This is a genomic window from Streptomyces sp. NBC_01390 (genome assembly GCF_045040105.1).
Lineage (GTDB): Bacteria > Actinomycetota > Actinomycetes > Streptomycetales > Streptomycetaceae > Streptomyces.
In genome coordinates this window covers 861158-917798 of sequence record NZ_CP109551.1, presented here as the reverse complement: position 1 = coordinate 917798, position 56641 = coordinate 861158, and the positions used below count along the sequence as shown (strand labels likewise).

Sequence of the window (56641 nt, the reverse complement as noted above, 5' to 3'; positions counted from 1 at the left end):
GGAGGGTCTGCTCTCCGAGCTGGACGAGTACGCGGTCGAGCAGGCGCTGCGGATCGCCGAAGGCCGGCGGCAGGAAGCAGCAGACGCCGAGGTCACCGTCCTGACCGTCGGCCCCGAGGACGCCAAGGACGCGTTGCGCAAGGCGCTGTCGATGGGCGCGGACAGGGCCGTCCACGTCGACGACGACGGCCTGCACGGCACGGATGCGATCGGTACCTCGCTGGTGCTGGCGAAGGCGATCGAGAAGGCCGGCTTCGACCTGGTCGTCTCGGGCATGGCTTCCACCGACGGCACGATGGGTGTGGTGCCCGCGCTGCTGGCCGAGCGCCTGGGCGTCCCGCAGGTCACCCTGCTGTCCGAGGTCTTGGTCGCGGCCCAGGGCTGATGCGTTCTCAGCGGGCGAGATGAGCTGATCGCCTGCGTACGAGCCGCTGCGTGCGGTTCGCCCGGTTCGGCAACGAGAGACGCGACCCCTGATGATCAAGGGTGTCGAAGCCTTTGATCACGAACAGGGGTCGCGTTCGCGTGCCATCCTCCCTGATCGGTGTCCTGCAGCGCCACTGCGAGGACATCGACTCCGCCTGCCCGGGTCCGCAGCAGTTCACGTCTCTGGCCGAGGTTCTGGGGCGGATACCCGATCCCCGCCGGGTCCGGGGCCGCCGCCGGGTGCTCCTCGGACAAGGTGAACGATGTCAGTGAAAGAAGTGGATGCCGACAACGTGCTCAGGCCGCTGAGTCGCGACGCCCAGTTTCATGATCGGTATCGACGATGTGTTCGACGCGAGGATTGCGTCAGGCGTCGAGACGATCCTGTCCGGCTTACCGAAAAGGACGGTCTCGGCCCGTTCGTCCTCTGTGATGGCCTCGACAACGAGATCACGATCCTCCAGGGCGCCGAGATCCGTGGCCACGGCAGATCCGATCCAGCACCTGGTGCGCCGTCTCGCCCTGGCCCAGCTTGCCCTTCGCCTCGGCACGTTGAAGCGAGGTATCGATGCGAGACCGCGCGGACGTCGCCGCTTGCGTGGTGGACTCGACGAGAATCACGTCGAGTCCGGCGCGAGCGCCCACCTCGGCGATGCCCGCGCCCATCAGGCCACCTCCGACGACGCCGATCCGGCGCATTGGACGGCGCTCCGGCGAGAGCGGGCAGCAGCGAGACGTCGCTCAACCCTGACCTCGGCGGCATGGAGCGTGGTGGACCCGGCTGCGCCGGCGTCCTCCAGGATGTCGAGCACCGTTGCTCGGACTCCGAGGACGCGCTCCCGCGCCGAAGCAGGAGTCTCCCCACGCAGCTCAGCCACCGCCTGGATCAGTCCACCCACGTTCGCGACGAAGTCAGGGACCCAGGTCACTCCGGCCCGGAGAAGGACCTCCGCCACGTCAGGCGAGGCCAACTGGTTGTTCGCGCCTCCGCAGACGATCTTGGCCTCGATTCGCCTGGCGAGGTCGTGGTCGAGGGTGCCGCCCAGTCCGCAGGGTGCGTACACGTCCGTCCGCAGCTCACGGACGGACTCGACGATCGGCAGATCGGGAACAGCCGATGTCGCCTTGGCGCGGGCCAACTCGGACGGGTCCGCTGCCGTCACCTTGGCGCCCGCCTCGTGCAGCATCACGGCCAGCTGGAAGCCGACCTTTCCCAGCCCCTCGACGCCGACGTGTCGGCCACGGAGCTCGGGCGAACCCCACCGGTGCTCAGCCGCGGCGAGAATGCCCTGGAAGACCCCGAGCGCTGTGTTGCTGCCGCTGTCACCGGATCCACCGCGGCCGGTGTTGCGGAAGGCGACGTGGCGGGTGGCGCGGCCGATGATGTCCATGTCGTCGGAGTCGGTGCCGACGTCGCCCGCGGTGGAGTAGCTGCCTCCGAGGCGGTCGACGAACCTGCCGAACGCCTCGAGCAACTTCGGGGTCTTGTCGCGACTGGGGTCGCCGATTATGACGGCCTTGGCCCCGCCCGTGTCGAGCCCGGCAGCGGCCGCCTTGTAGGTCATCCCACGCGATAGCCGGAGGACGTCGGCCAGCGCACTCGCTTCGTCGTCGTACGGCAGGAAGCGACAGCCCCCGACCGCAGGCCCCAACGCGAGCGAGTGGATGGCGATGATCGCCCTCAGCCCCGACTCCGGGTCGTTGCAGTAGATGACCTGCTCGTGAGGGCTGTCGGCATCGCTCATGGCCTCGAGCACGGACGAGTTCGCATCGTGGCTGGTGAGATCTCGCGCGGTCACGAGGCCAGCCCCTGCCGCTCGGCTCGGAGTGCGCGGAGCTCGAACTCGTAGGCCTCGGCGTTCTTGACCTTGACGTCCTCATAACCCCGCACCGTGTCCGGCAGGGCCGCGATCCGGGTCGAGATCTCGTAGGTGGTCGGCGAGAGCGACGTGGTCAACTCCTGCACCACTGCCGCGTATTCGCTCACCAGCCTCCTCTCAAGTCGTCGTACAGCGGTGTGACCGAAAGGGTCGAACCAGTGGCCCCGGACGAACTTGAGTGTCGCGAGCAGCCGCATCACTGGGTGGAACCAGGGACCGAGCTGGATCTTCTTGCCCAAGCCGAGGGCGCGCAGGGTCGGAGGGTGCAGGTTGAACCGGAGTTTCCCAGGCCCAGCCTCGGCATGAACGGCGGCCAGCGCGTCCGGCGCCGTCAGGAGCCGCGCGACTTCGTACTCGTCCTTGTAGGCGGCGAGCTTGTAGAAGTTGCGCGCGACCTGCTCGCTGAAGGCCGTGGCGACTCCCACCGCCCGTTCGGCGCTCCATGCCCGCGCGACGACGCCGACGTACGAGCGGGCTAGGGCAGTGCCCTGGTAGGACTCGAGCCGGGCCGCCCGGTCCGTGGTGATCCGAAGGGTCTCGCCCCCGATCCCCGACGCCGCGAGAGCTTCCTGGGTCCGGGACGAGGGGGCTTTCTTCGCGGTCTCCGCACGAGTCGGCAGCGACCCAGGATCGGCGACGATCGCACGTCCCCACCGAAACGCGGCGATGTTGGTGTCCACAGCCACGCCATTGAGGGTGATGGCGGCCTCGATGGCCTGGGCCGGGATCGGCAGGCTGCCTGCCTGGTACGCGGCCCCGACCAGCAACAGGTTCGCTGTCTGGATCGAACCGAAGAGCCCCTCGGCCAGGGCCAGCGCGTCGAAGTCGACGACCCGCTTCGAGCCGCCGCGGAGGCGTTCGAGCAGCAGATCGGTGTCTGGGTAGGTGATGGACGCGTCGGCGACCATGTCACCTGTAGGCGTCGCACTGGTGGAGGCGATCACCGTGGTCTTCTCGGTTCCGGTGCGCGCTGCGTTCTTCGCGTCGGCCGCCACGAGCAGGTCGAAGGCCAGATAGAGGTCGGCCGCCTGCTCGCTGACGCGGTTCGCGGGGGCGTCGGCGTCCACCACCAGACGGAGGTGCGACACGACCGGTCCGGCCTTCTGGCTCAAGCCGGTCTGGTCCAAGCCCCTGACCTCGTAGCCCGCGCTCATCGCCGCTGTGGCGATCACCTGGCTGACGGTAACGATCCCGGTCCCACCGATCCCAGCCATGAAAACGTTCGAGTCAGTCAACTCGACGTCCAGGTCCGGCACCTTCGGCGCCGTAGGAACTGTCCGCTTCGATCGCCTCTTGGTGGGGGTCGGCGCATCCGTCACGGTGACGAAGCTCGGACAGTCTCCGCGCAGGCAGCTGTAGTCGGAGTTGCAGCTGGTCTGTTCAATGCTGGTCTTGCGGCCGAGCTCGGTCTCGACGGGCTGCACGGAGAGACAGTTGCTCTTGACCCCGCAGTCCCCGCACCCCTCACAGACCTCAGGGTTGATCACGACGCGGGTCGGACGCGGCTCGAGTTTGCCTCGCTTTCGCATCCGGCGGGCGTTTGCGGCGCACTGCTGGTCGTAGACCAGGACCGTTACGCCCTCGACGTCCCGGAGGAGGCGCTGCGCCTCGTCGAGTCGCTCACGCGGCCACACGACCGAGCCGCGAGGCATGCGGATCCTCCGGTAGCGCTCCGGCTCGTCGGCACACACGACAATTCGGGTTACCCCTTCGGCGAGGAGTTTCCGGGAGAGCGCCGGCACTGGTAGTGCTGCCTGCGGGTCCTGGGCGCCGGTCATGGCGACGGCTGAGTTGTACAGAACCTTGTACGTGATGTTGACGCCGGCGGCGATGGCCGCCTGTACAGCGAGCTGGCCCGAGTGGAAGAAGGTACCGTCCCCGACATTCTGGAAGATGTGACGGTGCGAGCTCCATGCCGCTTGACCGATCCACTGGGCGCCCTCGCCACCCATCTGGGTCCATCCCGTGATTGCCGAGTCCTGTCGTGAGGACACCGACGCGAGGGTGTGGCAGCCGATTCCGCCTCCTGCCACGGAGCCGTCAGGGACCACGGTCGAGGTGTTGTGCGGACAGCCCGAGCAGAAATAGGGAGTGCGCTGCACGCTGAGAAGGTCGAGGGTGACACGACGCGCCGGCCTCGAGGTGAACTGGACCCTGTCGCCGACGAAGCGACGCACAGGTCCGTACAGCCGCTCGGCGACGAGCTCTCCGTCGGCAGGAACCAGCACAGCTCCCGACTCGTCCCGCTTCCCGACAATCGCCGGGCGGTCAGGGTGCGCGTACAGGAGATCCTTGATCTGCCGCTCGATCACCGGACTCTTTTCCTCGACCACCAGGATCTTCTCGAGGCCGTCGGCGAATGCCGCGACCCGCTCTCGGGCGAGTGGGTACGGTGCGGCAACGTCCATCAGGCGGATTCCCCCGCGGGACAGCGCCTCATGGTCGACACCAAGGTCACGGAAGGCCTGCACGGCGGCGTCGATTGCCGTCCCACTGCCCATGATGCCGAGGACTGCGGGGGCGGTTGCGGGCCGCACGGTGTCCAGGTCGTTGGCCGCCAGGAACGACTCGGCCGCAGCCCAACGTGGCCCGACGAGGTCCGATTCAACCCGAAGACTCTCGGATGGGGTGCGCACCGGTCGCTGGGCGTAAGTCCAAGGACGTCCCTCCCATTCGACAAGCGGTCGCTCGAACTCCAGTGACTGGAAGTCCCGTGCAACGGTCCACATGCCATCTGCGACGTCGCTCAACACCTTGACTCCGACCCAGCATCCTGAGAACCGTGACAGCTCGACAGCCGCGAGCGTGTGCAGGATGACCTCCTCGGCGTTGCGGGGGGTGAAGAACGGCATGTTCAACGCCGCCAGGGTCGCGTCGCTGGCGTACGGGAGCGTGGAAGACTTCGACGACGGGTCGTCACCCACGAAGGCCACCACCCCGCCGCCGGGGTCAGTTCCGTACATATTGGCGTGACGGATGGCGTCAGAGGCGCGGTCAAGGCCTGGCCCCTTCCCGTACCAGACACCCACGACCCCATCGACCGTCCTCTTGTCGTCGGGGAGCGGCAGCTGCGTACCCCAGACCGACGTCGCCGCCAGTTCCTCGTTGACCCCGGGGGTGAGGTGGATGCGGTGGTTCTCACGCAGGCGCGGGATGGACTCGAGCAGACTGTCGAGGCCGCCTAGCGGGGAGCCCTGGTACCCGGAGACGAAGACTGCGACATCTCGACCGCGAGCCGCGTCGCGCGCGCGGAGCTCGATCAGGGCTCGCGCGATCGCCTGCACGCCGGTCAGTAGTGAGCGTCCGCCCCCGACCTCGTAGCGGTCTTCGAGTCGGTACGCCGCCGGGTCCGGCGCGGCGCGATCGTGCATGGCGACCGTCATGTCAGTTCCTGACTGCTCAGGCTCCGGCGCTGCCCGACAAGCAGCGCGGGAGACAGCGGCAAACCTGCCGCACTTCGGGATCTCACCCATATTGTCGAGAACGCCACTCGGCGGAAGCTACGGCAGAACCCACGAAGCCCGTATTGTTTCGGCATGCAGGTTGGTGAGATTCCCCATTTTGACTCCGGTTCCCGGGCGGAGGTGCAGGCGCTGTGCTCCCGAGTGCGGGACGACCTGGACGCGGTGGTCTCCAAGGCGGTTAGACGGATCCGACACGAGCTGCCCGAATACCTTGTTGTCGCGGAAAACGAGCACTGGGAGGCTGTTCACGAGCAGCTCCGCCGTCGCCTCGAGGCGGTGCGGTACGACCGACCACCTGAAACTGCGGACCTTGAGTCCGCCGCACGGCTAGCGAGGGCTCGCGCGCGGCAGCACGTACAGATCTCAAGCCTGATCGACGCCTATCACATCGGTGACAGCGAGGTCTGGAATGCTCTCGTGCGCGCTTCCGACGAAGCGAGCGCCCCCGAGCTGCCACGGCTCGCCAGCCGGATGATGGATTCGCTGCACGTGCTCTCGTCAGCACTCACAGCGGCCCACTCCGAGGTGACGCAGAGCCTCCAAGGGCACAGAATCACCCTGATCCACCGCCTCGTCGAGAGGCTCACCAATGGTGTGGTCGACGACGAAGTCCGCGCCATCGCGGAGACGCTGCGCATGCCGGCCACCGCGAGCTGGCAGGTGCTCGTGTGGGCGCCGCCACGATCTAACGCCGAGGTGTCCTTCGAGCTGCAACGCAGCATCACCGGACTCGGTGCCCAGATCATCTGTGCCGCGCGAGGAGCTCACCTCGTCGTACTCGCCGACGAATCATCGTCGACCGCTGTTCGCGCCTACGCGGAAAGTCATCGGGAGGGCCGGTGGGGCATCGGGATGCTCCGCCAGGGACTGGACGGCGCCGCCGCGAGTCTTGAAGACGCACGGCTGGCGTTGGACGCTGCCACCGCGCCGCGGCGGGTCAGTGACTTCTCGGACAACTGGGTTCTCGCGTGTGTCGCGGCGCACCGCGACCGCCTCGTGCCCCTCGTGGCCGACCTCGTCGCGGTCGCTCGCGAGCACCCCCACCTCGCCGATGCCGTCATCGCTCACTGGGAGAACTCGCTCTCGTTGGCGGCCACGGCGAAGGCGCTCAACATGCACGCGAACACGCTCACTTACCGCTTGGGCCGGTGGCGGGACCTGACGGGACTCGACCCCCGATCGGCACCGACACTTCTCCAGTCGTGGATCGCTGCTCAGGAGGCCCGCCGACCATAAGGTCAGCCACGGCTACGGCGCGAGTGCCGAACCAGTTCGTCGCGTCGGTATGCGGGCGCGCCCAATCCCGATAGTTATACCGTAAGACTTACGGCATACTCATTGGGAGACCTGAAGGGGGAGTAGGCGATTCCTGAGGGCGCCGAACTGCGATGCGTCCGGCGCTCGTCGCAGCGCCGGCCAGGGACAATCGAGCTCGATCCTCCCTGTCCGAGCACGTGTGAAGTGCCTGAGACCCCAGTGGTGCAGGGCACCCGTACGAAGGAGTGCAGGCAGTGGTGGATGACAGCTCATCGTCGGACGTCGAGGTTTCGGAGTCCGAAAGAATTATTAATGTGACGTTCTGTCGTGACGCCAAGCTGAACGCCATCACGCCGGCGATGTTCGATGCGCTCGACGCTGCCGTCATTCAGCTCGAACAGCGCGCAGACCTCAGAGTCCTGGTCATCCGCGGCCGCGGCCGGTACTTCACCGCCGGTATCGACATCTTGACGGTCGGCGCGACGGTGGATCCAGGCGGCGACGCCTCGCGGAGCGGATACGACTTTCGGCGCAGGTACCGGGCAGACGCTCGGCACGACCTGTTCGACCGGCTGGAGATGGTCGAGAAGCCGGTGATCCTGGCTGCCAACGGGCCCTGCATGGGCATCGGCGTCGAAATGGCGGTGTCGTGTGACTTCCGGCTGGCGTCGGAGGCAGCCAGTTTCCGTCTGCCGGAAGTAGCAAAGCTGGCGATGATTCCAGGCTCCGGCGGGATAAGCCGGCTGACGCGGTTGCTCGGAACCCACTGGGCCAAGTGGCTGGTCATGACGGACGCCTTGGTGGATGCCTCCGCTGCGACGGACATCGGACTGGTGCATGCCGTGTACCCGTCCGAGACCTTCGACCGCGATGTTGACGAGTTCGCACGCAAGCTGGCTGCGTTGCCGGCCGAGGCGCTCGGTCTGGCCAAGCTTGCGATCGACGCGGCGTCCGAGGTGGATCGGCGAACGGCCCGGGACATCGATCGTCTCGCGCAGACGATGCTGATCCAGTCCGAGTCCTTGCGGCCGTGAAGTTTCCCCGCGATCCTGGACACCCTTCTTCTGCGCTGCGAGCGTCTGGCCGTTCCGGAACCGCTGACGTGTCTCGTGGGGTGTGAGGTACCCGAAGACAGCGTGTATGCGTAGGCGCGCACCTTGGCCGCGTGATCCGGGTCGTCGTCGGGTGAGGCGTGGAGGTCGCGATGGTCCGCCGGACCTCGCTGTCCGGGTGTTCACTCGGGATTCCTTGGTTCTCGCCGCTTTCGTTGCTGGTCGTCGGGCCGCCCAGACCGGCAGCTGGCTCACGACCTGCTGCAGGTGGCAGCCGGATCGCTCAGGCCTCGGGCAAGTGACATCCTTGTGACACGTCCAGGGTGTGAGTGTGGAGTCGCAAGGACATTCTCCGGAGAAAGGGCCATGTGATGCCCAACACGAGCCTTCAACACCCGGGCCAGCCCGACATGCTCAGCCACCAGGCGTACGTGACCCACGACGTCGAGGCGACGGTGGAGTTCTACGAGAAGATCATGGGAATGCCGTTGGTCGACAGCGTGATCGGCGACAAGGTGCCCAGCACCGGCGATGACTTCCCCTACTTCCACATCTTCTTCCGCCAAGGCGACGGCTCGACGATCGCCTTCTTCGAGGCGCCGGGCTTGCCCAAGGCCAACCCCAAGGGCCACCCCGCGTACGACATCTTCGACCATCTGGCGCTGCAGGTCGACAGCAAGGAGCGCGTCGAAGCCTGGAAGGAGTGGCTGAACGCCAACGGCATCTCCACGGTCGGCCCGATCGACCACGGGATCGTCTACAGCGTCTACTTCCGTGACCCGGTCAACGACCTGCGCCTGGAGATCACCACGCCCCTCGACCCCAAGTGGAACGACAACGCTGCCGTGGCCCAGCGGGAGCTGAAGGCCTGGATCGAGGTAAAGCACAAGGCGGCGGAGCGGAACGAGGACGTCGCCGAGGCGGTGATGAAGTTCATTCAGGTCTACCGGAACGAATCGCACGACAACACCCCGGCCTGAGATCCGCCGAATGAGCTTCTTCGGCTTGGCCTCCGATCAGGTGACGGTCCACGAAGCGCAACGAGCGAGGCCCCCGGGCTGTTGAACGAGATGTCTGACGTCTCAACCACGCTGCCCGGGGGCCTCGTTGGTCATCTATGCTGCCGCACTCGACCTGCCCCATGCCCTTGTGGAAGTGGGTGATGACGTTCATCGTCACCCACGAGGGTGACCGGCGCTGCAAGCTCCGCCCGTCCCAGCGCGCGATGGTGGCACTGGTGTACCTGCGCGAGCACACCACCCTGGCGAAGATCGCTGCCCGTACCCACCGCATCATCCGCATCTGCGAGCGCCAAGGCGTCCCCATACTGGCCGACCTCGCCTATCAGGGTGCCGGCCTCTGATTGACCACAGGCATCAAGCGCAAACCCCTGCAGGAACTCACCCTCACCGAGAAGACCCTCAACCGCGCGCTGTCCGCAGCACGGGCACCGGTCGAACGCGGCATCGCACGATTGAAGTCCTGGCGGATCTTCCGAAGATCCCGATGCAGCCCCAACCGGATGACGTCAATCGCCAAGGCCATCCTCACTCTGGAGCGGCAGCGCTGAAGAGGCTCAATGAAGAGGGGCCACCGCGGGCCCCGCTTCTGCTTGCCTCAGCCGTGCGGCCCGTCAGGCCGGCAGGCTCCCCTTCAGCCGGTGCTTCTGGATCTTGCCGACGGGCGTGCGCGGCAGCTCGCGGACCAGTTTGACGCTGTCGGGGACCTTGAACTTCGCGAGCCGCTCGCGGCAGAAGTCGAGGATCTCGTCCGGGGTCGCCTCTGCGCCCTGGCAGAGCACGACGAACGCGACCAGCGCCTCGTCGCGCATCTCGTCGGGAACACCGACAGCGGCGGACTCGAAGACGGCGGGGTGCTGACCGATCACCGCCTCGACCTCGCTGCAGGCGACGTTCTCGCCGGCCCGCTTGATCATGTCCTTCGCCCGGTCCACGAAGATGACGAACCCGTCGGAGTCCATGGCGGCCACGTCTCCGGTGTGCAGCCATCCGTCGACGAGCGTCGACGCGGTGGCCTCCGGGTTGGCGAGGTAGCCGGTCATCACGTCGCATCCGGGATTGGCGCCGACGAGCAACTGCCCGGGAGTGCCGAGCGGGACGTCGTTGCCCTGGTCGTCCACCAGACGAATGCGTGCGCCGGCGACCGGCCTGCCCATCGCCTGGGAGTTCCGCGTGCCGAGCAGCGGGTTCATCAAGGGCGGGAAGACCGTCTCGGTCATGCCGTAGAGCTGAAGCAGATCGACCCCGAACCGCTTCTGGAACTCCGTGACCTGGGCGGCGGAGACGTTCTGCGCGAAGATCACGACGCGCATCTGGTGCATGTGGTCGGCATCGGAGACCGACTGAGCGAGCAGCATCCGGATCGGAGCGGCGAAAAGGCTGGCGACCGTCGCTCCGGTGGCCAGCGCCTGCTCCGACCATCGGCTGGCACTGAACCGGGGGGTGAGCGCCACAGAGGCTCCGGAGACGAAGGCCGACATGGTCGAGTAGTACTGCGCGTTGCCGTGGAAGAGCGGCAGGACGATGAGGTTGCGGTCGTAACGACGCAGCCGCAAGTGACCGGCGACGACGTCTCCGGCGTTCAGGTACGCCGCGTGGGTCACCATGACACCCTTTGGGCGGCTGGTAGTGCCGGAGGTGTACATGATGGCCGCGAGCGTGCCGCCGTCGGTGCGACGGAGGTCGACTGAGTCCCAGTCGGCGAAGGTGTCGCTGACGTGCCACGCGTGCTCGACGTCGATGATCGTCCGGGCGCCGGCGGCGCGGGTTGTGTCGGCCAAGTCGGCCTGGGTCACGACGACTTCGCATCCCGCGTGGTCGACCACGTAGCGCAGTTCGTCGGCGGTGAGCAGTGGATTGGTGGGCACGACGGCTGCGCCAAGGAGCGCGGCGCCGAACCACACGTCGTAGAATTCGGGACAATTCGTCAGGTGGACGCCTACCTTGTCGCCGGCCCGCACGCCGTGCGAGGACAGCAGCTCGGCGGAGGAAAGCGCCCGCGCGGCCATCTGCCCCCACGTGGTGGTCTCGACCAGCCCGGGACCTCGCTCGTAAGCGAGGAAGGGCGCGTTGGGCTGCAGGTGGGCGAATTCCTTGAGCACCGAGCCGAGTGTCCGGTGACCGTGAGCCATTGTCATAAGGGGAACCGTAGGCCGATGTGCCTGTCGAATGGATGCCACTTCGGGACCGCTCGCTCGGACACCCAATCGACATCTATTCGCACCTAGCCTGAGGACGTCCCGCCTGGGAGCGGCATGAATTTGGAGGAGCAGGTGGAGTCTGCACTGGCAGGTATCCGCGTCGTCGACATGAGCGCCACGGTGATGGGGCCGATGGCGAGCCAGCTGCTCGGCGACCACGGTGCTGACGTCATCAAGGTCGAGTCACCGGCTGGTGACACGACACGGAGTATTCCGCCGATGCAGAACCCCGAGATGGGCTGCACATTCCTGCAGCTCAACCGGAACAAGCGCAGTGTCGTGCTCGACCTCAAGATCGAGCGGCACATGGAGGCGATGCGCGACCTCCTCGCCGGCGCCGACGTGTTCATGTATTCGGTGCGCCCGCAGGCGATGGCCCGGCTCGGCCTGGGGCCCGAGGACCTCGCCGAGCTCAACCCCAAACTCATCTCGGTCAGTCTCGTCGGTTTCGGCGAGGGCGGCCCCTATGCCGGCCGACCAGCGTACGAGGACCTCATCCAGGGCCTCACCGCCGTGCCCTCCCTGCTGGCCCGCACAGGCTCGCCGGAGCCCGGCTATGTGCCCACTTCGTTCAACGACCGCGGTACGGGTCTGTACGCTGCGCACGCCATCGTGACCGCCCTGTTCCACCGCGAGCGGAGCGGGGAGGCCCAGCACATCGAAGTGCCGATGTTCGAGTCGATGGCCCAGTTCGTGCTCGGCGACCACATGGGCGGCATGGCCTTCGAGCCGCCCATGGGTCCGCCCGGATACCCGCGCACACTCACCGCCGAACGGCGCCCCTACCAGACGGCTGACGGCTACGTATGCGCGATCATCTACACCGACAACCACTGGCGGTCCTTCGGAGAGCTCGTCGGGCGGCCGGACCTTCTGGATGACCCGTACTTCGCCGACTTCGGCGTTCGCACCACCCACGCCGATCACACGTACGCCTTCGTGCGCGAGCAGCTGGCCGCGAGGACCACCGCTGAGTGGCTGGGGGTGTTCGAGAAGGCCGATATCCCGGCCACGCCGCTGCACACCCTGGAATCGATTTTCGACGACCCGCACCTGAACGCGGTCGGCTTCTTCCAGACGACGGAGCACCCCACGGAGGGCCCGCTGCGCACGGTGCGCGGTCCGGTCGGCTGGTCCAAGACGCCTCCGGGCCTCCGCCGGCACGCGCCGCAGCTGGGCGAGCACACCGTGGACGTCCTCGTCGAGCTGGGCTATGGCAAGGACGACGCCGCGAAGATCAAGAGGGAAGGCGGGCGGTGAGTGCCCTGGCCAGCTCTGAGAGCGACTCCGGCTACGCCCATGTCGCGTATCACGTCGAGGACGGGGTCGCGCACGTCCGCCTCAACCGGCCCGACAAGCTCAACGTCCTGGGCTTCGGCCCGGACGGCAGCCGGGCCGAGATCCTTGCCGCCCTGCAGCGTGCCGACGCCGACGCGTCCGTCGGGGCGATCCTCGTGAGCGCGGAGGGCCGGGCGTTCTGTGCCGGCGGTGACCTGACCGGGGCGCCGCCGACCGACAGACCGTACGACGTCACGGAGATGGTTGCGGAGGTCGACCGGTTCCACGCCGGCATCCGAGCCGTCCGCAGGCCGATCGTCGCGGCCGTGCACGGCCTGTGCCTGGGGGCGGGCCTGGGCCTGCTTGCCCAGTTCGACCTCGTCGTCGCGGCCGAGGACGCCCGCTTCGGTCTCGTGGAGGGCCGTATCGGCCACCCGGGCGCCACTGAGCTGGTGCCGCTGATCGGGCCGGCGTGGGCGAAGTTCCTGATCCTCACCGGAGAGCTGATCGACGCCTCCGTGGCCGAACGGATCGGGCTCGTCCTGGCCGTGGTCGCACCCGACGCGCTGTCGGTCCGGGCGGGTGACCTCGCCGCACGGATCGCGGCGACGCCCCGGGAAGCGGCGATCCTCAACAAGGCCGCGGTCAACGCCACCGCGGATGCCATGGGGCGTACCGACGGCCGCGCGGCCGGGCGTACCCGCGACGTGGTGACCGTCTCGAACGCCCGCTACGCCGAAGCTCCTGATGGCCGGCGCTTCGCCGACATTCTGGCCACGGAGGGCGTGACCGGACTCAAGGCGGCCCGCGACTCCCAGTTCACCGGGAGCTGGCTGCCGACTCCGACGAGCATGAAGGAAGACCAGTGATCCTCGACGTTCTCCAAGGGGACTTGCAGTACCAGTACATCGCTCTCGACTACCCCGAGCAACGCTCCTTCAACGAGGTGTACGGCTACGCCGGCAGCCAGGGCATGGTCCATGTCGAGGGCGTGTTGCTCAAGCCGCGCACCGGCACCTCGAAGACCGTCTTCTTCTTCATGCATCCGGTCACCCCGATGGATGCGCTGCCCGTGCCGCGGAGCCTGGCCGAGTCCGGTGTGCACGTGCTGTGCGGACGCACCCGATATTTCAAGAACGACTCGGCCCTGATCTTCGAGAAAACGCTGCTCGACTTCGGCGCCTGGATCCGCTACGCCAAGGAACAGCTCGGCTACGAGAAGGTGGTGCTCGTCGGGTGGAGCGGTGGTGGCTCCTTGTCGATGCTCTACCAGTCGCAGGCCGAGAATCCCACGATCGTGGATACGCCGTACGGCGACCCGGTCGATGTCGTCGGTGCCGGGCTCATACCCGCCGACGCTGTGGTCTTCCAGGCCGCGCACGCCTCCCGGGCGCGGGTGCTGCTGGAGTCCCTCGACGCCTCGGTGCGCGATGAGCTCAACCCCGAGGACCGCGACCCGCATCTGGACCTCTACCGGCCCGAGAACCTGGCCAGTCGGCCCTACAGCGCAGACTTCGTCGCGGAGTACCGTGCCGCCCAGCTGTCCCGGATGCGCCGTATCACGGCGACCGTGCGTGAGCGCCTCGAGATGCTCGAGAACCGCGGCGGCAAGGAGATCGAGGGTGCCTTCGTCGTCCACCGGACCGAGGCCGACCCGCGCTGGCTCGACCCGACCCTGGAGCCCAACGACCGTCGGCCGGAGTGGTGTTACTCCGGTGATCCCGAGACGGTCAACACTGGACCGGTCGGCGTCGCGCGGTTCTGCACGCTGCGCTCGTGGCTGTCGCAGTGGTCCATCGACGACACCCGCGCCAGGGCCGAGGTGTGTGCCGAGGACGTCACGGTGCCGTTCCTCACCATCGAGAACAGCGCCGACGACTGCGCCCCGGCGGCCCACGTCCATGAGGTCTTCGAGGCGGTCGCCAGCACCGACAAGGAGTACAAGGTCGTCAAGGGAGCCGACCACTACTACGCGGGCACCCCCGAACTGCTCAAGCAGACAACCGAGCTGACCCTCGAGTTCGTCGCCAAGCGCGGCCTGCTCGGCCTCAGTCCTCCGTCCCCCACCCGACTTCGCTGAAAGGCGCCGCAATGAACGAACCCTTCACCGCACTGGTCGTCGACGAGACCGACGGGAAGCGGGTGTGCGACTTCCGCCGGCTCAGCCTCGCCGACCTGCCCGACTACGACACCCTGATCGAGGTCGAGTACTCCTCGCTCAACTTCAAGGACGGCCTCAACGTCTCCGGCGCCCAGAAGATTGCGCGGCGCACGCCCCTGATCGCCGGCGCCGACCTGGCCGGCACCATCGTGGAGACCACAAATGCCCAGTGGAGGGTCGGCGCCAAGGTCGTCGTCAACGGCTGGGGCATGTCGGAGACCGAGTCCGGTGGCTACACTCGCTATCAGCGGGTCAAGAGCGAGTGGCTCGTCGAGATCCCCGAGCCGTTCAGCACCCTTGATGCGATGGCGATCGGCACAGCCGGCTACACCTCAGCCCTGTGCGTCGACGCACTGGATGCCTGGGGCGCACTGGCCGGTGGCGATGTGCTCGTCACCGGCGCGGCCGGAGGCGTAGGGTCGGTCGCGGTCGCACTCCTTACCGCGGTCGGAGTGCCCGTGGCGGCCTCGACCGGGCGCCCCTCCGCGCACGAGTTCCTCACGGAGCTGGGAGCCGGGACGATCGTGGACCGCAACAAGCTCCTCGAGCCCGGGCGCCCGCTGCAGAAGGAGTGCTGGTCCGGGGTAGTCGACACCGTCGGCGGTGTCACCCTCGTCAACGCGCTGTCGCAGACCGTTTACGGCGGCGCCGCTGCCGCCTGCGGGCTGGCCGGTGGCAGTGACCTAGTCGGCGCGACCGTGCTGCCCCACATCTTGCGCGGGGTTGCGCTGCTCGGCGTCGACTCCGTGATGGCCCCCCAGGCGAAGCGTAAGGCTGCTTGGAGCCGTTTGGCGCGCGACCTCAAGCCCGATGTGCTCGCATCGTTGTCCCGGGTTGAGCCGATGTCGGCGCTTCCGTCACTGGCGCCGCAGATCCTGCAGGGCCAGGTCCAGGGTCGCGTCGTCATCGACGTCACGGCTTGACGATTACAGGTTCGAGACATGGCCGCACGCGAACCGTCGGTGACACAGCGAGAGGGGCGGGGGATGCGCGTCGAGATCGTCGAGGTCGGACCTCGCGATGGGCTCCAGAACGAGAAGGCGCCGCTGTCACCGGAGGACAAGGCCGAGTTGATTCGCCGCAGCACCGCGGCGGGTCTTCGCCGGGTCGAGTCGGTGAGCTTCGTCAGCTCCAAGGCAGTTCCGCAGATGGCGGCCGCCGAGGAGGCCATGGCGCGAACTGAGCGGGTGCCCGGTGTTAGTTACAGCGGCCTGGTCCTCAACCCCCGTGGACTCACGCGCGCCATCGAGACCGGAATGGACGAGGTGAACGTCGTTCTTGTCGCGAGCGAGACCCTCAGCCAGCGCAACCAGGGCGCCACCATCGGGCAGATGGTCGGGCGCTGGCGCCAGATCGTCGCCGAGGCCAACGGCGCCGTTCCGCTTTCCGTCGCGATCGCAGCCGCGTTCGGCTGCCCTTTCGAGGGCGAGGCCGACCCCGAGCTGGTCGCCCGCCTCGCGGGAGAGGCGTACGACGGCGGCGCGGTGGAGATCTCCCTGGCCGAATCGATCGGAGTCGGCGTACCGGCCCAGGTCCGCGCTCCTTGGCGACTTTGGTGCCGAGGTGATCAAAGTCGAGGCACCTGGCGAGGGCGACGCGATGCGCGGCTGGGGTCGGGTCAAGCCTCAGGGCTTGTCGCTGCACTGGCCGATCATCGGGCGCAACAAGAAGTCCATCACGCTCAACCTGCGCAGCGCCCAAGGCCAGGAGATCGTGCGCAAACTCGTCGCGCAGGCGGATGTGCTCGTCGAGAACTTCCGGCCCGGCACCCTGGAGCGGTGGGGCCTGAGCCCCGAGGAGCTCTGGAAGGTCAACCGTGGCCTCGTCGTCACCCGCGTGACGGGATACGGCCAAACGGGCCCCTACGCACCCCGCGCCGGCTTCGGCGTCGTTGGCGAGGCAATGGGCGGATTCCGGTACGTGACCGGCGACCCGGTGACGCCACCGGCCCGAGTGAGCGTCTCGATCGGGGACGAACTCGCTGGCACCTTCGCGGCCCTTGGCACGCTCGTCGCGCTCCACCACCGGCAGAACACCGGCCGCGGGCAGGTCGTCGACGCATCCCTCTACGAGTCCGTGTTTGCGATGATGGAGGCGCTCGTTCCCGACTGGGAGGTCGGCGGCTACCAGCGCGAGCGGACTGGCTCGATCCTCCCGGGCGTCGCGCCGAGCAACGTCTACCCGGCGCTCGAAGGGTCGGTGCTGGCCGGCAACCGCGACACGGTCTTTCAGCGGCTTACCGAGGTGATGGGCCAGCCCGAGCTTGCCGCGGACCCGAGGTTCGCCACCCATGACGCGCGCGGTGCCAACTCCGAGGAGCTGGACCGGATCATCTCCGCTTGGAGCAGTCCGCAGGAATCCGGTCACCTCCTCGACGCGCTCCACGAGGCTGGTGTCCCCGCCGGACTCATCTACCGCGCCAAGGACATGCTGGAGGACCCGCACTTCAAGGCACGTGAGTCGATCGTCCGGCTCAAACACGAAGTGCTCGGCGAATTCCCGATGCGTCCGGGCCCTCGGTCCGGAGCTCGGCGAACACAACACCGCCGTCTACCGCGACCTGCTGGGCCTCAGCGACGACGAGGTCGAGGCGCTGCGGACCGACGCGATCATCTAGCGAGGAGCCGTCATGAGCAAGCGCATCGACACCGCCGTGATAATCGTCGGCGGGGGGCCCGTCGGCCTCACCCTCGCCTACGACCTCGGGCTCCGGGGCGTCCCGTGCGTCCTCGTCGAGGCCGACGCCGGGACCGGACTCGAGCTACTCGCCAAGGCAGGGACCTTCAACGAGCGGACCGTCGAGTACTTCCGGAAGATGGGCGTCGCCGACGACATCATCAACGCCGGGTTCCCGCTCGACTACCCCCGGGACACGCTCTACGTCACCGCGCTCAACGGCTTCGTGCTCGGCCGCGACCCGCTGCCCTCGGCGAAGGATCGCATACCGTTTCCCGAGACGAGGGAGATCCCCGCGCGCTGCCCGCAGTACGTTTTCGACCCGCTGATGGCCGGCAAGGTCAAGGACCTAGGCATGACACAGGTCCTCTACGGCGCTGTCTGGCGCTCGATGTCCGAGGACGCCGATGGCGTCACGTCGGTCGTCGAGGGCCCCGACGGCGAGCACCTAACGGTCCGCTCGAAGTACATCGTCGGATGCGACGGCGCCGGCAGCAACGTCCGCCGCGCAGCGGGCATCGCCTTCGAGGGCAACGATCTCGACTACTCGGTGAGCGCGATGATCGAGTTCGAGGCGCTCGAGGACCTGCACCCTCACGGCCGGGCCGAGCGCTTCATGTTTGTCGGCGAGGACGGGAAGACCTGGGCCAACATCACATCGGTCGACGGCCGGAAGCTATGGCGGATGACGCTCGTCGGCTTCACCGAGCGCCAGCAGCCCGACAGCAACGACTACGACGCAGCCATGCGCCGTGCCCTTGGCACCGACGAGGGCGACTGGATTCTGCACCGCGTGATGCCGTGGCGCCGCAGCCACTACACGGCCGAGCGCTTCGCGCAAGGACGGCTGTTCCTTGCCGGTGACGCCGCCCATACCACTTCGCCCACCGGCGGACACGGCCTCAATACCGGTCTCGGCGACGTCAGCGACCTGGCGTGGATGCTCCAGGCGCTCATCGAGGGCTGGGGTGGCAGATCGCTGATCGACGCCTACAACGCCGAGCGTCGGCCGGTGGCGATCCGCAACGGCAACTTCTCCAGTCGCAACTACGGCGCGTGGGTCGAGGAAGCCAAGTGGGACCGGCTCTTCGAGGACTCGCCCGAGGGGGAGAAGCAGCGCCGGGCGCTGGGGGACCAGATGAACGCCCGCCTGCAGCCCGAGTGGCACTCCTTCGGGGTGGCGATGGGCTATCGGTACGACGAGTCGCCGATCGTCGTCGGTGACGGGACGCCTCCGACTCCGGACGATGCCAGCGTCTACGTGCAGACCGCTCGCCCGGGGCACCGTGCCCCGTTCGTGCGGTTCGCCGATGGCACCGCCACCATCGACCTGCTCGACCGTGACGCCTTCACGTTGCTCGTTCTCGGCGACGAGCCCGCGTCGGCCGACATCGGTCGCGCGGAGGCAGCCGCAGCGGGTCTCGGCGTTCCGCTCACGGTCGTCCGAGTCAGTGAGCCGACCGTCGCCGCAGCCTACGATCGACCGTGGGTGCTGGTGCGCCCCGACGGCATGGTGACCTGGCGCGGCGACGAGTTGCCCGACCCCCGCGACCTGCTGCTGACGGTCACCGGCCATGCCTGAGGATCAGTACGCCCCAGTGGACGAAGGCGTCGATCATGTCCAAGGCATCGTCGCGCTGCTGTGGACGCCCTCGTCCGCTCAGGTCTGGATCTCTACACCACAAGGACTTCGCCCGCAGCGCCGGGTATCCGACGGTGATCGCCCACGGGATGCTCCAGGCGCCTTGCCGGCGACTTACGCAACCGGCCTACTCGGTGCCGCGACCGTGCACCGCTTCGGCGTTCGGTTCCGCTCTCAGGTCTTCTACGGCGACACCCTCAACTGCTCGGGAACCGTCGTTGCCGTCGAGGAGGGGCCGAGGGCGGCCTGGCCACCGTAGAACTGCAGCGAGGCAGCACACCGGCGAGTCGTGATCACCGGGACTGCCGACTTCTTCCTGGCGTGACCCGTGGATCACTGGGTCCAATGATCCCGGTGACAGCGTCAGATGGCGGCGAGCGTGCCGTCCGGCTCGCCCAGGTGGCGTGGAAACAGGCCGCTGAGAACGGCTCCGGCTGCCTCCAGCACTATGCACTGCAAAGGCGTGAAGGGGCTGTCGGAGCGTCTGACGAAGCCGACCTGGCCCCAGGTGCCATGGGCATCGGCCAGGGGAATCGAGAGGATCGAGGGTACTTCGGTTTCGGCCAAGCGCGTCAGCTTTACCGTCGCCGGATAACGGCGCTTGAACTTTGTGATGTCGACGACTCGCCGGATCGCCCGGGTGTTGAAGGTGTCGGCCGAGAGGTATCCGCCGTCTAGCGGCACGCCTGCCGCTACCGAGGTCTGCCACTCCTCCGGCATCCCGGCCTGCGCGACCAGATCCAGCAAGTTCGAGCCCGGGCGCCGGGCGAACACGGCCGCACCGTCACACAGGCTGTCGCCGGCCGCGAGGTCAACGAGGGCCCGGCATGCCTCAAGCCGGCTGTGGGTGGCGAAGAGCGACTGGATGAGCGTGCTCAGACGATCTTCCCAGGTCGCCACGTAGTTGCTGTCCTCCACGCCGGAGCCCTTCTTCTGATGGGCGGCCAGTTCCGTGACGTGCTGGTCGAAGCTGTACCCGATGCCGCGCGCCGCGCGGATGTAGCGACGCTCACCGGAGGCCTCCAGCTTCTTGCGCAGTCGGTTGATCTGCAGGCGCAGGGCGTTGCGGTCGTCTGTGTGCTTCCAGTCCCAGACCTCCTTGAGGATCTCGTGGTGCCGGATCGCGACGAAGGGCTGGCCCATCAGCACGCGAAGCAGGTCGAACTCGGTGGGGGTAAGGCTGACCTGCTGGCCGTCAACCGTGGCTCTGCGAGCCAGCAGGTCGACCCGGAGGCCCGGGCTCTCCAGGAACCGCAGCTCGGCCTGGTTCGGGATGGCTCGGCGCAGGAGCGCGTCGGTGCCGGCTCGCAACAGATCGCCGGAGTAGCCCTGCTCCAGGACCAGGTCTGCTCCGGCGTTGAGCAAAGTGGGCTCGGACTGTGTGCCAGGCGACGACAGCGCGACCATGGGAGCCCGGGAGAGCGGCCTCAGAAGCGACACGGTGCCGATCGTCCACGGATCCGAGGTGCCGGCGACGAAGAGGAGTCCGAAGTTGCGCACCAAGACCAGCCACGATGCCCGGTCCAGGTCGGTGGTGCACACGCACTTCCAGCCGATGGCAGCCAAGGCGCTGGATGTGGCCGCGGCGCCGAGCTCTGTGTCCGCGACCACGAGGGCCGTTCCGCGGTGGCCGCCATTTGGCGCAGACGATCTAGTGGGCACGGTCGGGCCCAGCGGGGGCGCAGGGCGCGAATTGGTACGCCGGTCGTTGTGCACTGAAGCCTCCGCGAACTCGACGGTGAGTGGCGTGCGCCATAGCCAGTATGGCCATATCTGACAGCGTGTACAAGGATCTGCAGGTCGGAGACGACCGGCTGAGCCGGTGGTCCGAGCAACCGGCGTCTCGGTCTGTGGGTTGAGCACCGACCGGCATTCTTCGTACATGTAGGGGGGATGCCGAACTGCTGGCGAGGCTTCTCGCGCCCGGGCGCCCGTCCTACAGTGCCGAGGGGAGGAGCGCGGCTCGATAACTTCGTTCGGAGAGGAAGTTCATGCAGCATGAAACCCTCGTGGTGAGCGGCGAGTTCGACACCGTCGACCATCTGTTGGCGGCGGCGGCCGCCCAACAGGGGGAGCGCGACGCGTACGTCGGTCCCGACGATCGGATGAGCTTTGCAGAGTGGCACCTCCGCTCCGACCTGGTGGCGGAGGAGCTCCGCCGACGCGGTGTCGGCCGGGGCGACGTCGTGGCGCTCGTGATGCCCAACTCGTGTGACTTCGCCGTCGTGTTCGCGGCGATCGCGAAGCTCGGTGCTGTCACCACCGCACTCAACACTCGGCTCGGGCCCCAGGAGATGGAGGCGATCGCCCAGACATGCTTGCCACGGCTGGTGGTGCGTGATGGCACGCTGGCCACCCCGCCGCTGCCCGGCGAGCCGCGGTCCCTCCTTCGCTCCGAGCTGGCGGGGATCTACGCTCGCGTGGCGGTCGACCCGCCGCGTGGCCAGTGCAACCCCGCGGACCCGGTCGTGATCATGTGGACCAGTGGTACGACCGGGAACCCCAAGGGCCCCTACCTTGACCACCGCAACCTCAAGGCCGTCTCCGACGCTGCCGGACCGATGAGCACACCCGGTGACCGCAGACTGGTTCCCACACCATTCCCGCACGCCGGCTACATGGCGCGCCTGTGGGACCAGATCCACCACCTGACGACCGTGATCATTGGCGTGATGCCATGGTCGGTGGACTCCATGCTGCGGCAGATCGTCGAGGAGAGAGTCACGGTGATCGGCGCCGTACCGACCCAGTGGGAGAAGCTTGTTCAGTTTCCCGGCATCGACGAGCTCGACCTCGGCTCCGTCCGCGTGGGGCTCAGCGCGACCGCTCCCGCACGACCCGAGTTGGTGGAGCGGGTCAAGGAGGTCCTCGGCTGCCCGCTCGTGGTCCGCTATGCGATGACGGAGAGCCCGAGCATCGCCGGCACCCGACCTGAGGACCCGCCGGAGGTGCAATTCCGCACCGTGGGCCGCCCCCAAGTCGGCATGGAGGTTTCCGTGCTGGCCGACGAGGGGGAAGTCGGCATGGTCCGCATCCGTGGGGCCTGCGTGATGCGCGGCTACTGGAACGACCCGGCACGGACGGCGAAGGCATTCGACTCCGAGGGCTGGCTGCTGACGGGCGATCTCGGCTATCTCGATGCCGACGGCAACCTCGTGCTCACCGGCCGCTCCAGCGACATGTACATCCGCGGCGGCTACAACGTCTATCCCGCCGAGGTGGAGAGCCTGTTGGTCACCCACCCGAAAGTCGCCAATGTCAGCATCGTCGCTGCTCCGGCGCCGACTATCGGTGAGATTGGTGTTGCCTTCGTGGTGCCGGTACCCGGTGAGACGGTCACCTTGGATGAGTTGCGGGAGTTCGTACGACGAAACCTGGCCGACTACAAGGCGCCGGACGTTCTGCATGTTATCCAGGAGCTGCCGGCGAACGCGATGCACAAGATCAATCGGAGCGCGCTGCGCGAGTTGGCGAAGGCCTCCGTGACCACCGAGACCGCCCCGGTATCTGCCGCCGGCGTGGGCCGCTGATCGACAGGAGGAGCAAGTAGTAAGAGTCGAAGCACCCACAGTGGTCATCGTCGCGGATGCCCGCACGCGACGGGTCGGCTGCTCCGCGGTCTGTCCGGCTCGAGCCCGCCACCGATCTGGGTGGAATCGTGAACCGGCGGGAGAAGGCCAGGATAGGCGGGGACCAGGTCGACTACGTCGTCGTCGGCACGTCATCCAGGCCGGATGCGGGCAGAACACCGCTCGACGGTCGCCGTCAAGGGTGGTAACGCGATGATGATGCCGGCGGTGACACTCATCAAGGTTGCGTGGCCAGGGTGAAGGCGATCGCCACCGCCGACCAGATGATCCGTGTCCGGGAGCATGATGTCGTCGCTGTCGGCGGCATGCAGTCGATGAGCCAGGCCCCGCACCTGCTGTCGAAGTCCGGGACCGGCTTCAAGTACTGCTACACAATGGTGGTCGACACGATGGCCTACGACGCGCTCTTCGACCAATTCACCTACCAGGCGATGGATGAGGCAGGCGACGAGCCGACGCCACGTCTCGGGTGCGGCGTCGGTGGGCGCGCTCGGCGCGGAAGCCGTCGAGCATCAGGTACAGGTGGCGGCGCCATGCGTGCGGGCGATCCCGTCGGGCGCCTCGATGATCCGGCTGTGGGACCAGATGACGAAGGCGAGGTCCTCGGGTACCAGGTCGGGTCGTAGGCGGCCCTGCTCTCGCGCGCGTTCGACGATGCGCACGCCGGGTCATGGATCCGGGTCTGCTGGCTGGCCAGGCAGACGTTCTCAGGCAGCCGGATCGAGGCGAAGTCGTTGAGGCCCCGGTCGCGGGCCTGGAGTTCGCACATGGTTTCCAGGAACAGGCACAGCCCTTCCCACACGTCGTCCATGCTCAGGGCCTGTTCCGCGGCGGCGACCCAGATCGCGAGCTTGCGCCAGCGAAGACCTCCTGCACCAGGCACAGTTGGCGACCTGCTCCAGCGACGCCTGCATCATGCGGCCGGCGGCGACCACATCCGCTCCGGCGTGGCGTTCTCGCAGCTGAGTTACTGGGTCAGCGACCTGCCAGGCGCGGTGGTGGTGGCCTACGAGACCGGCCGACCGGCTTCGTACCTGTACCGGCACCTGACCGCAGCCGGGATCGGGTGCGAGGTCGCAGCAAGCGGCCTTGCAATCGGTGAAGTTGATGCTGCGTAGGCAGTTTGTCCGCCCTGTTCCATGGAAGCCCACGGTTGAGCGAATTCGTCGACCGGACCTCCGTCGGGGGAGAACGAGCCGTGTCTTACCGACCGGTGGTCAGCAGGCCGCACCACCTCCGGTCACGGACCTTCTCCCACCGCGCGGTCAGCCGCCCAGCCGGAGTCCACGCGCTCGTGTCCCGAAGATCTCGGTGCCGAATACCTCACCGAGTCTGGTGGCATCCCAGCGCTGCTCGTTGCTGCAGGCGACCGCGTCCTCGGTCCATCCGCCCATGAGATAGATCTTGTCGCCGATTGCTCGGATGACCTGTCCGGAGATTTGGCTGGCCTGCTCGCTCGCGAGCCACGCGACGACAGGGGAGCAAAGGGAGGCGTCCAGGGGATCGAAGGAGTCCTCGGGACGTTCGTCCGGCTCGGGGACGACATCATCCTTGCCGGACGCGGAGAGACGGGTAAGGCCACCGGGCCCGATCGCATTGACGGTCACTCCGATGCTTGCCAGTTCCAGACTGAGGGTGAGCGTCAGGCCTGCGATCGCCGACTTGGCGGTCGCGTAGTTCGACTGACCGAAGTGGCCCAGGAGCCCGGCACCGGAGACCGTGTTGATGATGCGGCCGTACGTCGTACCCGTGGAGGCTTTGGCGGTCGTGCGCCATCGGCGGGCGACCGAACGGCACGCCAGCCACGTTCCGCGGACGTGCACGCGCATCACCAGGTCGAAATCGGTGACCGGCATGTTCCAGATGGCTCGATCCCGCACGATGCCGGCGTTGTTCACGAGGATGTCCACGCGCCCGTACTCCGTCCAAGCCCGATCGACCAGTGCCTCCACCTGGTCCTCGTCGCCGACATCGCCGTAGTCCGCGATGGCTCGTCCACCGCGTGACCGGATGATGTCGACGACAACGTCGGCGTCGCGGCCGGATCCGTCGCCGGAGATCGTCGTCCCGAGGTCGTTGACGACGACGGCCGCTCCTTGCTTGGCCAGTTCCAGGGCATGACCCCGGCCGATACCGTGCGCGGCTCCCGTGACGATGGCGACCTTGCCATCCAACAGTCCAGGCATGAGGTGGTGATTCTCCTTCTTGTCTTGTCACCTTGTGGTGACACGGCCGGTGCGGTCGCCGGCGTGCCGGTGATGTGGTGAGGACAGCGCGGACTCAGGCAGGTACGAAGACCGGAGCCGACAATGTCTCGTCGAGCGGCTCGGCCCGGACGGTCAGAGCCATCCCGATGTGGAGGTCCTCTGGAGCGCAGTCCACGATGGTGGTCATCAACCGGGGCCCCTCCTCGAGCTCGACGAGGGCGGCTACGTACGGAACGCGATCGGCGAACGGCGGCAAGTCGTTGACATAGACCGTGGAGAACGTGTATAGCGAGGCGCGGCCGCTGGCAGGACGAGGCTCGACGGCGCAGCTCCAGCAAAACGGGCAGAAGGGACGCGGGTAGTGGTGTACCCGGTCGCAGTCCGTGCAGTGGGCGATGAGTAGGACGCCACGATCGCGGATCGCGTCCCAGTACGGCTGTGTGTCCGGCTCTACGGTGGGCAGGTCCCGGCGGTCGGCACGAGTCACGAGAGATCCTTTCTCACACGCCACGGAAAACGGGCGCGCGATTCTCCAGAAATGCGGCCACGCCCTCCGTGGAGTCGATGGAGTGGCTCTGTGCCTCCTGCATCAGACCCTCGAAGGCGAAGGAGGACGCTCGATCCTGATCGAGGGCGACGTTGAAGAGGCGTTTGGTCAGCGCGAGTGCGGTGGTGGGGGCTGCGGCCAACCTGGTGGCCAGTGCGGAGACCGTGGATGCCAAATCGTCACCGGACACGACCCAATTGACTAGTCCGAGCCGCAACGCGTCCTCGGCCGGAAGACGGTCGCCGAGCAGGGCCAGTTCCTTGGCCTTGCGCATGCCGAGGTGACGAGTGAGCAGGTAGGCGCCGGCCGCGTCGACCGTGATGCCGCGCAGAACGAACGACTCGATGAAGACCGCTTCCTCCGTGGCGATCACGAAATCCGCCGCGAGGGCCAGGTGAGCTCCCATCCCCGCCGCCGCACCCTGGACGACAGCGATCACTGGCTTGTCGCAGTCCAAGACGGCAGCGATCAGCTGCTGGGCGCCGCCCATGATTCGCCTGCTGACCTCCCCGACAACCATCTCGGCGTCTGTTCGGCGGAGGCCGGTGACGTCCGCACCGGTGCAGAAGTGCCGCCCCGCGGCACGCAGGACGACGCACCGCACGGCGGCGGTCTCGTGTGCCCTCTGGAGTAGCGCGATGACCTGCCGCCGGTCCGACGGTCGCAACGCGTTGCCCTTGGCGGCCCGGTCGAGGGTGATGGTCAGGATCCCATCCGACAGCTCCGAACGGATCGAAGCGTGCGTTGCCTCTTCGTCAACCACATCGGCCTGGGTGTCCACTGTCTGGTCGTCGTTCATGTCAGCTATTCTGGCATCACCGTCACTTACTAGGCAACCAATGAGGGAGAAACCGCGTGACTGAGGCCCCGCATCTGACGCCACCGTCATTTGAGTTCCCTATAGAGCTCGGGGCGGTGCGAGCGTTCGTCCAGGCCATGGAGTCGGGAAACCCCGCTTTTGCGGGAGCTGCCCCGGTTGTTCCGCCGACCTTCCTGGTGACGTCGCACCGTTGGTCCACGAAGGAGAACCGGATCGACCATGGCATCCCGAGGGCCCGGCTCCTGCACGGCGGGCAGGAGTTCCGTTTCCACGGGGAACCTCCCCGGGTCGGCCACACCCTCACCGCCCGGGAGCAGCTCACCGAGCGTTACCAGAAGCAGGGCCGCCGCGGCGGCACGATGGAGTTCGTCACCGTGACGACCGAGTTCCACGACCATTCGGGAAGGCTTGTCGCGGAGATGAGCGCGACCTACATCGGTACAGCGCCGAAGGGGGAGCACGCATGAACGTCGCCACACCGGAAGTCGGTCAGCGTGCCGAGCCACGTACCTACGGCCCCATCACGTCGGAGACGATCGTGCGCTACTCGGCAGCATCAGGAGACCTCAATCCGATGCACTACGACAAGGATTTCGCCCAGCAGGCCGGCTACCCGACCGTGTTCTCGCAGGGCATGAACTCCGCCGCGCTCCTGGGCTCCTTCCTCTCTGATTGGTTCGAGCCGGCCTGGATTCGGCGATTCGGGGTCCGGTTCCGAGAGTTGGTCTGGCCTGGTGATCTCCTGGAATGCTCGGGGGAGGTCGTCGCGGTCGCCGCGGTCGAGGGAGGTAGCGCCGTTACCGTTGAGCTTCGGCTTCGTCGTCAGTCGGGCGAGACAGCTCTCGAAGGCTCCGCGGACCTGTTCGTGCCGGAGTCCGCGGCGTCCACAAGCTGACCTACGGCGGACGCGGCGCCATCCGGACCGGGCGGCGCCGCGTCCCCCGCCTCGCTCGCCCAAGCGCAGCGTCTGTGACGGTGCCCGGCCTGCAGCCGTACCAGGCGGCTCGGTCCCATTGCCAAGCTGGGCATACGTCATGCCGTGCTGCTTGGCCACGCCGGCAGGCACGTCGAGCGCTTCCCAGATCGCCTTGATGGTTCCCTGCACCGCGTCCGACCGGCGTGTGGCGATTGTCCCTGCCAGCGTCTCGGCATGGACCCGAGGTCCCTCACGGGCGAACACCTCGCTGACCAGTCCCAGACCCGTGGCCGTTCTGGCCCTGATCCGTTCGTCGTTGCCGACGGGGGCGCAGCGCAGCACGTCGCCCGGCGGGCGCGATGCAGCCTGCCGATCGGCTCCGGTGTCGAGACGATGCCGACGCCGGCACGCGGGTCGAAGAAGGTCGCCCCCTCCGAGGCGATGACGATGTCGGATTCATTGACGAAGTACATCCGGCCGCCTGCGGCCATGCCGTGAAAGGCGACGACAACACGCTTCCAGAAGTTGGGCGCGTGGCCCGAGCCACTGACCGGGGTCCATCTGGTTGAAGATCGGCTCGTCCAACCACCCCGGTCCTTCATCGGGGTCGAGAACGGTGCAGAACGCTCGGCCGCCAGCCGCCCGGCACGACCGCGTGGATGTCTTTGTCTCCTCGGACCTCCGCCCAGGCAGCGGTCATGTCCAAGGTCATCTGCCGGTTAAGCCGTTCGAGCCGGTTGAGCGTGATCGCAGGGCTTGATCAAGCTCCGTAGCTGTCCGGATCGTTGGTGATGCCCAGGATGGGGAGTGCTCGGTGGGGCTCGTCGCGTATCGCCCGGGTGGTCTTGGCGATGTTGTCGGCGCCGAGGGTTTTCAGCACGCCGATGGCGAGGTTGCGGAGGGTAGCCAGGGCCCGTGGTGCGGTCCCGGCGTGGACGGTGGAGGCCTCCTCGGCGAAGGTGACGTCCCTGATGTGGTGCGAGGAGTTCGCTGGTGACGGCGTAGACACTCTCACGGGTCTCGCGCTTGCCGGTGGGCTTGCGGCGGCGGTGGACGCGGATGGCCAGGCGGGCGTGGGGAAAGGCGATTCCGTCGAGTTCGTCGGCGATACCGCAGGTCTTGACCGAGCGGGACTCGCGGCGTCCGTGTCCGGTCCCGGAGGCGGTGTGCTGGACTGCGATGGACTGCCAGGGCAGAGCGGCGAGTTGGGTGTAGGCGGTGGGCTGGTTGGTCTTGATCACGGCGATGTAGTGGGCCTTCTTGGTTTCCACCAGCCAGGAGATGTTCGCCTTGACCGAGTGCAGGGCGTCGAAGGTGACGACGGTGCCGGTCAGGTCCGGCGGTGCCAGCAGCGGCCGGAAGTGCGTGGTTTCGTTCGTCTTCGCGCCGACCTCCACCTGGGCGAGGGGCACGAGGGTGCCGTGGGTGACCGCAGAGAGCAGATGCCGGCGCGTCGCGGTGAGACGGGCTGATCCCTTGAGTGCTTTGCGTCGACGGCGATCGCGCGCGAGCGCCCGGACGCGGAGGGCGACGGCGCCTGGGCGGGTTGGGTGGCGGCCCGGTGCCGGTCGGCCGAGTAGGCGCCGACCGCCCGGTCCAGGGCGTCACCGTCGACAGCCCCCAGCACACGGCCGATCGTGGCCGACGCCGGAGCGCGCCGCCATCTGAGCAGGTGGCGGCGGATCCCGATCACTGTCAGGACTGCGTTCGAAGCACGCTGGCCCCACTCGGCGAGTTCATCGATGCTCCTCGCTCCCGAGACGGCCGCGCACGCACACACCAGCAGGATCGCTGTGAATGAGTACCACCGGCCCCGGCGGGCGCGCGGGTGGGGCACGGAATCGAAGTACGGGCGCAGGTCGGCAATCCGGCCGGTGTCCAGCGGCCCCAGTTTCACCAGCACGGCAGGGATGGGAGAGGATGCAGCAGCAGGCACGGGCCACCTCATGATCATCGGGCTTAGACACCACAATGATCACGAAGCCCGTGCCTGCTCTGCTATGCGCCCCAACCGGTCACAACCCGATCAGCCGCACGACCCCGGAACTTGCAACCGCCCTGGCGTGATCGTGGCGATGCTCGCGGCAACTTCGAACAGCATGGTCTCGTATCGCATCAGACAGTTCCTGCTTGCGGGATTGCCTCGGTGCGGTGGAGCACTGCGTCTTTGATCTCCTTCTTCATCAGCTTTCCAAGGGAGTTCACCGGTAGTTCGGCGGCCGTCTCGAGCTGGACCGGGAACTTCCGCCGGTTCACGCCGCGCCCGTCCAGGAAGTCGCACAGCGACTGGAGGGAGGGCGGCTCGCCGGTCGGTACGATGACCGCGCAGACGCGTTCGCCGGTCTTGTCGTCCGGGAGGCCGATGACGGCGACCTCCCGGACGGCAGGGTGCTCGGTGAGGGCCAGCTCGAGTTCGCGCGCCGAGATGTTCTCCATGTTCCTGATGATGATGTCCTTGAGACGTCCGGTGACGATGAGGAAGCCTTCGTCGTCGATGCGTGCCAGGTCGCCGGTGCGGAAGTAGCCATCCTCGTCGAAGGCCTCCGAATCGAGGTTCGCGTCGACGTAGCCAGCCATCAGCGAGTTTCCGCGAACGCGGACCTCGCCCGACTCTCCTGGTGGCACGGGGGCGCCGTCTGGCGTGGTGATCTTGAGACAGACGCCACTGGGTCGGCCGTCAGCGACCGCAAGGTGCGCGAGGCTGTCGTCGAGGGTTGCCATGCTGATCAAGGGCATCTCGGTCATGCCATAGCCAGAGACGATCTTGGCTCCGAACGTCTCCATCACCTGCTCGTGCAGGGCCTTGGCGCGGGGGGCGCCTCCGATCAGGAAAGCCCTCAGGCCGGGGAAGAAGCGGGTCTCTGAATTCTGCCGCTGGACCTCCAGGAAGCCCTGGACGAATGGAAGACCGGAACAGCACAGAGTGGTACCGGCGGCCGTAAGATGCCGAGCGGTCTCGAGGGGCGCGAAGCTCTCGGTGACCACCAGGTGAGCCCCCGACCGTACCGCGCCGAGGAAGAACACCAATCCCCCGATGTGGGCGACCGGTGCGATGGAGGAGATGACGTCGTTCGGACCAGGCGACACGGCTGCGCAGAACGTTCGCGCGGCGGCGACGAGGTCGCTGTCGCGGTGGCGGGCTCCCTTCGGGACCGCCGTGGTGCCTGACGTGTAGTAGAGCCAGCGCACGTCGTCAGGAGCCGCCCCGCGGGCGCGGGGAAGCGGGGCGGAGGAGCCATGGGGAAGCGCTGATTCGAGTACCAGCGCTTGGAGACCCGGCACCCTGCCCTCGAGCCGACGTGCCATCGACGCATGGTCGTACCGTGGCTGGCTTTCTGGCACCAGAAGGAGGGCAGAACCCGCCTGCTGAACCATGAACTCGACGTCCGGTTCGCGCAGCGTTGTGACCAGCGGGTTTTGGACGGCACCGAGGCGCGAGAGTGCTACCGAGACCAGGAGCGCGTTGATCGTGGTCGGTAGTTGCCACGAGACGACGCTGCCCTCGCGAACACCTCGTGCGTACAGCCAGGCTGCGACGCGTTCGGCCTCGTCGGCGAAAGCCCCGGCGCTGAGGGTCCTGCCGTGCTCATCCGACACGAGTGTTGAGCCTGGATCAAGATCCGCACGGTGGACGAGTGACTCCCACAGCGTCGGCGACCATTGTCCGTCCGTCGCCGGCAGAGCTTCGGATGTTCCCTGCGTCTGAGTTCCTGCTGAACGCCCTGCCCTCATGTCTGCGTCGGCCTTTCGAATGTCGTCCGGCAGTGTCGTGGGGAAGTAGTTCCAGTGCAGTAGGCAGGATGTCAGATCTTGGAACCGATGTGGGTCGCCTCCCGGGACGTCCGGCTCCTTGCGAGTAGGCGATGGTGGTCAGGTCACGTTCGAAGCCGGCGACCGAGCGGCTCACCGGCTCGATCGGCAGCCACGTGTGAACCCTGCGCCGCCGTACTCGGCGAGTCGAGTCATCACCTCGGTCGGGTGCTAACCAGCGGCGACACAGGCCACGTTGATCTCTGCCACTTGCTCCGCGAGGACCGAGAGGGGGTCGAGAGTCGGCGAGCCAGTGACTGCGGCCGGTTCCGGGCTTTGCGGCAAGGGCATCCAGCACTCGCCGAGTTCCGACGCCCGTCTCCGTGCTGCGGCCGTTACCGTCGAGCCGGATGGGCGGTCCGCCCGGTGTGAACAGACGGGGCATCGCTCGCTCACTTGCAATATCGTAGACACTGTTGTCAGATCCGTCTTCTGCTTGCGGTGTGCGAAGAATGGGCGCCCAGGGCGGCGGCCGTGGGGGAGCTGGGCGTCTCGACAGCGAGATGAGTCGCCGGCCGTATGGTTGTGACGCAAACGCGAATCTGACAGTATGTATATCAAAGCGAAGGGGAGAGTGGCCGGGGAGTCAACTGTGCCTGGGCACCGTCGACCGGTCTTCACGCGGCGGGCCGCAGACCATGAGCGTGCCAACGAACCTGCTGCACACGACCTACGCCGTCGGTCGAGGCGTCAGGTCGTCGTCTGATGCCGAACCGTCCGGAACGGCGCAATGTGCTTCGCCTTGCCGACCGGTGCCTACCAGGCCGAAGCACGCGTGCGCCGATACGGCGATGCACGGCGAGGTGAGCAGGTCCCAGCTCCTGTACGCCGCCGCAGGGTTCCGAGCGGGACACGGGGGCGTCGCCTCTCAGGCCTCCTTCGCCCGCGTGATAGCTGCACGAGCGGCGAGTGACAACGCGCGAATGGCGATCCAGTTGTATGGAGGAAACGGCTACACCTGGGAGCACGACCTCCACCTCGCCGCGAAACGAGCAACTGTCCTGGCGCTCCAGCTGGGCAGCAGAGACCTGCACTTGTCCCGAGTGCTGGAAATGGAGGACGCGTGACTCGACGGGTAGCGATCGCGGGAGTAGGTCTTTCGGGCGTCGGGGACGACCGGCTGACCAACCCGTACACGCTCATCAGCGAGGCCGCACGACGAGCTGTCGAGGAGGCCGGACTGGCTCCGAACGAGATCGACGGGTTCGCATCGACGGGTCTGGGCGCCCTTCCGCCGGTCGATGTCGCGGAGTATCTCGGTATCCGGCCGACGTGGATCGACTCGACCGCTGTGGGTGGTGCGGCCTGGGAGGTGATGGCCGCGCACGCTGCGGACGCGATTTCCCTGGGCAGGGCCGATGTGGTCCTGCTCGCCTACGGCTCCTCCTCCCGTTCGGACATCAAGAACGGTCTGCGCACGGCCACCTTGGACTGGGGGTCGCGAGGCCCGTTGCAGTGGGAAGCGCCGTATGGCCACACCGTCATCAGTAAGTACGCCATGGCCGCGCGACGACATATGTACGAGTACGGCACCACTGCGGAGCAGCTGGCCGAGATCGCGGTCTCGGCCCGTTACAACGCCTCGCTCAATCCGGACGCGACGTTCCGCGTTCCCTTGACGGTGGAGGAGGTGCTCGCAGGCAGAGTCATCGCGGACCCGTTCACAAAACTGCAGTGCTGCATCCGTTCCGACGGAGGCGCCGCGTTGGTCCTGGTGGCTGAGGATCGCGTGCAGGATCTACCTGGTCTGCCGGTGTGGATACTCGGGACGGGGGAGGCCATCTCCCATATGTCGACGAGCCAATGGGAGGACGTGACGGTCGGACCCGCGAAGATCTCGGGCACTCTTGCATTCGAACGAGCCGGCGTCACGCCGCAGGAAATCGATGTGTGCGAGATCTACGACGCCTTCACCTCCATGCTCCTGGTGAATCTCGAAGACCTGGGCTTCTGCAAGAAGGGCGAGGGCGGGGACTTCGTCCAGGACGGCCGGCTGCGCGTCGGCGGGGCGCTGCCGACGAACACCGATGGAGGTGGCCTCTCCGCAATGCATCCGGGTCAGCGCGGGCTCTTCCTGATGGTTGAAGCGGTGCGCCAACTCAGGGGACAAGCCGGTGCTCGACAGGTAGCGGATGCCCGATTGGCCTGCGTGAGCGGTACAGGAGGATGGTTCTGCTCGAGCGGCACCATGATCCTGGGAGCCGACTGACGAGGACGCCATGGCGGAACTGCCGGCCGGACGAAAGCGACACCTGTTTGTGTAGATGGACTCCGTTCCTGTTCGAGCACGAGTGGCGTCGAGCCTGTCCGGCCTAGCGGTGCCCTGGCTTGCCGCTTATCACTTCCACGGTCTGACACCCTATACACTTCAGGGCGAAGGCTCTCGGTCCGCTCGACAGTCGCTCAGCGGAAAGGAAATCAGACAATGGAACGGCGTCCTAGTTACGGTCCGAACAGCATCACTATCGGGGACCGCGGTGCAACCACGGTCGGAAACGTCCTGCAGACCGCACTGGCGCTCTTTGGTGAAAAGGGATTCCACGATACGACGATCCAGGATATCGCCGACCAAGTCGAGATGTCTCGCGCTACGCTCTACCAGTACTTCGAGAGCAAAGAAAGAATCTTCATCGAACTTCTGGAAGAATGCGGGGCGTCCCTGCTGGACCTTGCTCGCCACCTAGAACCGCTCGGCGCCACGGAGCAAGGCTTCAGCAATCTTCGATGGTGGCTCGACCGATGGGCTGAGGTATACGAGCGGTACGAGATTTTGTTCCGTGAATGGTCGAATATCGACACTCCGGGAGCGCCGGTACGGCCCCTGGTTGGAAAATTCAATGAAACGTACAATACGCGGGTAGCGGATTGGCTTTCGAGTAGCGGCGTCAATGGAGTCGATCCCCGTGATGCCGCCAACATGTTGACGAGTCTGATCATTTATCTCAACTATGCGGACCACGCGAGCAAGGAATCCGGCAGCGGTACCCGGCTGCCGAGTGACGAGCTGCGTTACTACTTCTCCGTATCACTGCAGCTCATGCTTTTTCCAGAGACTCCGGTGGACGTGACGCGCGGGGATCGTACCGTGCCACGGGCATGGAAGAACCACCGTATCACCGGCAAACTTGCCTCCCGTGATCTGGGGCCGATGCCCACCCCATACTCAGACCGGATCGCCGGTCTGACCGCTCGAGCCGTCCAAACGGTGAACATCCTGATGCGCGCAGGTGGGGAATGCTTCGCCGAGTTTGGATACCAGAAGACCAACATCGACGACATCGTTCGTACGGCCGGGTTCGCGCGAGGGACCTTCTACAAGTACTTCGACACCAAGGTTGAGCTGCTGGAAGTCTTGGCCGAGATGTGTGCCCGCGACCTGATCGCTGGTGCGCTTCGCCTCGAACGTGTCAACGAGGATGACTATACGAACGACTTCAAGGAATGGGTGCGCACCACGCTGAAGGCGAGCAGCGAATATCGCGGGGTGATTCGCGCTTGGCGGGAGCGGAGGCCGGCAACCACTGCCATGGAAGGCATGCGCGCGCATGTGGCCACGTCCGTTCGGCGAGCGCTCTTTCTGGCACTCAGCCGATCGCGGCGAGGCCATCCCATGCACCTGAGCGCCAGTCGAATCTTTGTCGGCGGTGTCTTCGATCAATTTCCCGACACATTGGTGCTCCATTACGCCGACCTGTCGCCCGAACATCTGGAGACCCTTATCGCTGACCTGCTGGACCGGGCGATCCTCGGGTTCACCGATGAAGCCAGGCACTCGCCCGGGCCTCGCGAATGAGGGCTCGCGTCCGGGGACGGGCCACTCGTGCCCCGTTCCGAACGCAATCACGGCGAAGGTTAGCCAGGACTGGGCCGAGCGCGCTGTGACAACTGGGGGCACCATGATGCCGCCGTATGTCTCGGCCGTGCTCAAACACCGGTCCCGCCGTTCACGACCGACCTGAGTCAGTTGTCCGCCGCGTGCCAGGCTCCCGGCCATTACCGGAGCAGCCCCGCGGGCTGGGCTGCTCCGGTCAGGTGGCGAATCGAGGGAAGAGGAGTTCGGCGTTGCGGTGTTCGATCGCCTCGCGGTCGGATTGGGTGAGGTCGGCGGTGTCCAGGAGATGATTGAAGTATTCGGTTCCTGCAGTGCCGGCGTAGGGCCAGTCGCTGCCGTAGAGCACGTGGCCGGGTTCAGCGAACGAGGCCAGCAATTTCAGGGCGTCGTGGCCGGTCGACAAGGCGGTGTCGAAGTAAAAGCGTTTGAGGCCGGCCAGGATGGCGTCGGGGGTCGTCGGAGTGGACTTCGGCGAGCTGAGAACCGGGATGATTCCGGCGAAGCGCTGTGCCGCGTAGGGCAGGAATCCGCCCGCATGGGACAGGATGACCTTGACGTGCCGATGGCGGTGCATCACTCCGGAAACCACAAGGTCGACGGCGGTACGAGCAGTGTCGAACGGGAAATCGACCACCGCTGGGCTAAGGCCGTGGAGGGGTCGGAGTCCGGTGGCCGTGGGGTGGATGAAGACCACGGCCTGGCGACGATCGAGTTCTTCCCAAACCGGTTCCCACAGCCGGTCGCCGAGGTATATGCCGACGGCGTTGGACATCAGCACCACCCCGTCTGCCTGCAGGGTGTCGAAGGCGTAGCCGACCTCATCGAGCACGCTGGCGGGATCGTGATCAGCCATGGGCAGGCTGGCGAAATGTCCGAACCGGTCCGGGCGGTTCTTGACCAGTTCTGCGGTGAACTCGTTGATTTCCCGGGTCAGGCGGGGACCGCCTTCGTCGGCAGCGGACGGGAGACCTGGCGCCGACACTGACATCACCGCTGCGGCGACACGGTGATCGTCCATCCACGACAGCGTGGACGCGGCCGACCACTGCGTAGACGGGCCCGCGAAACGTTCGAAAGCGGGGGGAATCACGTGATGATGAACATCGAGCCGCCCCGATGTGGGTGTGGCCATTAGTTCTTCCTCTCAGTAACACCGACTTGTGACGCGACGTGGGAGCCCCCGAGTGCCGGCGAGTGCGACTGCCCACGGGATTCGCCCCGCGGAGGCGGGTAGCTCGGCAGTCCGCTCCACGACCAAGACCTTGTGTGGCTACCCGCCCCGAGCGTTTGCAGTAAGTTTTTCAGTAAGTATTACCGTAAGCATTACGGCACTACCGTACCACTGTGAGTCAATCCCGCAAGCCGACAAGGCACTCGCCTCCTGTGCTGGTGAGCCCCGTGTCGGCCGATGTCGAAGAGCTCGCCGTGGCCGCGGACGCTTGGTTCGCGCGGATGTGGCCGAGGGCCGGCTGGCCTGTGCGTGCGGATGACCGTACGCCCCGTGGGGCTTCGCCCGGCCCCGCACCATCCACCAGGCCGACGGTGCGGGGCTGGTGGTCCGGCCCACCCGCGTGCGCTGCCGCGGCTGCCAGGTCACGCACGTGCTGCTCCCAGCCGTCTGCGCGCCACGCAGCGGGTACGCCACCGACGTCAGGGCCCGGCACTGATCGCCGGCGCTCTGGGCGCCGGGCACCGCGTGATCACCGCCGAGCTGCAGCTGATCCGCTAACCCCATTCGTCGTCGGGTATGCCGAGGACGGCAGCGTCATGGACGTCCGGGTGACGCTGGAGCGCGGCTTCGGTCTCGGCCGGGGCGATGTTCTCGCCACCCCGGATGGTGGTGTCGTCGGCACGGCCCCGGGCGAACAGATAGCCGTCCGTGTCGAGATGCCCTCGTCGCGGGTGGCGAACCAGCCGTCGGCGTCGGTGACCGGGCCGCTCCCGCGGCACTCCCCCGCGACCGGGGACCCCTGACGTGAATCGTTCCGACGGTGCAGGGCGGGCAGGGCCAGCCGTCCGCGTCCCGGATCTCGACGCTGACCGACGGCAACGGGCGTCCGGCTGATGTCAGCCGGGCCCGGACCTCGACGTCGGGGCTGCTGAGAGCCTCGCGATCTCGACCGCGCCGACCCGGCGGTGCAGATGCGTTCCCACTGCGAGTCCTGCCATCGCGACGCTTCCTCTGTTGCGTAGTCGCGGAGCACGGCACCGGCCCTTTCTATACGGTACTAATTACCGTACTGTTTTCTGTATTTTCAGCGGCCCCGGAACATGGGTGCCCTGCGCTCCTCGAAGGCCCGCCGGGCCTCCTGGGCGTCCTCCCCGATGCCCAGGCCCAGGAGGGTCACCTCGTTCTTGCAGGCCTGGTCGAACGACGAGTCATAGGCGTCGTTGATCTGGCCCTTGACGTGTCCCAGGCCGATCGTCGGTCCTGCGGCCAGTCGGTGGGCGAAGTCCGCCGCGGCGCTGAGCAGTTGGTCGTCCGGGACGCACCGGTTGGCGAGGCCCCACTGCTCCGCCTGCCGCCCGCTCACCGGCTCGCCGAGCAGCGCGATCTCCTTCGCGCGGACCGGGCTCAATGAACGCGCGAGCAGATACGCGCCACCGGCTTCGACGGGCAGCCCGCGCGTCACGAACACCTCGCAGAAGCTCGCCGACTCGGCGGCTATGACCAGGTCGCAGGCGAGTGCGAAGTTGCAGCCGAAGCCGTAGGCCGCGCCGTTCACGGCGGCGACGAAGGGCTTCTCGTTCTCCCAGACGTCGCGGATCAGCCGCCACCAGCCGTACCGACGGCCGTCCTCGCGGGCGATGTTGGCCTGTGCGCCACGCCGCCGCTCGGGCCTGATCTCGATGTGGTCCGCCTCTCCGAGGTCGGCGCCCGAGCAGAAGGCCCGGCCCGTGCCGGTGACCACCGCCGCGCGGATGGAGGGGTCGTCGCGCACCTCCGCGATCGCGGCGATCAGCGCGTTACGCAGCGATTTGTGCACGGCATTGCGCAGGTGCGGGCGGTTCAGCCTGATCCAGGCGATGCCGTCCGCGACCTTGAACTCCAGTCCGGCCTCGGAGAATTCGTCGAGCATGGTGTACCGCCAATCCGGTAGTGGGTGCGATGGTTGAGAACTGGGACGGGACGAGGGTGCCGGCGGCGCTGAACAGGCCCCCGATGCCCTGGACGAGATTGGTGCGCACGCCCTCGACGGGTACGGCGGCATCCCCGCGCAACTGACGCACTGCCCTGGATGGCGAACATGCCGTACAAGCCGGCGTGCGTGTACAGCAGTCCGCCGCCGTTGGTGTTCATCGGCAGGGAGTCGCCGGGGCGGGTGGCCCCGCTCTCGATGAAGACGACGGCCTCGCCCCGTCCGACGCATCCGAGGTCCTCCACCCCGTAGAAGGGGATGCGCGCGTAGGCGTCGTACGCCCTGACGTGGTCGACGTCGTCGGTGGTCAGCTCCACCTCGCTCAGGACCGTGGCCGAGGCCTCCCGGAAACCGGACCGCGGCAACATACAGCGTGAGCGAGAGCCCGGCTCCGAAGTCCTCGTCCAGCAACTGACCTCTCGCATCGGTCAGTTCGACCCGGAACTGCTTGCGCGTACGGTCGAGCACGGTGAGCGGACGCAGTTCGACGCCCTCCGCGCGGGGGTCCACGGCGAACAACTGGACCCGCTCGCCCCGTACGAGCAGGACATCAGCCATGTGTGCGTCCAGCGAATGCGTCTTCGCCCCGCTCAGCCGCCCTCCGGCGGCGTCGTCCGAGACGGTCGTCCGAGCGCCGTGCACGTCGTCCGACGCGAGCGTGGCGAGGCAGGTGCCGCGGTCGCTGTGCTCCTCGCTCCACGCGGGGGCGGACCACTTGCCGCCGGCCATGGTGCGCTGCCAGGCGCAGCGTGCCTCCCAGGAGTCGGCATCGGCGCCCCACTTCTCGCGGAATCGCGGCACCTCCGCGTCCAGGAACGACCTGAGTTCCTGAAGCAGTTGCTCCATCAGTGTCCTCCTCCCGCGATACGGGCGCCGAGCGGTTCCACGAACCTGAGGAAGCGCAGGACGTCCGACAGGTGGGTGCAGCCGAGGGTGCCGGGCAGGCGTGCCTTGACCTCGCTGTCCGCGGCACGCAGGGACGTGCCCAGCAGGGCATGGACGTTGCCCGACGCGAGCGGGCACTCCGGGAACGGCAGGGCCCGCGGGGTCACGGTGATGGCCGAGAGCACGAGCGAGTCCCGGTCGGCCACGGCGTGCAGTTCGTACTCGTGCAGGGAGCCCTCGCGCCCGTCACGATCCACGTGGCTGTCCCTGAAGTACTCGTAGATGGCCAACTCCTGTTCTTGCGCGGTGACTTCGAGGATGCGGCGCCTGTGCATGGAGCTGGACCGTGAGGGGTGCTCGAGATGGAAGTCGGCGGGGTGGTCGAGCATCGCGGGGAAGCCGGGGGCCTCGGGCGTCCGGCTCAGGAGGTGGCCGCCGGTCTGTGACAGGCGATGCGCGGTGGCGTCCTCGGCCCAGCCCGTGCAGACGCCGACCAGGGGCGTGGGCCGCGGCCGGGGTGGTTCGCCCAGCTCCGCGATCCTGCCGTAGCCCGAGACCAGTCGCACCGTCGGCAGGTCGTCGAGGAGGGCGGCGTCGAGCGAGTCGGGCGGCAGCCCCGCGTCCGCGAGCGCCCGGAGCCCGGCGCGAAAACCGCTGACGGTGGGGTGGCCGGTCACGGCTTCGACGACGGATCGCGGAAGCGGCGCCGTCAGCCGGGAGAGCACGGACCCGTTGTCGAGTACGGCGCTCAGGCGCGCGGACGCCGTTTCCGTGAGGCGGCCGTGTCCATCCACGACGGCGTCGCGCGCGGCAGCCCGCACGAGGAGGTCTTGGTCCCAGGTCGGATGTGGGGTCACCTGGAGGTCGGACGTGCGCCGCGCCGACGACGGCCGACGTGCGGGCAGCCGCGCGGCGACCCCAAACAGGGCGGGCGGCGTACCGCCCGCGGTCAGCTGCACCATGGATTCATCACCTTCTGTATGGAACTTCCAGTACGGCTGCGGCCGTTCACATCAGACGGCGCAGGATCTCGACCGTTTCGGCCGGTCCGGCGCCGCCGATCACCGTGATGTCGAGCGTGCTGACTCCCGACTCGGCGAAGGCCGCCAGCCGCTCGGCGATCCAGGACTCGGGGCCGACGAGGTTGCCGAGGGACAGCCACTCAGCGGGCACGGCGGCAGCGGCCTCGGCGCGTCGCCCGGCCAGGAAGTGGTCCTGGATCTTGGCGGCCTCGCGCTCCCAGCCCATGCGGCGGGCCAGCGCGTTGTAGTAGTTCGACTGCCGTGAGCCCATTCCTCCCACGTACAGCGCGATCCGGGAGCGGGCGGGGGCCAGGAGCCGGTCGGCGTCGAGGCCCTCGCCGACGGCCACGTCGACGTGTGCCACCACGTCCAGTGCACCGAGTACGGGATCCCTGCGTTTGGCACCGTCCCTCAGCGCGTCGCCGAAGGCCCGGTCGGAGCGCTCGGGCACGAAGAAGAAGGGCAGCCAGCCGTCGGCCGTCTCGGCGGCCGCGGTGACCGACCGGTCGCCGAGCGCCGCCCAGTACACCGGGACCGCGGGACGGACCGGCTGGTTGACGAGCTTCAGCGGTCTGCCGCGCTCGGTCAGCGGGACGGTGACGGTGCGGCCCTCATAGCGCAGAGGCTCGCGCCGCCACACCATGCGGCAGACGTCGATGGTCTCGCGGATCCGGGTGAGCGGCCGGTCGTAGCCGACCCCGTGGAAGCCCTCGACGACCTGCGGTCCGGACGAGCCGAGGCCGAGCGAGAACCGGCCGCCGCTGAGGTGGTCGCAGCCCGCGGCCGTCATCGCGAGCAGGGCGGGGCTGCGGCTGAACACGTTGAGAATCGCCGTACCGAGCCGGATACCCCCAGTGTGCGCGGCGAGAAACCCGATCGCGGACACGGCGTCGAAACTGTAACCCTCCTGGATCCACAGGCCGTCGACGCCCGCTGACTCCAGCGCGCGGATCTCGGGCAGCAGGGCTACGACGTCCTGTGTGTAGTCCAGGGTCACCGACAGGTCCATGGTGCGGCTCATTTCTCCGACAACTCCTCTCTGAGGACGACGACCTCCGGGTCCGGCAGGGTCTCCTCCGCCGGACGGACGAGCACGAGGAACCGCAGGATCAGCAGGGTCACCAGAGAGCACATGGCAGCCGCCGCGAAAGCGGACCGGTAGCCGCTGACAGCGGCGGCGATGCCTCCGACGAACTGCCCGCCGGATCCGGTCGCGATGTCGAAGACCATCGTGAACGTGAAGGGGCGCGCGGACGTTCGTCGTCGGAGACACGGTTGAGCGTCAGGGCCGGCAGCCCCGGGCACTGGAACGCGATACCGGTGCCCAGCGGCACGAGGCTCACGTAGATGCCCCAGACCGCCGGAGTGACGGCGGAATCGGTCACGCCGAGGCAGATCAGCACGGTCGCCGTCCATCCGGTCCTGGCCGGTCCCATACGGTCCGGGACGTTGCCGCCGCCGATGCACACCAGGAGGACGACCACCGCGTAGAAACAGGAAGAGTTGCTGCGTGCCCGACGCGCGCAGGTCGTCGACGAACAGGGTGCGCCGGGGCACGAACGGGCGGATGGCGATTGATGCCATGGCCATGACGCCTCCGACAATCCCGACGGCGAGATCCGTGCCGTGCGGTCGGTCCATTCCGCGAGCGAAGAAGAAGCACAGCACCGCAAGAAAGCCTGATGAGGCTTCCCCGGAGCAGCCTGGGTGGCGTCGCCTCCATCGCTGTCCTGTCGCCACCCTTCATTCGAGCTCGCGCTGGCTGTCCGCATCCTTGCAGGACAACATACCGTAAGCAATACGGTATGGTATTTGATTGATGATGACAGCCGCCGTGCGTCACATCAACGCCCTATGTCAGCAACCGATCCCAGCGCTTCAAGGAGAGGCCGATGAACGCTGCACCGATCGTGGGAACTCCGGTGGTACGCCCCGGGCACTTCCATCGACTGGGCATCGCATGCGAGCCCCGCCAGCACATGGACGCGTGGCTGCGCCGCGTGCTCGGGGCCCGGCCGCTCCAGGTACGGACGCGTCAGGTGCACGGCCTCCCGATAGGCACCCAGGACGGCAACCACTGGCAGGAGTCGGGTGTCGACATCCAGCTCCTGCGGCTCGGCCAGGACCCCGTCGCGCTGTTCACGGCGACGGCCGCCTCGGGGCCGCTGGGGCGCTACGTAGCGCGCTACGGTCCCGGGCTGCACTCGGTCGCCTGGACGATCGACGACCTGTGGGCGGCGGAGACGCTGCTGCGGCGCAGGAACGTACGGATCACCGGGGCCGATGTGCCGGGGCGGCATTTCTTCATGCATCCGGCGGACACATCGGGGCTGTTGGTCGAGTGGACGGACAGCGAGTTCGTCGACGACTCACGCGGCGGCGAGCCGACGGTCGACGGCCGGCCGGGACTCGTCGACGTACGGGGTGTCGCCTGGCTGACGGTGACCGTGCGCGACGCCCGAAAGAGCGCGGAGCTGCTCGCCTCGCTCATGGAGATGGCACCGGCTCCGGGACACCCGGTCGGGCAACACGAGGACTCCGTCGATCTACGCATCGGCGGCGTGACGGTACGCCTCGTGTCACCCCTCAGTGGCCGCAGTCGGTACGCCGAGGCCCTGGAGCGGCACGGCGAGCGGCTGCACGGCGTGTGCCTCGTGGTGGACGAACTCGACACCGCACTGGGACAGTTGGAGGAGGAGGGCGTGACGGTCGTCGAGCGTGCGGGGCCTCAGGCGTGGACGGATCCCGCGAGCACGCTCGGCCTGCCGCTGGAGTGGATCGACCGGCGGGCCCTGCCAGCCGGATGAGCGCGCTACCCGTGTGGAGCCTGATCTCGTCCACCGGGCCCCACTCCAGGGCGCGTCGGGCACGGGCCAGGAACGCGGTGCGCCACCGCCCGGCCCGGCGACGAGCCGGACCGTGCCGCCCGCGCTGGGGATCAGCCCCATCGCGATCTCGGGCAGCCGGACGCGGATGTCGGGATCGGCCGGGACCAGGGAGGCGAAGGACGGCACTGCGATCCCCGCGCCGATGAACGTCCGGACAACCGGGCCAGGAGTGCGGCGGTGCTCCCGGCGGTACTCATCGCATGCGAGCGGACCGGGTCGGGCCCGGTGTCGGACTCGGCCAGGTCGCCTCCGCTGCAGAAGTCCCCGCCCGCTGCCGCCCGGGCCCCAAACCACGAGAGGGTCTTTGAGTAATGATGGACACCACAGCCGGAGATACCCCTGCTCCGGAACCGAGCGATGACACTGAAAAGCACTATGGGCACATTCCCGATCGGAAGGCCTGGGATATCGCTCTGGGCGGCGACGTCAGCACCGATCTCGACTTTCAGGTGTTCACAGGTGGGCGCGCACCCGAGGCTAGGAGGGTCGAGGCCCTTGTCCGAACGCCGGAAGTGGGTCTGTACCGGGCGCGCTACCGGGCGGGAGGCGGCGAGAACGGGTTGCACTCTCACCCCGGCGACTCAATCTGGCTGGTGCTGGCGGGCTCTGTGCAGTTCTACGCCGAAAAGTCCAGGCTAGTCGCCGACCTCGGACCGGGGGGCGGCGTCATGATTCCTTCAGGCGCGACTTACCGATTCCAATGCACCCTGGATAGCGAAGTCGTCCGGTTCGCGGGCCCGCCACCGCCGCCAAGAGCACAAGCTTAGAGCGTTCTTCATCCGCGAAGCAGACTCGAAGGCCGAGGATCGGGGCGATCAGAACTGACGAGCCTTCAACGCAACATCCACTCACTGCGCGAATCTCTTCTTGCTGATGAGTTGACGTGGAACGGTGTTGGTGTCGGCGGCAGTGGGTTGTCGGTGCACTTTGACTCCCGTCGGCTCATTGAACCCTTCTCGGTAACGTCTCGTGACGGTTCGTGATCTTCGTCAGGCGGTGCGGCCGTGTTCCAGCTGGAGCAGGACGAGGGCGGCTCGGGCGATCCAGGTGATGCCGCTGGGGTCGAGGCTGACCATGCGCAGGGCCTTGAAGGTCGTCTTGAGCAGGGAGTTGGCACGCTCACAGACGCCGTGGATGCCGCAGATGACCGTGTTGTACGCCTGTTGCTCCGCGGTCAGCGCGCTCTGGCGGGTTTCTTGACGGGGTGAGGGAAACTGCCGCCGGTGTTTTCGTAGCCGAGGTCGACCAGGGTCGGCGTGTCCAGCTCGGCCAGCCGTCCGGGGTGGAGATGACCTGTGCGTTTCCACCATGGTGCTGCGTTTTCCGGACCCCCAGAGGTCTGCGCCGTTGGGGCCCGGAGCGCTGGCGTGGTCGGTGCGGATGACAGTTCCGTCGAGGTTCACATTCGTCAGCCCGGCCGCCTTCGCTAACGCCGCAACACCCACCACGCCCCCGAACATGGGAACGGGTCACGGACGGTCCGCAGCCGTCACGTTGAGTCGAACACGGGCGTGTCGGGCGATGGTGTACTCATCGAATCCCGCACACCGCCACAGCAGGCGCAGCAGGCGCGGGCGGTCTTCGACATCGAGGTCGGGATGGTCGACGGCATGCCGGACGGCCGCATAGAGGAGCCGATGCCGTTTGCCGAGAATCCGGCCCCGGTCGGCACTTGTGTAGTTCAGCTCCCAAGCGACGCTGGGTCTGAAGTCGGCGTGGTAGAGCTCGCGGCCCCAGCGCAGAACGAACTCCGCGCGCGGTTCCCGGTTCACCGGTGCGGGCGTGCTTCGCACGAACAGCCAGAATTCGTTCAGCCGGCCGTCCGCGAGCAGAATACGTTGCGGCCCTGCTGCGCGGCGGCTCCCGCCGGACTGCTGCGGGCGATGGTTCGCGGAAGACCCAGGGTCTTCATGGGGCGCCTGTAGGCGCAGGCCGCGCTGCACCTGGTGCACCGCCACGGGGTGACGTCGGCGGAGGGGACGGCCTTCCACCCCGCCGGGCTGCTCAGCGGGGCCGAACGCACCGGCTTGGGCACAGGCCCTCTCACCGACTACCTCGTGCGTGACGAGACCCCACCGTCCGCGCTCGTAGAGTGGGCCGCCCGTGCGGGGGTGGGCGTGCTGCCGGCACCGACCCGTGCCTTACCAGGCCGGCCGGGCAGGAACCCGTGCTCACCGAGCCACCCCGCGGGCCGGGGAAGACCGACCGGCCGGCCCTCGTCAGCCGTCAGTCGTACGTGTAGAAACCGCGCTTGGTCTTCCGGCCCAGCCAGCCCATCCGTACGTACTGCTTGAGCAGGGGCGGGGGCCAGTATTTGGGATCGCGGTACTCCTCGTACATGCGCGCGGCCATGTCGTGGACGATGTCCAGGCCGATCAGGTCGCTGAGCCTGAAGGGTCCCATCGGGTGGTTGAAGCCGAGCCTGAGGACCGAGTCGATGTCCTCCATCGAGGCCACGCCGCGCTCGAAGGCGCGGATGGCGTCCAGGAGGAACGGCACGACGAGCAGGTTGCCGATGAAGCCGGGCACGTCCTTGATGATGACCGGGGACTTTCCGAGGGCCTTCGACAGATCGACGGCGGCCCGGACGGTCTCCTCGCTCGTCGCCGGGGTGCGGATGACCTCCACCAGGTCCATGAGGGGGACCGGGTTGAAGAAGTGCAGGCCGACGACCCGCTCGGGGGCGGACGTCTCGGCCGCCATGATCACGAGCGGGATCGTCGAGGTGTTCGAGGCGAGGACCGCGGTGGCAGAGGCGTGGCGCTCGAAGTCGCGGAAGAGCTCACGCTTGAGGTCGACGTCCTCGAACGCCGCGTCGATCACGATGTCGGCTCCGGCGATGTCCGCCCGGTCCGTGGAGGTGCGCAGGCGGGCCAATGCCTGGGCTGCCTCTTCCCCGGTGAACTTCCCCTTCTCGACGAACTTCGCCAGCCCGGCGGCAACCCGTGCCCGACCGTCCCCGACGGCCTGCTCGTTCCGCTCGACGCCGACCACGTCGAAGCCGAGGGAAACGGCCGTCTGCGCGATACCGGCCCCCATGGTGCCGAGGCCGACTATCGCGAGTGTCTTGAACTCCACGCGCACTCCTTGTCTTCGGGTGCTGCTAGAGCACGGGTGTCCTGGCGGACTCGGAGGCCCCGGCGTCCTTGTCGATCTCCGCGACCAGCTTGCGACGCAGTACCTTGCCCGTCGGCGTGGTCGGGAGTTCCGGCAGGAAGACGATGTCGTCAGGGGTCTTCGAACTGCGCAGCCGGCCGCGGACGAACTCGCGCAGGACGTCGGCGTCCGGCCGCACGCCGGGCTTGACGACAACGAACGCGCCGATGCGCTGCCCCCATTCGTCGTCCGGGATGCCGGCCACGGCCACGTCCGCCACCCATGCGTGCTCGGTGAGCACGCTCTCGATCTCCGAGGGGGCGATGTTCTCGCCGCCGCGGATGATGGTGTCGTCGGACCGGCCCTCGACGAAGATGAAGCCGTCCTCGTCGATATGGCCGCGGTCACGGGTGGGGAACCAGCCGGCGCTGTCCAGCCGGCTGCCGGCCTCCAGGTACTCACCGGCGACCTGCGGCCCGCGTACGACGATGTCTCCCACCACGCCGGGAGGGCACGGCAGCCCGTCCGGGTCATGGACCTCGATCTCCACGCTGGGTAGCGCACGGCCCACCGACCCCAGTCTCGCGCGCACGGCGGGATCGTCGCTCGCGGCGGCCGTACGGTGGTCGTCCGGTCCCAGCACCGCGATGGAGGAGGCGGTCTCGGTGAGGCCGTAGGCGTTGACGAAACCGGTGCCGGGAAAGAGCCGCAGCGCCTCCACGAGCACGGGTACGGCGATCTTCGCGCCCCCGTACGACATCGACCGCAGCGTCGAAGGGCCCCGCACGCCGGAGTGGACGAGTTCGCTGACGATGCGCACGAGCATCGTCGGCACCACCATCGCGTGCGTGACGGCCTGGGTCCGGACGCGATGCAGCCAGTCGGCGGCGCTGAAGTGGTCGAGATACACGATCCGGCGACCGGCGTACAGGTTGGAGAGCAGGTTCGCGACGGCGGCGATGTGGTAGGGCGGCACGCTGACGATGGTCGCGTCGCTCCGCTCGGCCGACGCGAACTCGACGGAGCCGAAGATGTAGGACGTCAGGTGCCGGTGCCGCAGTACCGCGCTCTTCGGGGCGGCGGTCGTCCCGCTCGTCATCAGCAGCACGGCGATCGAGTCGGGGTCCGGGTCGGCGGGCTCGGTTTCGTGATCGGCGGCAACGGCCGTCGGTCCGGCGAACTCCTCCAGCGTCACAGCCGCCATGCCCCGGACCCGCTCGGGTGAGTCGGTTATCACGAGCGGCCTGGCCTGGCGGCCGAGGACGTCGTCCAGCTGCTCGTCGCTCAGCCGGTAGTTGACCGGCAGGAACGGCACGCCGACGGAGGCCGCGGCGAACAGGGCGACCGCAAACGCGGGACCGTTGCCGCCGAGGTAGACGACGGTGCCGGCATCGGCGGCCCGGACGAGATCCGCGCCCGAGCGCGCCCGTCGGGCGAGTTCGCGGGCGGTGAGGCCGTCCGCGCGGTCACCGATGAGGATCCGGTCGGGCATCCCCTCGACCACCATGTCGAGGAGCATCGTGAGGTTCATCGCGGGTGCGGTCCGTTCAGTCGGACGCTGGCAGCGCCTTGGCTGCCTTCTGCGTAAGTTGGCTGTCGCCGAAGGTCAAAGGGCCGATTCCGGCCTTGGTGCACAGCACTTCGACGCCGCTGGCGTCGTCCGTGTACCGCTTGCCGAGCTGGATCGGTGGGCCGTCGCTCACCTGTGCTGCGGTGGGATCGGGGGCCGTCGGGCGCATCTCCGCGCCGGCGCACATCAATACCGCGGGGCTGGCGGAACCCATGACGACGATGACTTCGCACGTCGAGTTCTGTCCGCGCAGCCGGTTGCCGACCTGCAAACTCACATCGTCCTCCTCGGCGGGGCATTACTTGGGCACTACTGATGTCGTCCGTCCCGCAGAGCGGCCGGGGCCGTCTGGGAAGGATGCCGCATCACCCATACCGTAAGGTATATAGTACAGGGGTCAAGAGGCGCGAGGGGTGCGGCGGTCGGATCGCGCGCTGGGTCGACTACGGGGACTCGTTCCCGCCGCCCAACTGAAGTCGCAGACGTACGGCAGGTGCCGGCGGAGCCTCCCTGTGAGGCGGAACCGGTGCCGGCGTCAGGAAGATCCCCGTGCAAGCAGGCTTGTCGGCTGCGGGACCGCGTAACTCCTCGCTACACGCTGCGCCGGGAGGTGCCGCGTGCGCTGACCGGCGACGTGCGGGCGGAGGAAGTGACCCGAGAGATGGGAGGGTGCAACCGCATGACCTGGACCGAGCCACTCATCAGGCGGATCCCCGCCGCCGGCGTGGAACTGGCCGCCGAGGAATATCCGGTGGACGCGCCGAAGGGCACCGCGCTGTTCCTGCACGGCGGGGGCCAGACCCGCCATTCGTGGAAGGGCGCGGCCCTGACGCTTGCCAGAAGCGGCTGGCGCACCTTCTCGCTCGACACCCGCGGTCACGGCGACAGCGGGTGGGCGCCGGACGGGGACTACTCGATGGACGTCCTCGTGGCCGATCTCGTCGCCGTGGCAGCCCGGGTCGGTGAGGGCGATCCGCGTCCTCCCGCGCTGATCGGCGCGTCGATGGGCGGCCTGACCTCGCTGCTGGCCGTCGGGGAAGGGCTGGTGGACGCTCGCGCGCTCGTGCTCGTCGATGTCGCCCCTCGCATGGAACGGGACGGCGCCGAACGGGTCTCCGGGTTCATGCGCCGCCACGTCGACGGCTTCGCCACCCTGGAGGACGTCGCCGCCGCGGTGTCCGAGTACAACCCGCAGCGTCGGCGTCCGAGAAGTCCGGACGGGTTGCGCAAGAACGTGCGCCTGGCCGAAGACGGCCGCTGGTACTGGCACTGGGACCCGGCGCTGGTGAGGCGGGACGCCGACGAACCCGGGCGGCAGCCCGACCCGGAGCGGCTGCGCGAGGCGGCCCGCGCCATCGGCGTCCCCACCCTCCTGGTCCGCGGTGCCCAGTCGGACGTGCTCAGTGAGGAGGGGGTGCGCGAGCTCCTGTCACTCGTGCCCGGCTCGCGCGCGGTCGACGTCGCCGGCACCGGCCATATGGTGGCCGGCGACGACAACGACGCGTTCATCGACCAGGTAGGGCGATTCCTCGGCACCGTGTGACCGCGCAGACCCAACGGGTCCTGGGCCTCCGTGACCCGTCCGGTCCTGCGGTGGGTCACCCCGGCCCGGGGTGACTCACCGGCCCTTCCACTGCGGTGCGCGACTCTCCGCGAAGGCGCGAGCCCCTTCGAGCGCGTCCTCGCTCTTGAACACCTTGGAGTTTTCGGCTTCCTGCGCCGCGCGCGCCGCGGCGACGCCTTCGGTGAGCGCCACGCGCATGAGCTTCTTCGTCGCGAGGACGCCGAGCGGGCCGTTCTCGCCGATACGGCGGGCGAACTCCAACGCGGCGCCGACCACGTCTCCAGCTGGAACGACACAGTTGACCAGCCCCAGCGCACACGCGCGCTCGGCGTCGATCAGATCTCCGGTCAGCCCGAGTTCGAGAGCGATCGCGAGGGGGATGCGGCCGGGCAGCGTGGTTCCGCCGCCGGCGGCGAACAGACCGCGCTTGACCTCCGGGATGCCGAACCTGGCCTTGTCGGAGGCCACGACGATGTCGCAGTTGAGCAGGAGCTCGAACCCTCCGGCGACGGCGGTGGCGTTGGCGGCACCGATGACGGGCTTGGGGTACTCGCCTCGGCTGAACATCGTGAAGTGCGTGTTGTCGGACTCCGGCCCGGAGGAATCGGAACCGGAGGCGAACGCTTTGAGGTCCATGCCGGCGCAGAACGCCCGGTCGCCGGCACCGGTCAGCACCACCGCGCGTACCGCGTCGTCGTCCAGGCAGTCACGCAGCGCCCGCGAGAGTTCGGCGATCAGACCGGGGCTGAGGGCGTTGCGCTGGTCGGGGCGGTTGAGCGTGATGACCGCGGCAGAGCCCTCACGGCGTCGGAGCAGATCCATCTCGACCGTCTTCCGGTAGGTGTTTCGTCGAAGGGTCACCGGCCCGGCGGGCAGGAGTCCCCGTCTTCCGCCGGGTGGTGTGGCGCCGGCATGCAGTCCCGGTTGCGGGACTGCGGCGGCCAGGCGCGTGCTCTACCGGTATTCCATTCGGTAAAGCTTCCGGGAATGATTTCGGTAAGTTACCACCGCCTGATCGGAGGGGCAACGGTGCGGTGCCCGGCCCTCGCAGGGGCCGGCGAGGCGGTGCGGTGACGGTCGCTCACGAAAACCGCCGACGACGTCGTCGAGCGTTCGCTCCGTGGCGGAACGGATTCGCTGATGAGGTGCCCGTTCCGACCCGGTTCACCGGAACTGCGCTGAACCGGCAGGCGCCGACGTGGTCCCGGGACGGTAGGGAGCGAGCGGGGCGAAGGGGGCCCGCCTGGCGCGGGAACGTCGGCCGGGGATTGCAGGGCCGCTGACGGTGTCGCGGCCTGGCGACGGGCACGTCCGGGCCTACGGTCAGCCGTCGCGGCAGCGTTACGGTAATCCCTTACCGTATGCCATGCCGGGAGGCATTGGCTGGTACCGTGTCAGTCAGTTCGGAGCGCGGGCTCGGCCTACGCTCGGGCCGGGCCGGTGGGGTGGTGACAAGAAGGAGAAGCAGCGTGACCAAGGCCGATTCCGCCGGGACGCGTAAGCGTCGTCAGCGTAACTCGATCAACGCCGAGGAGATCCTCGGGGGTGCCTTCGAGGTTGCGCGGGGCACCTCGCTCGACCAGCTGAGCATGCCGATCCTCGCCGAGCATCTGGGTGTCGGCGTCACCAGCATCTACTGGTACTTCCGGAAGAAGGAAGAGCTGCTCAATGCGATGACGGACATCGCCGTCGACAAGTACCTGCGGCTGATGCCGGAGGTCCGGGCGGATGACACCTGGCAGAACATGCTGTCCTCGCACTTCCGCGTGCAGCGCGAGATCCACCGCGAGGATGCGGTCCTCTCCGATCTGCTGTTGATCCGCACCTCCACATACAGTCGTGAGGCGACCCGCCGCATCATGGAACTGCTCGAGTCCGTGGTGGCGAAGCTGGTCGCGGACGGTTTCACGCCCGACAACGCGATGATGGTGTGCAACGCCATCGGTGTGTACACCCGCGGTTCGATCATCCACGAGCGCATCCTTCGGCTGGCCAACGCGCCGATGACCGACCCCGCCCGCCAGCGTCGCATCACGGACTGGTTCCACTTTCCCGTCCTGGACGGCTTGATCGACCGCCATCCGATCTCCGGGACGAGTGACGAGGACTTCGAGTTCAGCGTTGCGCGCCTGATGTGCGGGTTCGAGGTCCTCCTTAGCGAGCAGAGCCAGCGGCCTCGCAAGACGTCGCGCGGATCGACGGCCGCGCGGGGCACGGCGACCGCTCGTAAGGCCCCTGCTCGCAAAAAAGCCGGATCCTGACGGCTTCCGGGGATCGCTGCGACACCGGGCCGGTTCGGCCGTGTCGAGGCCGGTTCCCGCAGGGCTCGGCCGACAGTCTCCCAGGCGCATGAGGCCGTTCGCGTCCTCGTGGGATGCATGTCGCCAAGGGCTGGGCCGGGGCTTTGGCGACATGCCGGCCGGGCAGGTTCAGAGCCGCTCGCCGGGCGCGGTCACCAGCGTGGTGCGGCGCCCGGCGGCGACGAGCCTGCCGCCGGGCCCCAGTGTGCTCGTGACCGCGCCCGGGCCCTGCCTGGACGGGAACCGGGACCCTCGCGGTTCGGCTCGCCGGCCGCTACCTGCGGACGGCGGCAGGGTCCCACCGCAGGGGGAGGCTGTTCAGCCCCAGCAGCATGCTGCGCGATTCGTCGAACGAGATGTCCGGATCGATCTCGTACACCGGAATGCGCTTGTGCCACTCCTCGTAGGCGATCACCAGCTCCTGTCGCGCGAGGTGAGACCCGAGGCACCGGTGGGGTCCCGCACCGAACGCCAGATGCGAGATGTCGGTGCGGTCGAAGTCGACCGTCGTGGCGTCCGGGAAGTGCTGCTCGTCGCGGTTCCCGGACGGCAGGCTGAGGATGAACCGCTGGCCCTTCTTCACCGGGCAGCCGTCCACTTCGGTGTCGGTCATCGCCGTCCGCACGATGTTCACGACCGAGTAGACGCGGAGGAACTCCTCGATCGCGTTGGGAATCACCGACGGGCCGGCCGCGATCCGCTCCCGGTCGGCCGGATGGCTCGCCAGATGGTGGAAGCCGTAGCCGAGCGAGGCGGTGACGGTGTCCAGACCGGCCTGGAACAGCAGGAGATAGAAGGAGAGCAGCTCCTGGTGCGGGATCGGCTCACCGTCGATCTGCCAGTCCATGGCGCGCGAGATGAGGTCGGAGCCGCGCTCCTCGGCCGGCGTCTTCCTGCGCTCCTCCAGGATCTGCGACAGGTATGCGGTGACCTCGGTCTGGGCCCGGACCGAGGTCCGGTACGCTTCGGCCCGATCCGTCGACTCCGGGTGCAGGATGTCGGTCTCCCACGCGATGAACTTGTCCAGTTCTTCGACCGGCAGGCCGATGATGTGCTCAAGGAAGATGCTGGTCGGGAACCTGAGCGCGAATTCCTTGGCGAAATCGCAGTGACCGCGGTCGATGAACCCGTCGATGATTTCGTTGACGCGCGCGCGGAGGGAGCCTTCCAGGCCGGCGACGGTGCCAGGTGAGAAGGACGAGGCGAGCAGCCTTCGCCACTTCACGTGGACCGGGCCGTCGATCTGATGCGGCACGAGGGTGAATGCCGCCTCCTTGCCGGTCACCGGATCGTAGAACTTGCTGTGGAACACGTCGGCGCGCTGGGCGACCTCCTGCACCAGGTCGTAGGTGGTGTAGATGATCTGGCCGGTGCCGAGCGTGTGTGCCGGTCCGGCGTCCCGCAGGGAGTCCAGTTCCGCGTAACCGGCGAGCGGTTCGCGCCTGCCGCCCTGCATCACCAGGTCACTGTGGGGGCATCGCTGTGCGATCAGCGCATCCCGCTCATCCGCATCGCTCTTGGTCTGCTCCGTCTGCGCCATGTCGCTCCTTTGCGCTCCCGCATCCGTGCAACGCTTTTACTGTTGCAAGTCCCGTGATGCTTACGGTAACGACTCCAGTCGTCGGTCACAATGGACGGGACGACTGTTTTCGCCGGGCGGGAACGGTGGCGGTTACCGCGGCTGCCGCAGCCGAGGCCGCAGAGCCGCAGTGGAGCGTCCCTTGATGGCGGACCACCACACACCGGCGCCGTAGGCGAGGTCGTCGAGGCGGCGTGCGACGCCGTACCTCAGTGGATCCAGAGCGGCGCCCTGGTGCAGGTATTCCAGAGCGACGTCGGTCACCGCGGCCAGCGCGGTGGCCCGGCGTGCCCGGCGGGAGATCGTGCAGCCGGCCACCGTGAGGGGCCACCAGTGCCGGGTCAGCAGCGCGGACGTCTGGGCGAGCGCGCCGAGCGCGCCCATGGCCGTCAGCGAGCAGGCCAGCCGTACCGGGTGCTCCGTGCCGTCCAGTTTCCGGCAGACGCGCAGGACGGTCGTCGCGCCGACGGCGCCGGCCACCGGGAGCGACCAACGGCGCTGGGCGACAAGGGCGAGGACGAAGGCGCCGCTCCAGGGGGCGAGGACCGCGGGCGCGATGAACTCGGGGTGTCGTTCGGCGAGCGGGTGCGCTCCCGTCCCGTAGGCGGCCTTGCGTCGAAACCAGTCCCCGAGGCGGCCGCGGTGCTCGTGGGCGGCATGGACCGAGGGCTCGTAGCGCACCCGCCGGCCGCTCTTGATGGCGCGCCAGCCGATGTCGACGTCCTCGCCGATTCTCAGCCGCTCGTCGAAGCCCTCGCCCAGGGCGTCGACGCGTGCGACGGCGCAGGCCGTGGAGGCCCAGGAGACGGGTGTCCCGGGGCGTACCAGGGCGGGACGGCTGCCCAGGTCGAGTGAGGAGCGTGTGCGCTCGTACCGTCCGATCCAGGTCTCGGAGCCGGGTGTTTCGAGAGCGGTCACGCGGGGGACGGCCAGGGCGACCCGCGGGTCGCAGAAGTGCCGCAGCAGTGTCGGGACCGTGTCCTTGGGCAGGACGACGTCGGAGTCGACGAAGACCACATATGGTGTGCCGACCAGGCGAAGGCCCGCGTTACGGGCTCCGGCGGGACCGACGTTGACCCTCAGGGGGACGAAGCGCGCGCCATGCCGTGCGGCGGCCGCCTCGACCGGAGCGCGGTGAGTCGACGCGTCGTCGACCACGATCACCGGGGTGTCCGGCCCGATGCTCGCCAGCAGGCGGTCGAGCTCGCGCGGGCGGTCGCGGACGGGGACGACGACCGTGTACCGGGGGTCGTCGGGCAGGGGCAGGGCGCGGACGACCGGGTGCGCGAGACCCGCCTCCAGGAGCCGGTCCGCCAGGAGGGCGCCCGCCCGGTCCCGGACGTGGACCGTACGACCGGTCAGCAGTGGACGTGCCCGCCGGGTCAGGCGCAGCAGCCGCAGAGGGGAACCACCGAGGAGGGTGCGGCCGTCGTCCAGGACGCGGGTGTCACGATCGAGCGCCACGACGAATCCGAGAGGCAGCGTCATCTCCCCGCCGCCTTCGTGCCAGGTCGGTCGCGGGCCGCAAGGTCCAGGAGGCGGCCACGCTCGTCCGTCGTTGCGGCGGTGATCTGGCCGACGAGCCGGGACACCATGGTCCGCACATGCCGGCGGCCCTCGTCGGCCGATGCGCCGGCCGGGTCGCCGAGCACGCCCGACGGCGAGACGGCTTTGACGCCATGGGCCGTCAGCAGAGGCATCAGGACATCCAGCGGGCGGGTGTCGCCGGCGACGGCTTCGCGGATCCGTACCTCCTCAGGGGCGAGATACAGCATGAGCGAGGTCTCGGTCCGGCCGGCGTGGGCGTCGCCTCCCGTGATGCCGCACCCGGCCCAGGCGACGGCGTGCCCCTCGGCGTGCATGGCGCCGAGGGCCGCGTCCAGGGTGGCGGTGTTGCCGCCGTGGCCGTTGACGAAGACGATGCGCCCGGCCCAAAGCGACAGTGAGCGCACGGTTTCGACGATCACGGCGTGCAGGCCCTCATGTCCGATGGAGACGGTGCCGGGGAAGCTGGCGTGCTCGCCGCTGGCGCCGTAGGCGAGCGTGGGCGCCACCAGGGGCGGTGGGGTGAGACGGGCGGAGAGTTCCTCGGCGGCACGGCCGGCTACGGACTCGGCGATGATGCTGTCGGTGTTCAGCGGCAGATGCGGCCCGTGCTGCTCGGTCGAGCCGATCGGCACCAGGACCAGGCTCTTGGCGGAAACGGTGGGCCAGGCCCGGTGCGCGAGCCGGTTGTGCCGTGCCGTCGTCATCCGGCGACCGGGGCGGGGGCACTCGTGCCGCCGAGGGTCAGGGCGAACCCGGGAGGAATCACCAGGTCGTCGGGGGACAGCTCGTGGACGGACGAGCGGCCCAGACCCAGCACCGCGGAGTCGAGGCCGCCGCGCAGGATGTCCAGCACGTTCTCGACACCGGCCTGGCCGTTCGCCGCCAGGCCCCACAGGTACGCGCGCCCGATCAGGACGGCCCGGGCGCCGAGCGCCAGCGCCTTGGCCACGTCGCTGCCGCGCCGGACGCCGCCGTCGAGCAGGACTTCGATGTCATTGCCGACGGCGTCCACGACGGAGGGGAGCACCCGGACGGTGGCGGGGGTGGTGTCCAGGTTGTTGCCGCCGTGGTTGGACACCGAGATCGCCGCCACCCCGGCGTCGACGGCCCGTTTGGCGTCGTCCACCCGGGTCACGCCCTTGAGCAGGAAGGGCCCGCCCCATTCTTTGCGGAGCCAGGCGACGTCCTCCCAGGTGGGCGGGGTGGTCTGCATCCACTCGCCGTAGGCGCCGAAGAAGGTGGGTGCTTCGCCGCGCGGGGGGCGGAGGTTGGGGACCGTGAGGTCGGGAAGCCGGCCGGAGCGCAGGTACGTCCACAGCCACCGGGGGTGGGGCAGCACGTCGGGAGCGAACTTCGCCATGGTCCTCACGTCGAGCTTGTCGGGGATCTGCGGGCTTCCCCAGTCGCGGCCGTGGGAGAAGGACCAGTCGAGGGTGGCGATGAGCGCTTTGGCGCCGGCGGACCTGGCCCTGTCCATACGCTGCACCATGCTGTCCCGGGTGCCGCTCCAGTACAGCTGGAAGAAGGTGTCGGTGTTGGCCGCGACGACCTCCTCCACCGGTTTGCTCGCGAAGGAGCTCAGCCCCATGATGACGCCCCGGTTCGCCGCGGCCCGTGCCACGGCGACCTCTCCTTCCGGGTGGACGGCCTGCACACCGGTGGGAGAGATCAGCACGGGGAACGCCGTCTCGACGCCGAGGACGGTCGTGGTCAGGTTGCGTTCGGCGTGATGGCCCACGACGTGAGGGGCGAAGCCGAGATCGACGAAGGCCGCGGCGTTGTCGTCGATCGTACGGCCGCTCTCGGAGCCGGCGACGAGTGCTCCGTAGACGCTGCTGGGCAGGCGTTTTTTCGCCCGGCGCTGGGCCTCGGCGACCGTCTCGAACCAGGGGTTGTGGGCCATGCGTCAACTCTTCTCGTGCTGGGGTGACGGAGTCTGGGCGAGCCGCAGTCCGGCCAAGGGGTCCTGGGCGCAGTCGCTGACGGGAGGTCGTTCCAGGTCCGCGCGACGGGCCGGCAGCGGCAGGTCGACCGGCCGTCGCCGGGAGTGGTCCTGGGAGGGGCGCGGCAGGAGGGCCCGGTCCGCCGGGCGTTCGGCCAGCAGATCCTCGCCGTAGCCCTGGACGCATTCGGGGTCGGGGCCGTCCAGCGGCAGCCCGGTGAAGAATTTGGCGGCCATGCAGCCGCCCTTGCACGTGTCGTAGAACCCGCAGGAGGCGCAGGCTCCGCCGGTCTGAGGCGAACGCAGGTCGCGGAACAGCGCGGACTCCC

General features: G+C 68.0%; 52 protein-coding genes and 4 pseudogenes (2 of these 56 cut by a window edge). 26 read left to right on the top strand and 30 right to left on the bottom strand.

What is annotated here, in order from left to right:
- Positions 1-370, top strand: a pseudogene (locus tag OG241_RS03960) (electron transfer flavoprotein subunit beta/FixA family protein) (its annotated part extends 94 nt beyond the left edge of the window); the annotation flags it as partial.
- A 322-nt stretch (positions 371-692) separates the two neighbouring features.
- Here OG241_RS03960 and OG241_RS03955 read toward each other — a convergent pair.
- Genes OG241_RS03955 through OG241_RS03940 form a run of 4 tightly spaced genes read right to left on the bottom strand, consistent with a single transcriptional unit; the run spans position 693 to position 5689 of the window.
- Positions 693-911 (bottom strand): 3-hydroxyacyl-CoA dehydrogenase NAD-binding domain-containing protein, encoded by a 219-nt coding sequence (locus OG241_RS03955; RefSeq protein WP_405813678.1) that lies wholly within the window; start codon positions 909-911, stop codon positions 693-695.
- A complete protein-coding gene (locus OG241_RS03950) occupies positions 877-1092 on the bottom strand; it encodes a 3-hydroxyacyl-CoA dehydrogenase NAD-binding domain-containing protein (RefSeq protein WP_405813677.1) in 216 nt (71 codons plus the stop codon). The genes OG241_RS03955 and OG241_RS03950 overlap by 35 nt, the downstream gene beginning before the upstream one ends.
- A complete protein-coding gene (locus OG241_RS03945) occupies positions 1092-2225 on the bottom strand; it encodes a Glu/Leu/Phe/Val dehydrogenase dimerization domain-containing protein (protein WP_405813676.1) in 1134 nt (377 codons plus the stop codon). Before OG241_RS03945 ends, OG241_RS03950 begins: the two co-directional genes overlap by 1 nt.
- Positions 2222-5689 carry an indolepyruvate ferredoxin oxidoreductase family protein gene (locus OG241_RS03940; RefSeq protein WP_405813674.1) on the bottom strand — a complete coding sequence of 1156 codons (3468 nt, stop codon included), beginning with the start codon at positions 5687-5689 and terminating at the stop codon, positions 2222-2224. Before OG241_RS03940 ends, OG241_RS03945 begins: the two co-directional genes overlap by 4 nt.
- Positions 5690-5842: 153 nt before the next feature.
- Between OG241_RS03940 and OG241_RS03935 the strand changes: the two genes are divergently transcribed.
- The 4 genes and pseudogenes from OG241_RS03935 to OG241_RS03920 all read left to right on the top strand — a co-directional run bounded on the left by OG241_RS03935 (position 5843) and on the right by OG241_RS03920 (position 9649).
- The gene (locus OG241_RS03935) at positions 5843-7006 is read left to right on the top strand and encodes a CdaR family transcriptional regulator (RefSeq protein WP_266531586.1); all 1164 of its coding nucleotides are present in this window, start codon (positions 5843-5845) and stop codon (positions 7004-7006) included.
- 275 nt (positions 7007-7281) lie between these two features.
- Positions 7282-8061: an enoyl-CoA hydratase/isomerase family protein gene (locus OG241_RS03930; protein WP_405813671.1), complete on the top strand. Its 780-nt coding sequence runs from the start codon at positions 7282-7284 to the stop codon at positions 8059-8061.
- A gap of 389 nt (positions 8062-8450) precedes the next feature.
- Entirely contained in the window at positions 8451-9059 is a 609-nt protein-coding gene (locus OG241_RS03925) for a VOC family protein (RefSeq protein WP_266531590.1), read from the top strand.
- Between the two features lie 127 nt (positions 9060-9186).
- Positions 9187-9649 (top strand): annotated as a pseudogene (locus OG241_RS03920) (transposase family protein).
- Between the two features lie 63 nt (positions 9650-9712).
- On the opposite strand, the gene OG241_RS03915 reads toward OG241_RS03920, so the two are convergent.
- On the bottom strand, positions 9713-11236 hold the full coding sequence (locus OG241_RS03915) for an AMP-binding protein (RefSeq protein ID WP_405813670.1): 1524 nt from the start codon (positions 11234-11236) through the stop codon (positions 9713-9715).
- 135 nt (positions 11237-11371) lie between these two features.
- Here OG241_RS03915 and OG241_RS03910 point away from each other — a divergent pair, with 135 nt between their 5' ends.
- The 8 genes and pseudogenes from OG241_RS03910 to OG241_RS03875 all read left to right on the top strand — a co-directional run bounded on the left by OG241_RS03910 (position 11372) and on the right by OG241_RS03875 (position 18996).
- Positions 11372-12559 carry a CaiB/BaiF CoA-transferase family protein gene (locus tag OG241_RS03910; protein WP_266531850.1) on the top strand — a complete coding sequence of 396 codons (1188 nt, stop codon included), beginning with the start codon at positions 11372-11374 and terminating at the stop codon, positions 12557-12559.
- Positions 12556-13446, top strand: a complete 891-nt coding sequence (locus OG241_RS03905) for an enoyl-CoA hydratase/isomerase family protein (protein ID WP_266531849.1) — start codon at positions 12556-12558, stop codon at positions 13444-13446. The genes OG241_RS03910 and OG241_RS03905 overlap by 4 nt, the downstream gene beginning before the upstream one ends.
- Complete coding sequence (locus OG241_RS03900) at positions 13443-14657, top strand: alpha/beta fold hydrolase (RefSeq protein WP_405813669.1); 1215 nt, start codon at positions 13443-13445, stop codon at positions 14655-14657. Before OG241_RS03905 ends, OG241_RS03900 begins: the two co-directional genes overlap by 4 nt.
- Positions 14658-14668: 11 nt before the next feature.
- Positions 14669-15661, top strand: coding sequence for an MDR family oxidoreductase (locus OG241_RS03895; protein ID WP_327690673.1), 993 nt, complete (start codon positions 14669-14671; stop codon positions 15659-15661).
- A gap of 18 nt (positions 15662-15679) precedes the next feature.
- Positions 15680-16216 (top strand): annotated as a pseudogene (locus tag OG241_RS03890) (hydroxymethylglutaryl-CoA lyase); the annotation flags it as partial.
- 85 nt (positions 16217-16301) lie between these two features.
- A pseudogene (locus OG241_RS03885) lies at positions 16302-17243 on the top strand (CaiB/BaiF CoA transferase family protein); the annotation flags it as partial.
- Entirely contained in the window at positions 17194-17355 is a 162-nt protein-coding gene (locus OG241_RS03880; protein ID WP_266586793.1) for a hypothetical protein, read from the top strand. The pseudogene OG241_RS03885 and the gene OG241_RS03880, both read left to right, overlap by 50 nt.
- A 12-nt stretch (positions 17356-17367) precedes the next feature.
- Positions 17368-18996 (top strand): FAD-dependent monooxygenase, encoded by a 1629-nt coding sequence (locus OG241_RS03875; RefSeq protein WP_405813668.1) that lies wholly within the window; start codon positions 17368-17370, stop codon positions 18994-18996.
- Positions 18997-19419: 423 nt separating this feature from the next.
- Here OG241_RS03875 and OG241_RS03870 read toward each other — a convergent pair whose 3' ends face one another.
- Positions 19420-20667, bottom strand: a complete 1248-nt coding sequence (locus tag OG241_RS03870) for a winged helix-turn-helix domain-containing protein (protein ID WP_405813667.1) — start codon at positions 20665-20667, stop codon at positions 19420-19422.
- A 380-nt stretch (positions 20668-21047) separates the two neighbouring features.
- Here OG241_RS03870 and OG241_RS03865 point away from each other — a divergent pair, with 380 nt between their 5' ends.
- Both OG241_RS03865 and OG241_RS03860 read left to right on the top strand, forming a co-directional pair.
- Positions 21048-22586 carry a class I adenylate-forming enzyme family protein gene (locus OG241_RS03865; RefSeq protein WP_405813666.1) on the top strand — a complete coding sequence of 513 codons (1539 nt, stop codon included), beginning with the start codon at positions 21048-21050 and terminating at the stop codon, positions 22584-22586.
- Positions 22587-22873: 287 nt separating this feature from the next.
- Positions 22874-23272 carry a hypothetical protein gene (locus OG241_RS03860; protein ID WP_405813665.1) on the top strand — a complete coding sequence of 133 codons (399 nt, stop codon included), beginning with the start codon at positions 22874-22876 and terminating at the stop codon, positions 23270-23272.
- A gap of 639 nt (positions 23273-23911) precedes the next feature.
- Here OG241_RS03860 and OG241_RS03855 read toward each other — a convergent pair.
- From OG241_RS03855 to OG241_RS03845, 3 genes are all read right to left on the bottom strand, one after another.
- Positions 23912-24832: an SDR family NAD(P)-dependent oxidoreductase gene (locus OG241_RS03855; RefSeq protein WP_327690668.1), complete on the bottom strand. Its 921-nt coding sequence runs from the start codon at positions 24830-24832 to the stop codon at positions 23912-23914.
- Positions 24833-24926: 94 nt separating this feature from the next.
- Positions 24927-25340: an OB-fold domain-containing protein gene (locus OG241_RS03850; protein WP_327690667.1), complete on the bottom strand. Its 414-nt coding sequence runs from the start codon at positions 25338-25340 to the stop codon at positions 24927-24929.
- 13 nt (positions 25341-25353) lie between these two features.
- Positions 25354-26199 (bottom strand): enoyl-CoA hydratase/isomerase family protein, encoded by an 846-nt coding sequence (locus tag OG241_RS03845; protein ID WP_405813664.1) that lies wholly within the window; start codon positions 26197-26199, stop codon positions 25354-25356.
- A gap of 56 nt (positions 26200-26255) precedes the next feature.
- On the opposite strand from OG241_RS03845, the gene OG241_RS03840 reads away from it, so the two are divergent.
- The 3 genes from OG241_RS03840 (at position 26256) to OG241_RS03830 (ending at position 27634) form a co-directional block, all read left to right on the top strand.
- Positions 26256-26687 (top strand): MaoC family dehydratase N-terminal domain-containing protein, encoded by a 432-nt coding sequence (locus OG241_RS03840; protein WP_405813663.1) that lies wholly within the window; start codon positions 26256-26258, stop codon positions 26685-26687.
- Complete coding sequence (locus OG241_RS03835; protein ID WP_266531832.1) at positions 26684-27115, top strand: MaoC/PaaZ C-terminal domain-containing protein; 432 nt, start codon at positions 26684-26686, stop codon at positions 27113-27115. The genes OG241_RS03840 and OG241_RS03835 overlap by 4 nt, the downstream gene beginning before the upstream one ends.
- Positions 27116-27370: 255 nt before the next feature.
- A complete protein-coding gene (locus OG241_RS03830; RefSeq protein ID WP_405813662.1) occupies positions 27371-27634 on the top strand; it encodes a hypothetical protein in 264 nt (87 codons plus the stop codon).
- Positions 27635-27855: 221 nt separating this feature from the next.
- Here the strand turns inward: OG241_RS03830 and OG241_RS03825 are convergent, their stop codons facing one another.
- The 3 genes from OG241_RS03825 to OG241_RS03815 all read right to left on the bottom strand — a co-directional run bounded on the left by OG241_RS03825 (position 27856) and on the right by OG241_RS03815 (position 30868).
- Positions 27856-28578: a transposase gene (locus OG241_RS03825; RefSeq protein WP_405826035.1), complete on the bottom strand. Its 723-nt coding sequence runs from the start codon at positions 28576-28578 to the stop codon at positions 27856-27858.
- Positions 28467-29084, bottom strand: coding sequence for a transposase family protein (locus OG241_RS03820; RefSeq protein ID WP_405813661.1), 618 nt, complete (start codon positions 29082-29084; stop codon positions 28467-28469). Before OG241_RS03820 ends, OG241_RS03825 begins: the two co-directional genes overlap by 112 nt.
- A gap of 167 nt (positions 29085-29251) precedes the next feature.
- Positions 29252-30868, bottom strand: coding sequence for a class I adenylate-forming enzyme family protein (locus OG241_RS03815; RefSeq protein ID WP_405813660.1), 1617 nt, complete (start codon positions 30866-30868; stop codon positions 29252-29254).
- A 530-nt stretch (positions 30869-31398) separates the two neighbouring features.
- Between OG241_RS03815 and OG241_RS03810 the strand changes: the two genes are divergently transcribed.
- The 3 genes from OG241_RS03810 to OG241_RS03800 all read left to right on the top strand — a co-directional run bounded on the left by OG241_RS03810 (position 31399) and on the right by OG241_RS03800 (position 34739).
- Positions 31399-32013 (top strand): acyl-CoA dehydrogenase family protein, encoded by a 615-nt coding sequence (locus OG241_RS03810; RefSeq protein WP_405813659.1) that lies wholly within the window; start codon positions 31399-31401, stop codon positions 32011-32013.
- Positions 32010-33155: an acetyl-CoA acetyltransferase gene (locus OG241_RS03805; RefSeq protein ID WP_405813658.1), complete on the top strand. Its 1146-nt coding sequence runs from the start codon at positions 32010-32012 to the stop codon at positions 33153-33155. Before OG241_RS03810 ends, OG241_RS03805 begins: the two co-directional genes overlap by 4 nt.
- A gap of 216 nt (positions 33156-33371) precedes the next feature.
- Positions 33372-34739, top strand: a complete 1368-nt coding sequence (locus OG241_RS03800) for a TetR/AcrR family transcriptional regulator (RefSeq protein WP_405813657.1) — start codon at positions 33372-33374, stop codon at positions 34737-34739.
- 235 nt (positions 34740-34974) lie between these two features.
- Here the strand turns inward: OG241_RS03800 and OG241_RS03795 are convergent, their stop codons facing one another.
- Complete coding sequence (locus tag OG241_RS03795; RefSeq protein ID WP_328635740.1) at positions 34975-35910, bottom strand: amidohydrolase family protein; 936 nt, start codon at positions 35908-35910, stop codon at positions 34975-34977.
- Between the two features lie 394 nt (positions 35911-36304).
- On the opposite strand from OG241_RS03795, the gene OG241_RS03790 reads away from it, so the two are divergent.
- Positions 36305-36445: a hypothetical protein gene (locus OG241_RS03790; RefSeq protein WP_405826033.1), complete on the top strand. Its 141-nt coding sequence runs from the start codon at positions 36305-36307 to the stop codon at positions 36443-36445.
- A 58-nt stretch (positions 36446-36503) separates the two neighbouring features.
- On the opposite strand, the gene OG241_RS03785 is transcribed toward OG241_RS03790, so the two are convergent.
- The 6 genes from OG241_RS03785 to OG241_RS03760 form a co-directional block, all read right to left on the bottom strand.
- Positions 36504-36728 carry an AMP-binding enzyme gene (locus OG241_RS03785; RefSeq protein WP_405813656.1) on the bottom strand — a complete coding sequence of 75 codons (225 nt, stop codon included), beginning with the start codon at positions 36726-36728 and terminating at the stop codon, positions 36504-36506.
- A gap of 305 nt (positions 36729-37033) precedes the next feature.
- The gene (locus OG241_RS03780) at positions 37034-37858 is read right to left on the bottom strand and encodes an enoyl-CoA hydratase/isomerase family protein (RefSeq protein ID WP_405813655.1); all 825 of its coding nucleotides are present in this window, start codon (positions 37856-37858) and stop codon (positions 37034-37036) included.
- Complete coding sequence (locus OG241_RS03775) at positions 37789-38286, bottom strand: thiolase C-terminal domain-containing protein (RefSeq protein WP_405813653.1); 498 nt, start codon at positions 38284-38286, stop codon at positions 37789-37791. Before OG241_RS03775 ends, OG241_RS03780 begins: the two co-directional genes overlap by 70 nt.
- A 477-nt stretch (positions 38287-38763) precedes the next feature.
- Positions 38764-39765 carry a DUF2889 domain-containing protein gene (locus tag OG241_RS03770; RefSeq protein ID WP_405813652.1) on the bottom strand — a complete coding sequence of 334 codons (1002 nt, stop codon included), beginning with the start codon at positions 39763-39765 and terminating at the stop codon, positions 38764-38766.
- 46 nt (positions 39766-39811) lie between these two features.
- Positions 39812-40846: an LLM class F420-dependent oxidoreductase gene (locus tag OG241_RS03765; protein WP_405813651.1), complete on the bottom strand. Its 1035-nt coding sequence runs from the start codon at positions 40844-40846 to the stop codon at positions 39812-39814.
- Positions 40843-41055, bottom strand: coding sequence for a hypothetical protein (locus tag OG241_RS03760; protein WP_405813650.1), 213 nt, complete (start codon positions 41053-41055; stop codon positions 40843-40845). Before OG241_RS03760 ends, OG241_RS03765 begins: the two co-directional genes overlap by 4 nt.
- Before the next feature lie 117 nt (positions 41056-41172).
- Between OG241_RS03760 and OG241_RS03755 the strand changes: the two genes are divergently transcribed.
- Both OG241_RS03755 and OG241_RS03750 read left to right on the top strand, forming a co-directional pair.
- Positions 41173-41316, top strand: coding sequence for a hypothetical protein (locus tag OG241_RS03755; protein WP_405813649.1), 144 nt, complete (start codon positions 41173-41175; stop codon positions 41314-41316).
- A gap of 401 nt (positions 41317-41717) precedes the next feature.
- Entirely contained in the window at positions 41718-42632 is a 915-nt protein-coding gene (locus OG241_RS03750; RefSeq protein WP_405813648.1) for a VOC family protein, read from the top strand.
- 1070 nt (positions 42633-43702) lie between these two features.
- On the opposite strand, the gene OG241_RS03745 is transcribed toward OG241_RS03750, so the two are convergent.
- From OG241_RS03745 to OG241_RS03725, 5 genes are all read right to left on the bottom strand, one after another.
- Positions 43703-44023 carry a transposase family protein gene (locus tag OG241_RS03745; protein ID WP_405813646.1) on the bottom strand — a complete coding sequence of 107 codons (321 nt, stop codon included), beginning with the start codon at positions 44021-44023 and terminating at the stop codon, positions 43703-43705.
- Positions 44024-44182: 159 nt separating this feature from the next.
- On the bottom strand, positions 44183-44671 hold the full coding sequence (locus tag OG241_RS03740; protein ID WP_405813645.1) for a hypothetical protein: 489 nt from the start codon (positions 44669-44671) through the stop codon (positions 44183-44185).
- Positions 44672-44939: 268 nt separating this feature from the next.
- On the bottom strand, positions 44940-45791 hold the full coding sequence (locus OG241_RS03735) for a 3-hydroxyacyl-CoA dehydrogenase family protein (RefSeq protein WP_405813644.1): 852 nt from the start codon (positions 45789-45791) through the stop codon (positions 44940-44942).
- Between the two features lie 25 nt (positions 45792-45816).
- Positions 45817-47340, bottom strand: a complete 1524-nt coding sequence (locus OG241_RS03730) for a class I adenylate-forming enzyme family protein (protein WP_405813643.1) — start codon at positions 47338-47340, stop codon at positions 45817-45819.
- Between the two features lie 16 nt (positions 47341-47356).
- Entirely contained in the window at positions 47357-47656 is a 300-nt protein-coding gene (locus OG241_RS03725; protein WP_405813642.1) for a hypothetical protein, read from the bottom strand.
- A gap of 402 nt (positions 47657-48058) precedes the next feature.
- Here OG241_RS03725 and OG241_RS03720 point away from each other — a divergent pair, with 402 nt between their 5' ends.
- Positions 48059-48922 (top strand): alpha/beta fold hydrolase, encoded by an 864-nt coding sequence (locus tag OG241_RS03720; RefSeq protein ID WP_405813640.1) that lies wholly within the window; start codon positions 48059-48061, stop codon positions 48920-48922.
- Positions 48923-48997: 75 nt separating this feature from the next.
- Here OG241_RS03720 and OG241_RS03715 read toward each other — a convergent pair whose 3' ends face one another.
- Positions 48998-49804, bottom strand: a complete 807-nt coding sequence (locus tag OG241_RS03715; protein ID WP_405813639.1) for an enoyl-CoA hydratase-related protein — start codon at positions 49802-49804, stop codon at positions 48998-49000.
- A 608-nt stretch (positions 49805-50412) separates the two neighbouring features.
- Between OG241_RS03715 and OG241_RS03710 the strand changes: the two genes are divergently transcribed.
- Positions 50413-51204, top strand: coding sequence for a TetR/AcrR family transcriptional regulator (locus OG241_RS03710; protein WP_405813638.1), 792 nt, complete (start codon positions 50413-50415; stop codon positions 51202-51204).
- A gap of 313 nt (positions 51205-51517) precedes the next feature.
- Here OG241_RS03710 and OG241_RS03705 read toward each other — a convergent pair whose 3' ends face one another.
- The 5 genes from OG241_RS03705 to mftC all read right to left on the bottom strand — a co-directional run.
- Positions 51518-52783, bottom strand: a complete 1266-nt coding sequence (locus tag OG241_RS03705; RefSeq protein ID WP_405813636.1) for a cytochrome P450 — start codon at positions 52781-52783, stop codon at positions 51518-51520.
- A 132-nt stretch (positions 52784-52915) separates the two neighbouring features.
- Positions 52916-54310 (bottom strand): mycofactocin biosynthesis glycosyltransferase MftF, encoded by a 1395-nt coding sequence (gene mftF, locus OG241_RS03700; RefSeq protein ID WP_405813635.1) that lies wholly within the window; start codon positions 54308-54310, stop codon positions 52916-52918.
- Positions 54307-55074: a mycofactocin biosynthesis peptidyl-dipeptidase MftE gene (mftE, locus tag OG241_RS03695; protein WP_405813634.1), complete on the bottom strand. Its 768-nt coding sequence runs from the start codon at positions 55072-55074 to the stop codon at positions 54307-54309. The genes mftF and mftE overlap by 4 nt, the downstream gene beginning before the upstream one ends.
- Positions 55071-56273: a pre-mycofactocin synthase MftD gene (gene mftD / locus OG241_RS03690; RefSeq protein WP_405547507.1), complete on the bottom strand. Its 1203-nt coding sequence runs from the start codon at positions 56271-56273 to the stop codon at positions 55071-55073. The genes mftE and mftD overlap by 4 nt, the downstream gene beginning before the upstream one ends.
- A gap of 3 nt (positions 56274-56276) precedes the next feature.
- Positions 56277-56641, bottom strand: the 3' portion of a protein-coding gene (gene mftC, locus OG241_RS03685) for a mycofactocin radical SAM maturase (RefSeq protein WP_405626197.1). Its footprint extends 886 nt past the window's final position; only the last 365 of its 1251 coding nucleotides appear in the window; its start codon lies off the right edge, out of view — the gene reads right to left on this strand; the stop codon is at positions 56277-56279.

Bases quoted from the DNA above. Each gene is read 5' to 3' on its own strand.
- OG241_RS03950 (WP_405813677.1), bottom strand. From the start codon at position 1,092: ATGGGCGCGGGCATCGCCGAGGTGGGCGCTCGCGCCGGACTCGACGTG.
- OG241_RS03940 (WP_405813674.1), bottom strand. From the start codon at position 5,689: ATGACGGTCGCCATGCACGATCGCGCCGCGCCGGACCCGGCGGCGTAC.
- OG241_RS03935 (WP_266531586.1), top strand. From the start codon at position 5,843: ATGCAGGTTGGTGAGATTCCCCATTTTGACTCCGGTTCCCGGGCGGAG.
- OG241_RS03925 (WP_266531590.1), top strand. From the start codon at position 8,451: ATGCCCAACACGAGCCTTCAACACCCGGGCCAGCCCGACATGCTCAGC.
- OG241_RS03915 (WP_405813670.1), bottom strand. From the start codon at position 11,236: ATGACAATGGCTCACGGTCACCGGACACTCGGCTCGGTGCTCAAGGAA.
- OG241_RS03895 (WP_327690673.1), top strand. From the start codon at position 14,669: ATGAACGAACCCTTCACCGCACTGGTCGTCGACGAGACCGACGGGAAG.
- OG241_RS03875 (WP_405813668.1), top strand. From the start codon at position 17,368: ATGAGCAAGCGCATCGACACCGCCGTGATAATCGTCGGCGGGGGGCCC.
- OG241_RS03865 (WP_405813666.1), top strand. From the start codon at position 21,048: ATGCAGCATGAAACCCTCGTGGTGAGCGGCGAGTTCGACACCGTCGAC.
- OG241_RS03855 (WP_327690668.1), bottom strand. From the start codon at position 24,832: ATGCCTGGACTGTTGGATGGCAAGGTCGCCATCGTCACGGGAGCCGCG.
- OG241_RS03845 (WP_405813664.1), bottom strand. From the start codon at position 26,199: ATGAACGACGACCAGACAGTGGACACCCAGGCCGATGTGGTTGACGAA.
- OG241_RS03835 (WP_266531832.1), top strand. From the start codon at position 26,684: ATGAACGTCGCCACACCGGAAGTCGGTCAGCGTGCCGAGCCACGTACC.
- OG241_RS03830 (WP_405813662.1), top strand. From the start codon at position 27,371: ATGGACCCGAGGTCCCTCACGGGCGAACACCTCGCTGACCAGTCCCAG.
- OG241_RS03820 (WP_405813661.1), bottom strand. From the start codon at position 29,084: ATGAGGTGGCCCGTGCCTGCTGCTGCATCCTCTCCCATCCCTGCCGTG.
- OG241_RS03815 (WP_405813660.1), bottom strand. From the start codon at position 30,868: ATGAGGGCAGGGCGTTCAGCAGGAACTCAGACGCAGGGAACATCCGAA.
- OG241_RS03810 (WP_405813659.1), top strand. From the start codon at position 31,399: ATGGGCGCCCAGGGCGGCGGCCGTGGGGGAGCTGGGCGTCTCGACAGC.
- OG241_RS03800 (WP_405813657.1), top strand. From the start codon at position 33,372: ATGGAACGGCGTCCTAGTTACGGTCCGAACAGCATCACTATCGGGGAC.
- OG241_RS03795 (WP_328635740.1), bottom strand. From the start codon at position 35,910: ATGGCCACACCCACATCGGGGCGGCTCGATGTTCATCATCACGTGATT.
- OG241_RS03780 (WP_405813655.1), bottom strand. From the start codon at position 37,858: ATGCTCGACGAATTCTCCGAGGCCGGACTGGAGTTCAAGGTCGCGGAC.
- OG241_RS03775 (WP_405813653.1), bottom strand. From the start codon at position 38,286: ATGTTGCCGCGGTCCGGTTTCCGGGAGGCCTCGGCCACGGTCCTGAGC.
- OG241_RS03770 (WP_405813652.1), bottom strand. From the start codon at position 39,765: ATGGTGCAGCTGACCGCGGGCGGTACGCCGCCCGCCCTGTTTGGGGTC.
- OG241_RS03765 (WP_405813651.1), bottom strand. From the start codon at position 40,846: ATGAGCCGCACCATGGACCTGTCGGTGACCCTGGACTACACACAGGAC.
- OG241_RS03760 (WP_405813650.1), bottom strand. From the start codon at position 41,055: ATGGTCTTCGACATCGCGACCGGATCCGGCGGGCAGTTCGTCGGAGGC.
- OG241_RS03755 (WP_405813649.1), top strand. From the start codon at position 41,173: ATGCCCCAGACCGCCGGAGTGACGGCGGAATCGGTCACGCCGAGGCAG.
- OG241_RS03750 (WP_405813648.1), top strand. From the start codon at position 41,718: ATGAACGCTGCACCGATCGTGGGAACTCCGGTGGTACGCCCCGGGCAC.
- OG241_RS03745 (WP_405813646.1), bottom strand. From the start codon at position 44,023: ATGGTGGAAACGCACAGGTCATCTCCACCCCGGACGGCTGGCCGAGCT.
- OG241_RS03730 (WP_405813643.1), bottom strand. From the start codon at position 47,340: ATGAACCTCACGATGCTCCTCGACATGGTGGTCGAGGGGATGCCCGAC.
- OG241_RS03720 (WP_405813640.1), top strand. From the start codon at position 48,059: ATGACCTGGACCGAGCCACTCATCAGGCGGATCCCCGCCGCCGGCGTG.
- OG241_RS03705 (WP_405813636.1), bottom strand. From the start codon at position 52,783: ATGGCGCAGACGGAGCAGACCAAGAGCGATGCGGATGAGCGGGATGCG.
- mftF (WP_405813635.1), bottom strand. From the start codon at position 54,310: ATGACGCTGCCTCTCGGATTCGTCGTGGCGCTCGATCGTGACACCCGC.
- mftE (WP_405813634.1), bottom strand. From the start codon at position 55,074: ATGACGACGGCACGGCACAACCGGCTCGCGCACCGGGCCTGGCCCACC.
- mftD (WP_405547507.1), bottom strand. From the start codon at position 56,273: ATGGCCCACAACCCCTGGTTCGAGACGGTCGCCGAGGCCCAGCGCCGG.